The organism is Hymenobacter sp. APR13 (assembly GCF_000737515.1).
Classification (GTDB): Bacteria; Bacteroidota; Bacteroidia; order Cytophagales; family Hymenobacteraceae; genus Hymenobacter.
Window position 1 is genome coordinate 2,165,001 of sequence record NZ_CP006587.1, and the last position, 57,671, is coordinate 2,222,671.

The window sequence follows — 57,671 nt, forward strand, 5'->3', positions numbered from 1 at the left end:
ACTATAGGTTGACATTGACGCTGGGTAACACATGTGTAGCATAGGTGGGAGACGTTGAGCCAGGGCCGCTAGGTTTTGGGGAGTCGCCGTTGAAATACCACCCTTGTGTTGCTTGGTGCCTAATCTGGCAACGGAGACAGTGTCTGCTGGGTAGTTTGACTGGGGTGGTCGCCTCCAAAAGAGTATCGGAGGCTTTCAAAGGTCCGCTCAATCCGCTTGGTAACCGGATGTAGAGCGCAATAGCAGAAGCGGGCTTGACTGTGAGGCCTACAAGCCGAGCAGGGTCGAAAGACGGATATAGTGATCCGGTGGTTCCGCATGGAAGGGCCATCGCTCAAAGGATAAAAGGTACGCCGGGGATAACAGGCTGATCTCCCCCAAGAGCTCATATCGACGGGGAGGTTTGGCACCTCGATGTCGGCTCGTCACGTCCTGGGGCTGGAGAAGGTCCCAAGGGTTCGGCTGTTCGCCGATTAAAGTGGCACGCGAGCTGGGTTCAGAACGTCGTGAGACAGTTCGGTCCCTATCTGTGGTGGGCGTTGGAGATTTGACAGGACCTGACTTTAGTACGAGAGGACCGAGTTGGACCAGCCGCTCGTGCACCGGTTGTGACGCCAGTTGCAGCGCCGGGTAGCGACGCTGGGATGAGATAAGCGCTGAAAGCATCTAAGTGCGAAACTCACCTGAAGATGAGATCTCCTATATAGGAAGAGTCGTCGTAGACCACGACGTAGATAGGCGGTAGGTGTAGAGGCCGAAATGCCACAGCCGAGCCGTACTAAGGACTCGAACGCTTTGCTTGACAATGCTCGGAATTTGCTTCTTTAGTTTTCTCTTTTGTCCTTACGTCAACGGTTTTGTTGGCAGCTCGCCTTGAACACAGAGCTGCCGCCCCAGTAATGGTGGCTTTAGCCCGGGTGTTCACCTCTTCCCATTCCGAACAGAGTCGTTAAGCCCCGGAGCGCCTATGGTACTGCCTTCATCGGTGGGAGAGTCGGTCGCCGCCAACCTTACTGCATTGCCCGTTGCCCCCGTGCCGCCCCCTCCCGGGGCCTGGCGCGGGGGCAACGGCGTTATAAGCGTTGTTGCCCTTGGCAACATGCTAAGTCTACGTCCTGCTTACCTGAATTGATCAGACCAGGAAGAGTAAAAATCTGTTTCCATGACAGCAGATTGAAGTCAGGCAGCAGGCAAGCTAGATGCAAAAGGCTGCGACTGGGACGTATGTTAGTATGAGCTACTGCTCCTGTATCACATGTAGAGCGAATCATAAGCTGCTGTACTGTTTTATTCTTATCCTAGGCTTCCCCCGTCCTCTCGTCGACGCTTAGCCCAGTACTCGAGTTGCCATACAGAATGTAGAGGCGCAATATGCTCTAGGAAAGCGGGAGACAGGTGAATTGCAACTGATGTACAATAGAGCTTATAAGATATCCGCATGAATGAAGCTGAAGGTGGCAGCCACTTGAAAACTGTTAGGCACAAAGGGGCCAGCAGTAAATGTCGTGAGGCCCCGTTAAAATGTTCTGCCTGAGTAGGTGATCTGGTGGTTTACCACCAACAAAAAAGGCCGTGCGTGCGCACGGCCTTTTTTGTTGACAGACTGTGAGGCTAGAAAGGATAGCCAATGGCGATGTTCAGGCGTGGTGCTTTGTCGTCTGGAGTGCCGTAAGGGGCGCGGACGGGGACGGCGGCATCGAAGCGGATGACGAAGAACTGCACGTCGATGCGGATGCCGGCGCCGGCGCCGATGGCTAGCTGGTTGAGGAATTTACTGGGCTCAAATTGGCCCCCGGGACGGTCTACATCTTCATTGAGTAGCCAGATATTGCCGGCATCCACGAACAGTGCACCCTTCACATAGGGAAACAGATCTTGTCGATATTCGGCGTTGGCCTCGAAGCGTAAGTCGCCGACTTGGTCATAGAAGCTAGTGGAACGGTCGGTATTAGCTCTGTAGGTGCCGGGGCCGATGCCGCGGGCGGCGTAGGCACGGACGCTGTTGGGGCCGCCGATGCCATATTGCTTGAGGTAGGGCAGCACGCGGGAATTCAGGTAGGGCAGGCCGGCGCCAATGAGCACGCGGGTGGCAATCTTGTTGCCGCTAGTGGGGTTGGAGGAAATGCGGAAGTAGTTACGCACTTCCAGATCAATCTTGGAGTACTGTGAAAACTGCTGGCCGATGAGCGTGTAGGCTTTGGTGCCGTCGGGGTTGGTTTCCTTGGTCTGGCCGGTGAGGTTGCTGAGCAGGTAGGCGGCATTGCCGGAAACCTCGATGCCCCCGCTGAAATAAATCTGGTTGCGGCGCTGCTCCAGGGCCTGCTGGTTGTAGGTGTAGCGGTAGCTGCTGCCCAAGATGAACTGCTGGCGGAAGCTGTTGGCCAGGAAGGCATTCTTATCGAGCCGCGCCTGGAAGGTATCAGAAACGCCCCCTAAGCGCAAGTACTGTAGGTCGATCGGGCGCAGTTCATGCTCGTTTGTGATGTTGGTTTTCCAGGTGTAGCCGTAGTTGAGGCTGAATGCGTCCTGCTTGAAAGCCTCCAGGCGCTGCACATACTTGTAGCCGGCGCCGAAAGTGGTGCGGGGCTGGAAGTCGGAGTTGCGCAGACGAATATCGAAGGGCGGGGTAATGAGCCGCGGCACGATAAGCTGCGCATCCACCCCCAGCTCATAGGAAGTGAGGCCTATGGCGTTGGTGCCGGTGCGGGTCTGGTTTTCGAAGGCGCCGGTGACGTTGACCAACAGCTGCTCGGCGCCGCGCAGGGCTGAGCGGTTGCGGAACTGCACCCGGAAGCCGGGGCCAACGAAGCCGTTAGACTTGCTGACCAAGGCCACTTCGCCGCGCAGGCTTTTCTTGGGAACCTGCGTCATGCGCACGAAGGCGTTGAGGTGGCCGTATTCGGCCGAGTCGGGCTGGTTGCGGGCGGGACGGAAGCGGATGTCCACGAACTTAAACGTGCCCAGGCTCATGAGGCGGCTCAGGGTCTGGTCGGCGCGGCGGCGGCGGTAGAGGCTGTCGGGGTAGAGGAAGGTGGCGTTGGTGATGGCCTTCGCCTTGAACACCTTCTCATCAGGGAAGTAACGGTAGCCCTCATACATGATAGGCTGGCGTCCCTGCGAAGCTGTGTCGGAAAGCGAATAATCGGTGTTCAAGCTCACGCGGTTGAGCACGTAGGGCTGGGCCGCACGCTTCGGAATCGTGCCCTTCACCTTCACATAAATATTGGCCTGGTTGTCGAGGGTACTGTCGACCTGAAACAGCAGGTAGTCGGGGGTGAAGTAGTAGTAGCCCTGGTTTTTCAGCTCGCCGTCGATCCGGATCCGCTCGTTGATGAGGGTTTGCAGGTTGTACGGGTCGCCGACTTTCAACAGCGAGCCGGCCTGGGTGGCGCGGATGGCGCGGTCGAGCAGGGTGTCGCGCTCCGGGTACTGAATCTGCTTGATGAGGTAGGGCTTGCCCACCTGCGCCAGGTAGTCGACGGTGGCCGTGCGGTCCTTCTTCTGCACCTTACTGTGCACCACGGGCTTGAAGTAGCCGTTGTTGTTGAGGCGGTTGGCCATCAGGCTTTTCACCTTCTGGGTGTCCACCTCGCTCAGCAGCACCGGTTTTTCGCCGTATTTATCAGCCAGCCACTTGCCCAAGCCTTTGGTTTTGCCTTCGCCCATATGCCAGAAATACAGCTTGGGGCGGGCGCCGAGCAGTGGAATGGCGGCGTTGGGCTTGGGGGCAATAACGGAGGTAAGCTCGGTGGTGAGGGCGGCCTCGTTGGGGATGGGCTCCGCCGACTGCACCTTCACGCTACTGCCGGTGTAGAGGTAACTGCCTTCGGGGATGAATTTGGTGCCAGAGCAGCCCGCCCCCAGAAGCAGGGCCGTCAGCGCTGCCCAGGACCGCCACAGCCGGGAAGCCCCGGCAGGTGGGGCCGGAGAGGCTACCGGAGCAGCATTGCTACGAGAGGAAGAAGGCTTCATGCTGGAAATCTAGTGGTGTTCGTTTTCAGAGTTGATCTTTCGCCACGCAGGGTTGGGCAGGGCAACTGGCGGTTTATAGTGTGAGCCGAGTGAGACGCTCGCCAGCTGGCTCCGGAATTAGCGGCCGGAGGTAGCAGGGCGCTGCACGCTGCGGGTGGTGTCGCGGCGCGGCTCCGAGGTGACGGCCTGCGCGGAGTCCAGAGCGGTTTTCTTTTCCTCGCGTTGGCGGCGGCGGTTCTGCTTCACTTCTTCTTTCACTTCCTTGTCAATGCCCCGGAACAGGTCGGCCAAGTCGCGGTAGTCGCGCTGGAAGATCAGCGAGGCGCCGGTGCGTACAAACTGGCCGTCGATGTCGCCGTAGGCGTTGTTGCGGAAAGCGCGCAGGCGAATCCGGCCGTTGGCCAGCACGTTGTACTCGATGCTCACGTCGCCGGCGAACGAGCTGATGCCGGCCTGATTCTGGCCGTTGCTGGCCTGGTTGCCGCCACCCAGGGGCACGTCGGTGCCGAGGCGGACGGTGAGGCGGTTGTTGAGCAGCTGGCGGCGCACGGCCACGTTGAGGTCGGTGCGGGTTTTCTCGGTGCCGCTGCTGTAGTCGGCGTAGGAGTTCACGCCCAGCTCCACGCCCAGGTTGGACAGGTAGGAGCCGGTGAGGTTGTTGAGCTGCTGGGTGAGCACCTGGCTGGCGGAGCCGCGCAGCTGGTCGGCCACAAGGTTGCCGCTGCTGCTCTTGAACGGATCATCGGCCAGGAAGCGGTTGAGTACCAGCAGCGAGAATACCTGCTTGTTCAGCTCCGACTCCTCGCTGGGCTGGCGCAACTGCGACAGGCGCGCCTCAATGGGGCCGCGCAGCTCCGAGCGGGACTCCTCGGGCAAGCGAATATCGAACCCGATGGTGGGCTTGAGCAGCTCGCCCGTGACGTTGAGGTACACCTGAAACGGCAGCTGGTTGCGGCCCACGGCGCTCAGCGTTTCGTCGGCCACGCCCTGGGCCGACAGCAGCTCGGCCGGTGCAGCTTTCACGTTGTAGATGGCCGCAATATTGAGCTGGGCGTTGTAGGGGTCGCCGCTCCAGACGATGTAGCTGTCGGAGCCGATCTTGAATTCGCGCGAAGCCAGGTCGTAGAGCGACATATTGTAGGCCCCGTCGGTCACGTCGAGGCGGCCGGTGAGGCTGATGGTGCCGGCCGGGTCGATGGCGGTGTTGAGCGTGCCCTCGGCCCGCACCTTCAGGTTGTCGCCGGAAATTGGGTCGATGACGAGCGTGAAGGGCGTGTTGTCGCGGACGGTGATGCGGGCGGTAATGTCGTAGCCGGCGGCGGTGCGGGCCGTGTCCAGGGCCAGCTGCCGGGCCAGCATGGTATCCACGGGCGCGCTCTTGTCGATCCACTCCACAATGCCGTCGGTAGCGACCAAGCCGGCCTCGTCGTTGGGCACCACAATGGTCAGGTCGGAGCCTTCTTCCACCAGCACATTGGTGTTGAGCACCGGCAGGTTCAGGTTGCCGCTGATGCGGGTGTCCGAGTCGAGCACCAGCTTGCCGTAGAACAGCTCGTTGTCGGTCGGGCGGCTGTTGACGGCCAGGAAGTCGTCGGTGGTGGCGTTCAGGTTGAAGCGGTAGGAGGTGACGTCGGCGTAGTTGGGCACGATGATGCGGCCATCCACCACGGCCTTGTTGCCGAGCGAGTCCAGCACCGTGAAGTTGTTGAAGGCAATGTTCTGCGGGTTGAACGTCACCGTCTGGTTGGGCATGCGGAAGTCGGAGCCCAGCTGGGTAAGCGTCAGGCCGGCGTCGGCGGTGGTAGTGAGGGCACCGTTGATAACGGGCTGGGCGGCCGTGCCCGTCACTACAATGTTGCCCGTCACGCCGCCCACGCCTTCGCGCAGCTGCCCGGCCGAAAACGGCTCGGCCATTTTGAAGTCAAACCGGTTCACAGTCACGTCGAAGCGGATCGGGTCGGGCGGGGTGGCCAGGTAGTAGCCTACAGCGCGCACATCGGCCCCCTGCGCGTTGGTAAGGCGGGCATCGACGTTGTAGCGGTTGGGCGTGGGGTTGGTGGCCTTCAGGGTCACGTCGCCTATCACCGATTTGTTGTAGACGAGGTTGCTAAGCGTGGCGTCGGCCGTGAAAGCCTGCTTGGGCTGGCCCAGGCTCAAAGCCAGCGCCTGGCCGTTGAGCGTGCCGGCTATCAGTGAGTCCTGTAGGCCGGCGGCGTGGCCCAGGGCGTTCAACTCCAGGTTCTGCATGTTCAGCTGCAGCGGGTATTGCGCGCCGGGCAGGGTCTGAAGCTTCAGGCTGCGGCTGTTGCGGCTGAACTCCAGGTTGTTGGCGAAAATAGCGCCGGTAGCCGGCGTGTAGCGCAGCTCGTTGCCGGGCGTCACGTTCCAGGCCGCGCGGTCCAGCATCAACTGGGGATCGAAGCTGAACACATACGAGTCACCGCCACCTAGCACACGCAGCACGCCGGCCATGTTCAGGCGCTCGGCACTGTCCGACTCGGCAATGCGCAGGCGGGTACCAATCTGGTTGTTCTGCACGCTGCCGGCCAGGGTCGGGTTGGGGATGCGCAGGGTGGTGTCCTGGCTGATCTGGCGCAAGCCCAGCGCGTAGTCCAGCTTCTGCGCGTCGGAGTTGACGTTGAATTTCAGCGAGTCCAGCGCGTAGCCCATGTACACGATGCGCGGAATGCGGGTGTTGAGCGTGAGGTTGGCGGCGCGGCTGTCGAAGCCGCCCGTGAGCTTGAAGGGCGTGAGCTGCTTGAGGTCGGGCACCAGTTTCTGCACCAGACGCGTGTTCTTCACGTTGGCCTCGAACGTGAACTGCCGGTAGGCCGCCGAGGGCCGGTAGCGCACGCCGGGCAAATCAAAATACCGGTCGATGTGCTCCTGCAGCACCGTAGCCAGGTCGCCGAGGCGGGTGTTGCCTTGCAGGTTGAAGTCGGCCACGTTGGAGTTGAACACCACTTCGGTGCGGCCCGTGCGCTGCACAATGCGGCCACTCACCGAGTCCAGCGGAATGGTCTGGTTGTCGCGCACGATGATGATGTTGCGGCCCGAGAACGTACCGTTGATGCTGTTGGCGTCGGAGCCGCTGAGGTTGGCCGTGAGGTCGCCCTGCACGCGCAGGTCGCCGCCGGTGTAGAAGCCCAGGGCCGTGAGGTTGGCACCGCGCAGGTTCAGGCGCTCCACCGAGTAGCTGGGGTTGCTGGCGTTGCGCAAGTCCACGGTGGCCAGCAGATCCAGGTTCAGGTTGGGGTCCTGACGGCTCTTGGCGTCGATGACGTAGCGGTTGCGGTCGATGCCCACGTTGGCCGTGATGCCGCGGTAGGTGTAGCCGTTGTAGGTGGCGCGCTGCACGTTGGCCGTGAGCTGGCCGCGCAGCAGGTTGGGGTCGAGGCCGCCGCGCCCTTTCAGGCGGCCGCTGGCCGTGACGGTGCCGATGGTGGGGTCGTTGAGGATGCGGCCCACGTTCAGGTTCTGGGTGCTGAACACGGCCGTAATCGGCTCCTGGCCTTTGGGGCCGGCGCCAAGGTTAATCTTGGCCGCTACGTTGCCGTAGGTGGTGGTGGCGCGCAAATCGGCATCGAACAGCAGCGCCGACGGGCGGCCGCGGAACGTGCCGGCCACCGTCAGGCGCGGCGGAATGTTGTAGCCGGGCGGAATCGTGCCTTTCGGGGCCAGCATCCGAATGTCAGCCTCCGAGGTGCTGAACTGCTGAATGCGCAAATCGGTGTAGAGGCGGCGGTCGGTTTCGGGCAAGCCCTGGATGCGGCCGCTGGCTTTCACGATGGTGTTGCGGAAGCCCACGAACTCCAGCCCCTGAATCCGCATATCGCCCACGCGGCCACTCACGCGCCCGCTCAGCAGCACCGACTGGTTGGGGCCGGTGGTGAACGGCGGCGTGCCGGCCAGGTCGGGGGCCAGGTACAGGATGTCGCGGAAGCCGAGGCGCACGTTGCGCAGGTCGCCTTCGATGCCCAGGTTGGGCAGCTGGCGGGTGTCGGCCAGCGCGTCGAGGCTCTTGTAGCGCATGCCCAGCGTCTGGCGGATGCGGGTATGCGGCGTAATCAGGTCGAGGTTGGTGAGGCGGGTCTGCACCGAGTCGAACACTACGTCGGCGGTGGCCGAGTCGATGCGGAAGCCGCTTTGCTCGCGGCCGGCCAGCTGGTTGATGCGGCCGGTGGTGCTGTTCTCGGAGTAGCGCAGGTTCTCCACGTTCAGCACCAGATCCGTGAACTTGAGGTGGTTGTAGTCCATGGCCGGCAGGCGGGTGCGCTGCTTGGGCTCGTCGAAGTTGTCGAAGGCCACATCCACGCCCCAGATGTCGGAGCGGTTGAGCGTCACCACCCAGTTGCTGGGCTGGCCGGTGGCGCCTTCCACGGCGTCGTTCAGGTCGCGCACCACCTCGGCGGGGTTCACGAGGCGCTTTTCCACCGGCACGTTTTCGTTCTGGGCGTAGGCAATGCTGGTGTTGCGCAGCTTCACCGTGTTCAGCGCCACCCGGGAGTTGATCAGGTCGATGTTGTCGGCCGTAATTTCGGCCTCGCCCACGCGGGTGCTGATAAACTGCGCCGACGGTTCGTTTTTATACGTCAGGCTGACGTTGCTGAGCAGGGCCTTGTTCAGCCCGAACGTGAGGGCTAGCGGCTCAGCCACGGCCGTATCGGGCGGGGCGGTTTTGGTCTGGGCGATGCTGATGGCCGTGTTGCGCAGCGTGGCTTCGTCCACCTTATAAATCGACTGGTCTACGTCCACGGCGTCCATGGTCACGGCCAGCTCGCCCACTTTCGTGCGCACCGCCATGCCTTCCACCTGGTCGTCGTAGGTGAGGCGGATATTAGTCAGGCGCAGGTCGCCGATGTTGTACTTGAAGCCCGCGGTGGTATCGGCCGGCGCAGTAGTCGCCGTGTCGGCCGTCGCGAAGGCATTTACGATGAAGTCGTAGTTGCTCACGCTGTCGGGCAGCGTGCGGCTGATGGCCAAGCGGCCGTCGTTGAGCTCCAGCTCCTTGAGGTTGATTTCTGATTTGGTGAGAGCCCACAAATCCAGATCGACGCCCAGGCGGCCTACCGACAGCAGCGTGTCGCCTTTCTGGTCTTCGATGTAGACGCCCTCCAGGCTAAGCGCGTGCTTGAAATCGGTGCGGAACTTGTCAATACGCACCTCCGTGCCGATTTTGCCTTGCAGGTAACCGGCAGCTTTGCTGGCCGCATAGTCCTGCACTGAAGGGAATTGCAGCGCCACCACCACTCCTATAAGTAGGAGCAGCACAAATGCTACAAGGCCGAGGAGGGCATAGAGGGCGCGGCGGGCGTAAGTAGGTAGCGAGTTGATAACCGTACAGAATTAGGGTGTAGTGTAACCCAACGGGTAAAAAGGCTCTGAGGTTGGAAATTAGCTGGTTGATTGCCGGAAAACCAATTGCCCGGCGGCCGGAATGCGGGCATCAGTTGCGGGCCGGATGTTCGCATTCCCCTCCTGACCCCGTATCTTTCGTGCTTCATCCTAGATGCCCCATGATTCTTCGTTTCTCCCTGCCCTTCCGCACCGCGTGGGGCCAGCGACTGGTCGTGTGCGGTTCCGAGCCCAGCCTGGGCAACTGGAACCTCGACCACGCCCTGCAGCTGCAGTATAATCCCGAACTCGGCCGCTGGAGCCAGGAAATCAGCCTGCCCGACGATGCCCCCGGCACCGTCGATTACAAATACATTCTGCTCGACGACCAGGACGGCGGCAAGCACTGGGAGTGGGGCCCCAACCGCCAAGTGCACTACGACGGCCGCCAGTTTTCGCGCCTCGTGCTGGAAGACTACTGGCGCCCGGCTGCCCAGCCTGAAAACGAGCTGTTCACGGCCGCTTTCACGCAGGCACTGCTGCGCCGCCCGGCTACCGGCCCGGCCAAGCCCGCCAAAGCCGCCCGCGTGGCCGACTCGGTGGTGCGCTTCCAGTTGGCCGCGCCCCGCGTAGAGTCGGGCCACCAGGTGTGCGTGCTGGGCTCCGATGCTGCCCTCGGCGCCTGGGATGCCCGCAAAGCCGTTGTCCTCTCCGACGCCGACTACCCGACCTGGACCGCCGAGGTAGCGCTGGAGCAGCCCGACAAGCCTACTCAGTATAAGTATGGTATCTGGGACCCCGCCACCAAGCAGATTGTGCTGCTGGAAACCGGCGAAGACCGGATCATTCCGCCAGCCCAGGACCGCCGCACGCTGCGCGTCCGGGCCGATGAGAACTTCCGCTACCCGACAGCATGGCGCGGGGCCGGCGTGGCGCTGCCCGTATTTGCCATGCGTAGCCAGCAGGGCCTGGGGGTGGGCGAATTCCCTGACCTGAAGCTGCTCACCGACTGGGCGGTGCAAACCGGCCTCAAGCTGGTGCAGATTCTGCCAATCAACGACACAGTGGCCACCCATACCTGGGTGGATTCGTACCCGTACGCGGCCATTTCGGTGTTTGCCCTGCATCCGCAGTACCTCAGCCTCGATGCTATTGCGCCCCTCCAGGATGCTGCCGCGCAGCAGGAGCTGGAGCAGCTGCGCCAGGAGCTGAACGCCAAGGACTTCGTGGACTACGAGCCGGTGATGAAAGCCAAGTGGAAGTTTGCGCGCCTGCTCTATCAGCAGGAGAAAGCTGCTTTCCTGGCCGATCCGGCGTTCCACGCTTTCCGCGAGGAGCAGAAGTCGTGGCTGGAGCCCTACGCCGCCTTTTGCGCCCTGCGCGACCAGTACGGCACCGCCGACTTCCAGCAGTGGCCCGAAGAGTACCGCACGCCGGCCAAAGTAGCCGAGCTGGTGCGCGCCGATGCCGCCAACTTTGACGAGGTAGGCCTGCACTTCTTCATCCAGTTCCACCTGGACAAGCAGTTGCGCGAAGCCGTGGACTACGCCCGCCACCGCGGCGTGGTGCTCAAAGGCGACCTGCCCATCGGCATCTACCGCCACTCTGTGGACGCCTGGACCCAGCCCGAGCTGTACCACATGCACCAGCAGGCCGGCGCCCCACCCGACGACTTCTCCACCACCGGCCAGAACTGGCGCTTCCCCACTTATAACTGGGAGCGGATGGCCGAGGACGGCTACGCCTGGTGGAAGCAGCGCATGGGCACCCTGGCCCGCTACTTCGACGCCCTCCGCATCGACCATATCTTGGGCTTCTTCCGCATCTGGGAGATTCCCGGCCATTCGGTGGAAGGCCTGCTTGGGCACTTCTCGCCCGCGCTGCCCTTGCACCAGCACGAAATTGAGCAGCGCCTGGGCTGGTTCGACTACGGCCGCCTCTGCGAGCCCTACATCCGCTGGCATATGCTGCAGCACATCTTCCACGGGCAGGCGCAAGCCGTGTTCGACGAGTTTATGGAAGATGCCGGCTACGGCGCCATCCAACTGAAAGAGCACGTGCGCACCCAGCGTCAGATGGAAAGCGTGTTTGCCGAAAAAATAGCCGCCGACCCCGCCAACACCGAGCATTACCAGTGGCTGCGGTCCGGCCTCTACAGCCTCGCCAACGAAGTGCTGTTTGTGCCCGACGACCTGCGCGCCGACTTCTACCACCCGCGCATCACGGTGGGCAAGTCGCTGTCGTTCAAGGAGCTGAACGGCGAAGATCAGCACCGCATGCGGGAGATTTACAACGACTTCTTCTTCCAGCGCCACGAGGAGTTCTGGCGCGAGCAGGGCCTGCGCAAATTGCCGCCGGTACGCTACGCCACCAACATGCTCATCTGCGGCGAAGACCTGGGCATGGTGCCGGCTTCCGTGCCCGGCGTGATGCGCGCCCTGGGCATGCTGGGCCTCAACATCCAGCGCATGCCCTCCGACCCCAAAGTGGAGTTCGGCCACCCCGACGCCGCGCCTTACCTGTCGGTGGTCAGCCCCGGCTCGCACGATATGAGCACGGTGCGCGGCTGGTGGGAAGAGGACCACGTGAAAACCCAGCGCTTCTTTGAAACCATCCTGGGCCATTGGGGCGAGCAGGCGCCCTACCACTGCGAGCCGTGGGTGGCCCGCGAAATAACGGTGCAGCATCTGCACTCGCCGGCCATGTGGGCCATCTTCCCGCTGCAGGACCTGTTGGCCATGAGCCCCGACCTGCGCCGCGCCAACCCCGACGACGAGCAGATCAACGTGCCGGCCAACCCCACGCATTTCTGGAAATACCGCCTGCACCTGCCGCTGGAGGAGTTAAACCAACAGGCTGGCTTTAATGATGAGGTGCAGGAACTGGTGAGCCGGAGCTCCCGGGTGAGCAGCTACTAGACTGCCTCTCAGACTCCAGGAAGGTTTTTGCTAAAGGCAAGGTCTACGCAGGTAGGCCTTGCTTTTTGCTGCAGTGGTAATGGCAGCGCACAGGCCGATTGACTAAATAAACGACTGTCAGGTGAGGGGACTCCTTTCCCATTAAGCTGTTTGCAGCCACGTAGTCCGTTCGACTCACTCTGGAACAAGGAGGGTGGTTTACCATACATTACCGGATATAATTGATTTATAATAGGTAATTAATTGCATTTTATAAATAATGAATTTTGTTAATAGTATTTCTTCGTACTACCATAGTCCCATAGTACTTTTTGCTGCTGAGCTAAAAAAACTCTTTCTAATAGCGCAGAATAATATTTTTCAAAATATAATAACATTCAATCCAGCTAACGCTAAGAAAATGTATAGTTTATGGGTAGTTTTGCAGCGTTTTGGCTGTCGAATTTAATAGAAATATTAGAGGACCATGTTTCGCGGTGAAGTTGGGATATTCACCGAGAGTAATGCCAGATTCAGCGAAAAACAACTGCACAACGACTCAGTGCCAATTAGCTTTATGGCACTGCCAAGCTATAGTATGCAAACGTTGGGCTTTGCTCATTCACACTCTTGCAAATTTCTTCAATACCATACTTCTTACCATGAAAACACGCTTACCATTACTAGCGTTGCTGATTAGTTGGGCTACGCTTGGAACCCCTATTGTAGCCCGGGCGCAGATAGCCGGCAAAGGGCCACAGCTGTTGCAGAACAACACGTTCGGTAAGCATCCAGAAACCGCTGCGGCAGGTGCGTACACTATTCCGGCTGGCACTGATCTGGGGAACTGGACCAGCGGTTTAAACTATACTCCTACAGATGTAGTACCAACGGCAAACGCAGTAGCTATTCAGTTGGATGCAGCTACCAACCAATCTGCTTTTCCAGGCGACGCAACCAATGGCATTCCCGCCTCCCGTAGTTGGCTCTATATGTTCGGCAATACAGCGGCCACAGCCACGGTAAACTTCTGGCAGCAGAATGTGGCTGTTCGCCCGAATACTACTTACACATTCGTTTGCTACGCCTCGAATGCTACAGGAGTAGGATCAGCTACCACGACGGACCCACAACTAGATTTCTATGTAGGTGGCGTGAAGCAGGGAACCACCTTTGACGTGGTGAAGGAGACTACTGCCAATGGCGGCGATAAGTGGACGCGTTACGCCGTCTCATTTACGACGAACAGTACACAAACTGCTTTGGCTCTAGCCTTACGCAACCCTCGATCCACGACGGGTACCGGCAACGCGTTGGCTATCAGTAGCATTTCATTTCGGACTGATAATCCCGGCGCCGTGAATTCACGCTATAGCTGCGACGGGCAGTTCTACCAGATTCGGCAAGTCGTTACTACTACAGCACCAATCACCAACTCCACTCGCCTTTTCGACGTGGACCGCACAACTGGTAATGCTTATGTTACGAACGAAAAGAAGGACTTAGGAGCTACCATAAACGGTCTGGGTTACCGTCCGGGGGATGGCCTGCAGTATGCGCTGACCTATGTTTCAAACGAAGTTGCGTCTAACACGGCCGGTGCAGATCGTATCAATGAATATACAGATCCAATGGAACTGTATGTCATTGACAAGAATGGTGACATCAAGTCGCTTGGCATTGTAGGTAATTTACCCGGTGACCAGTGGGCGGGAGGCGTTATTGATCGGGCAGGCAACTATTATGTGGTGAGCCAGCGGTTTGATACACCGCGTTTCTATCGAATAGATTTGAATGCGCCGACACTAACGGCTACACAAATAACATTCACGGGGGCTCCCGCAGCAGGTACTGGTTTTGCTCTCTACGACATAGCCTTTAACCCGCGGGATAACAACTTCTATGGAGTGAGCTTCTTGAACGAAGCATATAAGCTTGTAGTCAACAATACGACGAATACGGCAGCGGTAACTCGCCTCACCAACGCAACGGCAGTGACGTTCAATCAGACCCAAGCAATGGGTACCTGCTTCTTCGACATTGCTGGTACATTCTATGCGTATCGTAATGGCACAGCAGGCACCGCCGGTTCTTCCAACTTTTACATTATCAGCACTACGGATGGTTCAGCGACTAACCTGTCGGCAGTAGACCCAGCCATAAACAGCGATGGAGCCAGTTGCGTGACGCCTGACCAGAGTGTGGATGTAGTGAAGGAAGTAGTGAGCGTGACGCCGTCGGGAACACCCAACCAGTTTAACGTTGCATTCAGCATTAAGGTCCGCAACAACGGTTCCATCACTGACCCAAACGTGCAGGTTTCTGACCTGCTGTGGAGCGGTAATACCACAGCTAATGCTGCTACTACGTTTTCCGGTGCTAACAACGTCACGATTTCGGGTCTGACAGTAACCAATACGGCTGGTGCCACACTAGCCGCCAACACGGGAGCCACTGGTTTTAACGGACAATCGGGCCGGGCTGGCCTGCTAACTGGTAACCAGCAATTAGCCGCTGGGCAGGGTGCCATTATAACCTTTACAGCTCAAGTGACTTTCCCTTCGGCTGCGGCAGTACCTACTGCAGGACAGAATAACACGGCGTATGGCACGAGCACAGTGGCTTCCTTCATTGGATATACGCTGCAGGGTAGCACCTTGGTCCCTCCGCCCGACTTGCTGGCCCAAGACGCCTCTACCAACAGCGCCGCCCTACCGGAGACGCCCAACGCCGATGCGGCGTCTCCTTCACCTATCTATTATCAGACGGCTATCCTAGGCAATGTGTTCGAGGATGCCAACTACGGCGGTGGCGCCGGACGCTCGCAGACCGCCAGCAATGGTGAAGGCGTAAGCGGCGCAAGGGTTGAGTTGTATTCTAGTGCAGGATCCTTTATCGGGTTCGCGAATGCTGATGCGGCTGGCAATTACAGCTTTGTGAACGGCTTGAATGGTATCACGCTCACGGCTAGTACTGTATATCGGGTACGGGTAGTAAACTCCACGGTAGTAAGCAACCGCCCCGGTAGCATAGCGGGTCTGTTGCCCGTACAAACGTATCTGAACGGCAATGTGAACCGGGTAGGTGGCGAGGAGCCTAACCTCATAGATGAGGTAGCCAACACAGGCGCACAAACGTTAGTGCAAGTTGAGGCAGTAAGTGCTGCGGGTACTATCGAAACCCTGACTCCTCTCACCGGCACCGGATCTGTCACTACTCCGGCTTCCGGCCCTTTGGTGGGGGTAGACTTTGGCTTCAACTTCAGCACAGTAGTAAACACCAATAACTCCGGCCAAGGGTCTTTGCGGCAGTTCATTGTTAACAGCAATACCTTGACTAATGCCAACTTGGATCAGGCAGCCTTTAATGGCACTGCAGCAGCAACAACTACGGCCATCGATCCGGCGGCGGGCGTTGAATATGCCATCTTTATGCTCAACGATGGACGCCTAACCGGAGCGCCGGCAGGTCTGCGTGACGCCATGACTGCACCTGCAGGCTACAACATTACGTCCAAGGCCTTCACGTTCAACTCTGCTACGCTGCCAACCATTACCGATAGCAACACGGCTATTGATGGTAAGCTGCAGACTATTCTAACGGGTGAAGGCACAATACCGACTGCTAACAACACCGCCGGTGAAATCATCCTTGACTTTGTAGGGGCAACCCGAGGTGGTCTGCTTATCACGGGCGCTAACACACGCATTGCTTCGCTCAACGTAACTAACGCTGGTGTAGCTGTTGGAAGCAGGGCATTGAATACTACCGGTGCCGTCCAATCCGATGGTGCAGCTATCGTCTTCACGGGCGCAGGCACTATTGGCTCGGTGGTAAACAATATTACGGGTCAGAACAACACCATTGCTACGGTTCTGCTGGAAGGAGGCGCCACGGGTGTGACCATCAGCAACAGTGTGATGCGTACAGGCCGTGCTACGGCCGCCTCCGGCACTACTATTGCCTATGATGGGGCAGGTATTTTGCTCTCCAATGCTTCCGGTAACACCATTAACAACAACAATATCAGCGCTAACAATGGGTTTGGTATTGAGTTGGCTGGGGGGAGCAACGGGAATACTATCACTGGAAACCAGATTGGCTCAAATGGCGCAGGTACAGCCACTGCTAGTGACGCTGGCATTAGCATCACGTTGGGTAACAACAACTTGATTGGTAACAACACAATCACTGGTAACTCCGGCGACGGTATTGTAGCTGCCAACAGCACTTCCGGCAACCGTTTCACCCAAAACAGCTTCTCCGCCAACGGTGACTTGGGTATTGACCTAGTGACGACGGGTAGCGCTAGCGTAACCGGCGACGGCCAGAACCTGAATGATAACACTGATGTGGACACCGGCGCCAATGGAATCCTCAACTTTCCGGTTATCACTCAGCTTTTCAAAGACGCTAACAGCCTGCTTATGCTAGGGTATGCTCCCGCCAATGCTGTAGTAGAGTTCTTTGTGGCTGATGTAGCTGCTGCTGCCTACGGTGAGGGACTGACTTACCTCACAACTCGCATTGAAGGCAATGCTACCGACGATACCGATAATAATGTTGGCACGTATTCCTTCTCTGGCTTCCCTGGTGAAATCAATCAAGGCAGCGAGCGAAATGCCCGTCGTTTTGCCTTCACTATTCCACTATCGAGCCTGACGCCAGCTCAACTCACGGCTCTTAATACAAGTGGCGCCCGCCTTACGGCAACAGCGACCATTATCAATACAGTAAATGGATTGTCTGTAGGTAACACATCAGAGTTTTCCGGCAATGTTGCCGTGACTGCTACCCCACTGCCCGTCGAGCTGAAAGCCTTCGAGGTAGCGGCCAGCAATGCCAACGCCTTGCTGACCTGGAGCACGGCTTCAGAGCAGAATAACGACCATTTCGTTGTGGAGCGCAGCGTTGATGGCGGCAGCTTCGAGCGGATCGGGCAGGTGCAGGGCCGCGGCACTACCAGCCAGATGACCAACTACAGCTTCACCGATATCAACATCGGGACCAAGCGCGCCGGTGTGGTGTACTACCGTTTGCAGCAGGTCGACACAGATGGCACGGCCAGCTACAGCCCTGTACGTACGGTCAACTTCGCGGCAGGCCTGACGGCTGGCGTGGCGACAGTAGGGGTGTACCCCAACCCAGCCACCAGTCAGGACCGTACCATCACGCTGGCTCTGACGACACTGCCTACTGGCACGTACAAGGTAACTGTGCTGGATGCAACGGGCCGGGTGGTGCGTACGCAAGCCGTGCAGGGCGGGCAGGACCAGACGCTGCAGGTGCAGCAACTGCCGGCTGGCATGTACTTGGTGCAGGTGCGCGGTAATTCCCTCAACCTGACTCAACGCTTCAGCAAGCAGTAATCAGCAAAAAGTAAGCGGCTTCGGCCGCTGAACAGGAAGCCCTCCTCTGGCAACAGGGGAGGGCTTTTTGTTGCGATGTCTTGAGCTATGATGGCTGGCCGCCTGTTCCTGCTATAGCCAATGCAGCCGTCTGCAGGTATGTATAACATCGGTGCAGTCTAGCCACTGTGGCAGTGGAAGAAAGCCTAGTGCTAGGCGGATGCACGGTATGTGAAAGGCTCCTTCCGTACCATGATTTTGTGGTTGAAAGCTGTGCCACTTCATCTGGTGTGTAGCAGCATTGCTACCAACTGCTCAGGTAGGAGTTATTGCAAATATAACTTTGTAGAGTTTTATGTGTAAAATATATATATGCGCTAGCCGCTACTTTCAAATATTGCGAACATTAGTTAGCAGGGAGATTGTTTTTGTTATATTCTAATAATAATGTTAATCATACTGTCTTCCTGTTGTGAGAATAAATGCTTATTAAGTTTCATAATGGGATGGTATGTATCTAATAGATAGACTCTAAATCCGGATTTGCTGGCTGTTCGTATGTCCGCCGTGTGTAGGTAGTGATTGGTCGAAAAAAGGGACTTTGTGAAGAACATGGATCCTAGTTTTATCGATATCAGCAGACCTAATCACCTTTTCGTTGGGAGCCGATAGCGGCATTTACGTGGTACCACATTTTGCATAATTTATGAAAACACTCCTACCTCCTTTGTTCAGGATGCTGCTGGCCTGCCTCCTGATGCTGCCGCAGGCCTGGGCCCAGCAGGTGCTGCCCACGCCGCCGCCCCCGGCCCTGGTATCCTCCATCAGCGACCTGCTGCCGCCATCTTTCCGGTCGGTTTCAGGCGAGTTAACTGAGCAGGATCTGGCCAGCGAACTAATGATGGGTACAATCGTGCAGCCCCAGACTGCCTCCCGGCCTCAGACGGCACCTACGCTAAACAATGGCTCATTCACGAGGCAGGCCGACATCGATATACTGCGGCTTTTCAACCCGCTAGCTCGCGTAACCAATGGTGGTACAGGCACAATCACTGCCATCCGGGTTACCTCCCTGCCCGATGCAGCCCAAACGGAGTTCGGGCTGAGAAACTCGACTACTGGTGTAACCATAAATCTGACTACTGTTCCTGTTATACAACTTCTGAGTAGTTACGACCAAATCTACATCCGCCCGCGTGTTAACCGGACATTCAGCACCAACTTTCAGTTTCAGCTGATCAACGATGCCAATGAGATATCGAACACAAGTACTGTTACGCTCAACTTCACGCAGATTGCCGTTGCGCTGCCGCACGTTTCGCAGATTGTGCCGGCCGGTGCCCCGGCTACCCCGCTCACTGAGCCGCTGAGCTTCGACCCCGATGGCCTGGCAGCCTCTTCCTACCGCATTACCACCATCCCAACAGCCGCGGAAGGTGTGCTAGCGCTTGACGGGGCGCCTATTACGGTAAACCAAGTTCTGACGCCAACTGAAGGCAGCCGGCTGACCTTTGACCCGGCCCCCGGCTATTTCGGCACGGCCGTGTTCGACTACAACGCCCGCGATGCGGCCGGTACCAACTTCGTATCGACCAGCTACGGGATTCCGGTAGCCAAGGCCATCTGCGGCCAGGCCAGCACGCTTAACTTTGCCGACCTGGCCGATACCCGCAACTTCCAGACTGCCCAGTCCATCGTGGTGGAAGGCGTAACCATCACGGCCAGCAACTACACGGCCCCGTCCAACGAAACCACCTTCCGTATTGAGGACAACGGGTCGTTGCCGGGCAAGACGCTCGCCTGGACGGCCGACTATTCATTGTCGGCCAACAATACCTCGTCGGTGGACTTCGCCTTCAGCCGGCCTCTGGAGAATTTCTCCATGGCTATATCGGATATCGACCGGGTGGGTGATGTCTGGACCGACCAGCTGCAGATTGATGGTTTCACGGCCACCGGGCAGCTTATTTCGCTGTCGGCTGCCGACGCCGCGCTGGCGCCTAACGGCTCCAACGCGTTTTCCTCGCCCAACCAGATTACCGGCCAGGGCAACGCCAACAACTTCGGGCCCAGAAGCAACGTGGTGCTGACCTTCCCGCAGCCACTTGTGCGCGTGCGCCTCACCTACCGCAACGTAGAGCCGATTACCAATCCTGGCGGCCAGCTTATCGGCATCAATTCCATGTCGTGGTGCTCGGTGGTTGATGTGTACACCCGCTTCACGGCCGGTCCGGTAGCGGCCAACGTAGGCAATACGGTGAGCTACACCGTGGAATTCGGCAACAACGGCCCCGACGAAGCCCAGCAGGTGACGCGCACCGTTACGCTGCCAGCTGGCGCTACCAACGTGACAGGGCCGGCCGGCGCCACGTACAACTCCACTACCCGGGTGATTGACTTTGGCCCGGCCGCCACGCTGGCGAGTGGCAGCAGCAACTCGTTCACGTTTGGCTTCACTGTACCGGCCACTGCCGGCGGCTATTCTGTGGTGTCAAATACCAGTACGCCCGGCAACGAGAACGGCGCTACGGCCAACAACTCCGCCACCCGTGCGCTGACAGTGAACGATTGTAATTCCAATAACCTGCTCAACTATACGCTCGCGGCAACTCCAACCGGCAGCCGCAAAACCTCTACGGAAACCTTTGGGTCTACGACAGCCACGTACAGCAATTTTACCAGCACTGCACCTGTCGGGCAGGATAACTTTTTTGACGTAGAGAATTTTGTGGTTAACGGCACGACTCCTTTGCTCAGTGGCAAGGCACTCAGCTGGATTCAGAACTACACCAATTTGCCAGCTACGAACCAGTCGACTGTCACACTGACATTCGCGCAGCCGGTAAATAACCTGACCCTGGTAATTGATGACATTGACGCCTCAACGCAGGGTGTAGCTGGGAGTGACTTCATTGATGTGCTACGCTTGGATGGCTTTCCGACCAGTACCAGCCTGACCGCCGCCACCCTCACGGCGGCCAATTTCACAGCGGGTACCACCAACTCCTTTTCCGGCAACAACTCGCTGACGGGTAACAACAATGCGGTGAATACCCGCTTGGATGACGCCGCTACCATTAGCTTCACAACGCCGGTGCAGCGCCTTGTGCTCACGTACAGCAACACCCGCGCTTTTACGGCCAACAACAATCGCCTACAGGCCATTGGTATTCAGTCAATATCGTACTGCAACCAGCCACTGGCAGATCTGCAAACAACGGTAACGGCTGTGGCTTCGCCCGTAAATGCTGGAACTACGGGGCAGTTCAACATCACATTTACCAACGCCGGGCCGCAAACTGCTATTGACATAGTCCGTCAGGTGCAGTTGCCAACCGGCCTGACCAATGTGGTGGCTACTAATGGTGGTACGTATAGCGCTGTAACTGGTCTTGTAACGTATCCTGTTACGGCCTCCCTTGCCAATGGGGCCAACGTCAACTCAACTATTACATTCACGGCCCCAGCCGGGGGTGTGGTTACTGCCTCCTCGCTGATCAGCGGTGACGTAAATGAGAGCGGCAACACGGCCAACAACTCGGCCAGCGGTACAATTACCGTGACGCCCGTGGCCGATGTCACGACTTTGGTGAGTGGCCCGACCAGCGTGGTGGCCGGCCAGCCTGCCGGCACCTACACGGCCAGCTTCAGCAACAACGGCCCGAGCTCTGCCAGCGCCGTGCCCCAGACCGTAACCTTGCCGGAGGGCGTCACCGACGTGGTGATTCCGCGCGGGGCCACCTACAACGCTACCACCCGGGTGATTGACTTCGGGACGGCGGCGGCCATTGCGGCCGGCACTGTCAATACCTTCCAGTTCAGCTTCACGGCCCCGGCTACGCCCGGCAGCGTGAGTGTGGCCAGCAGCACCGGCACCACCACCAGCCAGGGCGCCAACACGGCTCCCGACCAAGCAACGCTGGCGCTTGACGTCCGCAACCTGGCCGATGTGGCCGTGGTCGTAACGGCCACCAACGCGTCAGTTGTGGCTGGTGCACCGGTGGAGTTCACGGCTGTGTTCCGCAACAACGGCCCGACGACGGCCCGCAACGTAACGCGCCAGGTGCAACTGCCCGCCGGCCTGGTGGGTGTGGTGCTGCCTGATGGCGGCACCTACAACAACATGACCGGCGTGGTGACCTTCGACAATGTAGCGGCGCTGGCGGCCAATGCTTCCCAAAATTTACGTATTCAGTTGACGGCCCCGGCCGCCATGGTTACGGTAGTGGCAACTGGCAGCACCACCACCACCGACAACGAGCAGGGCCAGACGGCCAACAACTCCTCGGCGGCGCCTGTCACGGTATCGCCAGCCTTCGACCTGCTGACCCGCATCAGCGGTCCTGCCACCACGGTGGCCGGCACCCTGGCCACGTTCAGCGTGGTGACCCAGAACAACGGACCTTCGGCGGCCGCCAACGTGGTGCAGACCGCTCAGCTGCCTACGGGCCTGCTTGGAGTGTTTGTGAGCAACGGCGGCACGTATAACAGTGCTACCGGCGTGGTGACGTTCCCGGCTGTGCCGGCCATGAGCAGCGGCACTAGCCTCAACAACACCATCAGCTTCCTGGCGCCGGCTACCGGCTTCACGGCTACGGCATCTGTTACGCCAACCAGCGGCGACACTAACACAGCCAACAACACGGCCTCGGCACCGGCTACCACCGTCACGGCGGCCCCGGCTACCCGTGCTAACCTGTTCACCACCATCACCTCGAACGTGGCCACGGTGGCCCCCGGCGGCGCCGTAACCTTCACGGTCACGCAGGGCAACGACGGTCCTGATCCGTCCCTGAACGTGGTGCAGCGCATCTCGCTGCCCGCTGGCCTGACCAACGTGTCGGTGTCGGGTGGCGGCAACTATGATAACGCCACGGGCGTGGTGACATTCCCGCAGATCAACTCGCAGGCCAGTGGTGCCAGCACGAGCTACACCATTACGGTGAATAATGCCCCGGCTACCGGGGTGCTGGCAGCCGTGGCCAACGTGGGTGGGGCTACGCCCGACCCCATGCCGGCCAACAACGTGGCCACCGCCGATGTGCGTGTGAACCCATTGGCCGACGTGCTGACCACCCTCAGCGGCCCTGCTTCCGCTACGGCCGGCCAACTGCTGACCTACACCGTGCTGACGGCTAATGCCGGCAACACGCCCGCTGCCAACGTAGTGCAGACCGTGCAGATTCCGGCCGGCCTGACCGGCGTGACGGTGTCGGGTGGCGGCAGCTACAACGACGTTACGGGCGTGGTGAGCTTCCCGGCCATTACGGTGCAGCAGCCCGGCAACTCGGTGAGCAACACCATTTCGTACGCGGCACCGGTGAGCGGCACGCTCAACAACGTGGCGGCCGTATCGACTACCACTGCCGAAACGGCGGTGGCCAACAACCGCGCCGCCGTAACGACCACCGTGGCCGGACGGACTGATGTGTCCGTCAGCATTGCGGGCCCTGCTACTGCAGTAGCCGGCAACCTGGTAACGTATGCCGTGACGACGACCAACAACGGTGCCTCGGCGGCCCTGAACACGGTGACCTCCGTGCAGCTGCCCAAAGGCCTGACCGGCGTCTCGGCCACCGGCGGCGGTAACTATGACCCCGCTACCGGCCTAGTGACGTTCACGGCCGTGCCTTCGCAGCCGGTTGGCTCCGTAACCAACACCATCAGCTTTGTAGCCCCGGCTACCTCTACGCTGGTGGCGACGGCCAACACTGCGGCCAACAACGAGGACGTGCTGACCAATAACTCGGCCACGACCAGCACCACCCTCGCGCCGGCTACCACGCCGGCCCTGAACCTGACCACGACTATCACGTCCAGCAATCCTGGGCGTGCGGCTGGCGCTGCCGTTACGTTCACGGTATCCTCGACAAACAGTGCTGGCAGCGCTACTACGGCAACCAAAGTGCAGCAGGTGGTATACCTGCCGGCAGGCCTGACCGGGGTAGTGGTGTCGGATGGCGGCAGCTACGATGAAGCGACGGGTGTGGTCACGTTTCCGGTTATTGCCTCGCTGGCCGCCGGGGCCTCTACCCCTGCTTACACCATCCGGGCTAATACGCCTGCTTCCGACCCTTTCCGTGCGGTGGCTATGGTAGGTTCCGACCAGAGCGAAACCACTACGGCTGACAATACGGCGACAGTGACGGTGAATGTGAATGAGCGGGCCGACGTAACGACGGTAGTCACGGGCCCGGCCACGGCCAGCCCCGGCGCTACGGTTACCTACGGCGTGGTGACGCGCAACGACGGCATCTCGCCGGCGGCCAACACGGTGCAGCAGGTGCAGCTGCCCGCCAACCTCACCAATGTGGTAGTATCGGGCGGCGGCAACTACGTGGCTGCCACGGGCCTCGTGACCTTCCCGACCATCACAGCGCTGCAGCCGGGCACAGCCAACCAGCTGAGCAATACCATCAGCTTCACGGCGCCGGCCGCGGCCTTCGATGTGGTGGGCACCGTTTCTACCGCCACCAACCAGGGGGGGAATACGGCACCTGACCAGTCCACGCAGGCTACTGCACCGGCCAACCAGCCGCCCACGGCCAACGCAGTGGTGAATGCGCTGAAGGCGCCATTCGGCGAAACGGCCGGTCCGCTGCCCATCTCGCCGCTCTCGGGCCGCGATGCCGACGGCACGCTGGCCTTGTTCACCATCAGCAGCGTGCCGCCGGCCAGCCAGGGCGTGCTGCGCTACAACAACGCGGTGGTAACGCCCGGCACGTCGATTCCGGCTGCCGATGCCGACAAGCTCACGTTTGATGCGGCTCCGGGCTTCGTGGGCAATGCCTTCTTCACCTACACTACCACCGACAATGCCGGCGCGGTGTCGCAGGAGGCCATCTACACCATTCCGGTGGGACAGGATACGAACTCGCTCTACACCAACTCGCCGGTGAAAGGCGGCTCGGCCAACCCGTACCAGAACAACGACCCCATTGCCACGGTGTTCGACGTGAACGGCGGCCGCTACAGCTCGGCCGGCGCCGTGACGGCCAACGGCCTGACCAGCGCCACCACGAACACTGACGGCACCAACCAGCTCGCCACGCTGGGCCTGCAACTTGATCCGGTATCAGGCCTGATTTCGGTGCAGAACCGCCTGCTGCTGCGCGCTGGCACCTACACGGTGCAGGTAACGACGGTGGATGCCTTCGGCGGCACCAACACCCAGCCTGTGACGTTCACCATCGGGGCCGCGCCGCTGCCGGTTGTGCTGGTTAGCTTCGACGTGCAGGCTGTGGGCACTGACGCCCGGCTGAACTGGAAAACGGCGCAGGAAACCAACAGCAGCCACTTCGTGGTGCTACGCAGCCTCAATGGCGGGGCCTCGTTCAGCGAAGTAGAGCGGGTGCAGGCCCAAGGCACCAAGTCGTCTGCCACCACTTACTCCTACCTCGACAAAGGAGTGGGCCGGCAGCAGAACGGGACGGTGTACTACCGCCTGGAGCAGGTAGACCAGGACGGTACTTCGGTCCTGACGGAAGTGAAAACGGTGTTCTTCAAAAACGAGCAGCCGACTGCCGTCCAGGTGTACCCCAACCCAGCTTCTGACCAGCAGCAGGTACGGCTCGACCTGACGACGCTGCCCGCCGGCAGCTACAAGGTGACCCTGACCGACATGGCTGGCCGCGTGGTGCAGACCGTGGCAGGCAGCGGGGGCCTGGAACAGGCGCTGGAGGTAGCCTCACTGCCGCAGGGTAGCTACCTGGTGCAGGTAATTGGCCAGGCGCAGGTGTACACCACCCGCTTCGTGAAGAAGTAGCCGGTGTTCCGGCTGCGGCCGGCCGATACCATAGTTGCAAAGCCCCGTTCCTGCGCTGCAGGGGCGGGGCTTTTGCGTGGCGGTTGGTTTGTGAGTAACGCACTCAGTCAGGAGGTGGCGGCTATGTGCTTTCGTAAGGTGAGCAGTAGTTGCCCCGCCAACTTATCCGATCCGGAATTTTTTCGGCAGATACTCAGGCACTGGCATAGCGGGTAGCCCGGCAGAGAGGCCACCCGCCAACCATATACCTGAAATGCGGTATGTAAGAATCTCACGCTTTGAATTTCTGCTCATGCCAGCCCTTTCCACTGCTGCTGCTTCCGCTAGTAAGGCCCCTGCTGCCCGGCCCCGCCGCCACCGCCCGGCTACCGGGCCGGTACCAGATTTCGACGTGGTGATTATAGGAGCAGGTAGTGCGGGGCTGAGTGCCGCGCTGGTGCTGGGGCGCTGCCTGCGCCGCGTGTTGGTCTGTGATGGTGGGGCCCCGCGCAATGCGCCTTCGCCGGCCGTGCAGGGCTTCCTCACCCGCGACGGCACCAAGCCCGCGCAACTCCTGGAACTGGGCCTGCACGAGCTCGAACGCTATACCACGGTAGAGGTGCGGACTACGCGTGTAACGGCCATCGTGCGCCATGGCAAGCAGTTTGAATTGACTGCTGAAGGCGAAACCGGCCGTAGCCGCACTTTCACGACCCGCAAAATTCTGCTGGCTACCGGCGTCGAGGACGAGCTGCCGCCGCTGGAAGGCATGCGCGAGTTCTGGGGCTCGGGCGTGTTGCACTGCCCGTATTGCCACGGCTGGGAAGTGCGCGACCAGCCGCTGGCCGTGTACGGGCAAGGCAAAACAGTAACCGGGCTGGCCCTGCTGGTAAGCCGCTGGAGCCGCGACGTGGTGGTGTGCACCGATGGCCCGGGCAACCTGACCGCCAACGCCCGTCGCCGGCTACGGCTACAGGGAATCCAGGTGCGGGAAGAGCCGATTACGCGGCTGCAGGCCAGTGCGGATAGTGGCCTGGAGCTTGTCTTCGAAACCGGGCAGCTGCTGGCCCGGCGTGCCGTATTTCTGCACGCCCACCAGCACCAGCGCACTAACCTGGCCGAGCAGACCGGCTGCCGGCTAACCAGCAAAGGCGCCGTATGGGTCGACAAAAACAACCAGACTTCGCAGCCCGGCATCTATGCTGCCGGCGACACTACCCCGGGTACGCAGCAGGCAATCCTGGCCGCTGCGCAGGGGGCGCAGGCTGCTATCTGCCTCAATGAGCAGCTTACCCGTGAAGAGTGCCCGAAGTAGTGGCCTGTTAGTTCACTACGGCCTCTCAAGTCATTGACTGATTTTCGGCTAAGAATACCTCATAAAAAGGCCATTGCTGCATGCAGCAATGGCCTTTTTGAGGGGCAAATAAACCAGGGCGTTACTCTAGCACCACACGGCGGCTGGTCGTTTGGCCGTCGGTGCTGAGGCGCAGCAGGTAGATGCCGGGCGCCAACCCCCGCACTGGTAGTTCGGTGCGGCTGGAACCGGCGGCGTGCCGCACTTGCTGCTGCCATACCGGACGGCCCAGGGCATCAAGTAGCGTGGTTTCGAGCACCCGGGCCGGGCCTTCTACGGCCAGCGTCAGGGGCTGCGAGCTGAGGGCCGGGTTAGGGAACAGGCTTAGGCTCAGGCCGCGCAGGGCTGCCACAGTAGCCTGCGGCTGCCGGATGGTGAGCGTAACTGTGCTGGCACTGCTCACGCAGGCATTCACTGAATCAACTACATAATAAGTGTATACCCCCACGGCCGTGCGGCCGGTGGTATAGGAGTCGCCGGCGAACAGGCGTTGCGTGAGGGCTGCGTTGCCGTACCATACGCGGGTGCCATCAGGACCGGTGCTGGCCGTGGCCGTGAGGGCAGGTACCGTCTGGCCCAGGTCTACGGTAACGTTGGCGGCGGTGGGGGCCGGCAGGGCAGCGGGCGTAAACTCAAACGCTCCGATATCGGGCGTAGTGGCGCTGCGCGTGGCAGCCAAGAAGTCAATCGGCACTACGGGCAGCGGGCGGGCCGCACCATTGAGCAGGCAGCTGCGGTTGGATATGGGCGTAATCAAACCTGGAGCAGCCGGGGTGCCAAAATACAGCCGGGCCGCCACACTGGCCTGGTCCTGGGTGGTGGCGGTGCGCAAGGCAGCCAAGGTTGGGCGGGCAGCGCCATTTACGTAGGCCAGCGTGCTGTTGGGCCCGGCCACCGAGTAAGCGTTGTTGTTGATGGTGGTGAAGGGCGACGCTGCCGGAGCCGAGTACACAGCGTAGGTTTTGCCGGCCGTGGCGGTGGTAGTTTGCTCGTTGGCGAGGATGTTGTTGAGCAGTTCTACCCCCGTTACGCTGGTGTTCAAAGCCACTGCCGCCGTTACGGGCGTGGTGCCGGCCGGCAGGTTGCCGGTCAGCCAGATGTTGTTGTAATACAGGCGGTAGCCCCCGCCCGATGAAGCATAGATGCCGTGGGGCGTGAAAGTAAACCCATTGTCGCCGTTGCTCACAATACCCGAAATCAGGTTGTTCACCACCAGAATATTGGCAGCGGTGCCCGTAGCCGACAGGCGGATGCCGTAGGCCCCGTAGGTATCGAGGGTGGCAGTGCCGGTTTGGCTGACGTCGGCAATGGTATTGGCTGAAATCAGGCCGTTGGCACTGGTAGTGCCCACCACGATACCAGCCGTCGAGCCCGTGTTGGCGCGCGTGATGCCGATGATGGTGTTGTTGGACAGCTCGAACTCCGTAGTGGCCAGCACCACGATGCCGCTGGCGCCTACCTTATCGGCCGCTACCGTGGAACCGATGAGGTTATTAGTGGCGAGAAAGATGGTGCAGTTGGCCTGGGCCTGAATGGCCGTAGCAGTCCGGCTGATGGCCGAGCGGCGGATGCGGCTGCTGGCCGTACCGCTGAACGCCACCCCGTAGGCAGTGGTAGAGCTGGCAGCCTTGAGGTTCAGGTGGCTCAGCAACACGTTGTTGCCGGATACGAAGATGCCGCCGCTGCTGGCAGCCGTGCCCGTATTCGTAAACGACAGGCCACGGCTGTTGCTGCTGCCGGTGCCTTCCCCGGTGATGGTTACCTGGCTGGCATCCACGATGAGCAGTGGGGTAGTAATGCTGGCCGGCGCCGTAAACGCCGAGCCGCCCTGGTCGGCCAGCGCCGAATTGATGGTAATGGTATTGACGCCGCTGGTGCCGGGGTTGGCATTGAGCGTAATGGGGTAGGTTTCGTTGGGGTAAGTGGCGTCGAGCAGGCGCAGCGTCAGGGCCCCGCCCAGCTCGTTGCTGTTGACGGCGGCCACGGCGGCTGTCAGCGTAGGATAATCAGCGGTGGCGGCGGCGCCTACCGTTTTCACCCCGCTCAGCAAGCCCAGCACCCGGTAGAAATTGGGCTGGCTGGGGGCGCTGCTGATGCTGGCCACGGAGGTAGCCGCAAAGCCGGCGGCCGGGTTGGCGGCCACGTTCGGGGTCGGGTTCAGATCCTGGGCCGCTACGAAATACTGGATGGTGTCGCCAATGGTTGGGGCGCTGCGCAGCTTGCTGACATCCAGCGTGAAGATGACAGCGTTGGTGGGCGAAGCTCCCGGATTTACCCATTTCCAGCCGTTGCCGCTGGCGTCGTTGGAAGCTGTAAAGACGTTGGCGTCGGCCTTCTTCTTATAGTAAAGCCGCGGGCCGGTGCCGGCCGTGAAGTCAACCCCTGATGCGTCGGTAATAAGGGCGCTCAAGGCGCGGTTGCCGGTGGCAGCACTGTTGCCCAGCAACTGGTAGCTGATGGTAGGGCCGCTGATATCCACGGCCGTAAACGTCCCTTCGTCGGCTCCCAGGTCAGGCCGGGCTACGGTGCGCGCTTCGCCGTCGATGTCGGTAGGCACGGGCAGGGCCGAAGCCACCAGAGTACCGCCGCCGCCTTCCACCTGCGTAGCCGCGCCCGGCTGGATGTGCGGGTCAGTCAGCGGATTCACAAACGGCACGTTTTCCGTAACCGAACCCTGCTCGGCCGGAGCAGCCCGCAGCTTATACTGCGCCAGGGTTTGGTCGACGGCCGGAGTAGTGGCTACGCCGTAGAAAATCGGCTTTTCGGCCGAAGGCGTACCGGCATAAAACAGGTTGTTGCCCGAGGTAGGCGTGAGGCTGGTGAGGGCCGCAGTGCTCTTGAAGAAAGCTGCCGCCACGCCGCCGCCGCCGGCTGGCAGTCCGGTCACCAGGTTCACGAAGATGTTGTTGCGCAGGTCCACCGGCGGCGTACCCGAAATGTAGAAGGCCCCACTCTTGTTGGCGGCGGCCGTAGCGGCATAGGTGAGCACCACCGTGTTGTGGAAGCAGTAGTTGTTGGTGCCGCCCCGGAAACTCAGGGCCCGCACCGACGTGCCCGCCGTGCTGGCCGGAGCCTTCACGTCGTACACAAAGTTGTTGAAGACGTTGTTGGTGGTGCCACCCGTGATGTCCATGCCCGAAGCAAAGCCCGACGTGCCGCTGGCCAGAATATCGTAGGTGCGGTTGCGCCCGATGTTGTGGGTGGCCCCGCTGTTGACGTAGATGGCTTGGGCTGCCGAAGTGGTGCCTGTACCGATGAGACCGTGCACCCGGTTGTCGAGCACGTCCACGGTGTTGTTGGTGCCGGTGGAGTAGATGCCGTACACGGCGCTGGCCCCGCTCAGCGTGGCCACTTCCGTGTTGCTGACACGGCCCGTGGTCTGGCTGCGCAGATAAATGCCGTAGACTGTGCCTGTGGCACCGCCCGTAGCGGCCCCAATGGTAAGCACGCGGCTGGGCGCCCCCCCGGCCACTTGCCCGATTTCGTTGCCGTCGTCGTAGTTGGTGCTGCCGGCATCCAGGTTGTAGCCGTAGTAGCAGTCCTGCACCGTGTTGGACAGGAAGCGGTTCTGGTTGTTGTTGCCGTCCGAAACGTTGATGCCGAAGGTTCGGGTGGTGTTGGCACGGTTCAGGTCCACGGTGGCGTTCAGCACCCGGTTGTTGGTAGCCCCGTTTTTCAGCCAGAAACCATACTCCAACTGTTGGGCGCTGGTGGTGTTGGTGGCTACGTCGTTCACGTCGATGCCGTCGAACGTCACGTAGTCGGCACCGTCGAGGGTCACGGCGGCGTCGGTGGTGCCGGTGCCGGTACCTTCCAGGCGCGGGTTGGCGGCCGTGCCGTCTTTGCGGAAGACGATGGGGTTGGCGGCCGTACCGCTTACCGTAATAGCCGGAAGCAGCTCCGCAAACGAGGCCCCGCTTTTCACCTGAAACGTAACGCCACCTGCGCCTACCCCCTGCGCGTTCAGGGCCGCCACGGCCGCCCCAAAGGTGGTGTAGTTGCTGGTGCCGCTGCCGCCCGGGTCAATGGTGCGGATGCCCGTGAGCTGGGCCATAGCCGCTGAGCTTGCGCCTAGCGCCAAAAGAAGAAGTATAGGTTTTTTCATATAAAAAAGGTGTGGATTACAAGAGGCAGGAAGATAGAGAAAATGTATGTCGTTGCGCCAGTTCTTTGGACTTTGATAGTCAGACGCATAACAGCCGACTGCAACGGAGATATTTCCGGCGCAGTCGGCTGCAACTGATAAGAGCATAAATAACAACCATAGCGGCCAACACAGGCCAAAGCCGGGGGGAAGTCAGCCGCTATGATTGGGTTAGCTAGTGGGGAATAGTATCGTACAGTTCGTTTTCAGAGCACAGAAAGAGCAGCGGTATTCGATAAGGTATTGGTAGTGGTGGGGTGGCAGTCAACTCAATACCCCGGGCCTACGATGCGGGGCGAGTCGGGGAAAGTTGGCTTATCGAAGTTGATGACTGGCAGGAGGGGCTGGGGCGTAGCGCCACTATCGGTGGCGATGGGCAGCGGAGCAACCGGGCGGGCGGGCGTACGACGGACCCGGCGCGGAGTGGTTTGCCAGGACATGTGATAAGAGGAGAGAAAGTGGTGTTCAGAAGTCATCATGATGTGCAACTGAGATGGACAGGAAAGGCGCGGCAGAGAACAAGACAAAGATGATTGTTTGCCCAGGGGCCTACGCTCACATTTGAGACAAAAACGCTCAATCCGGGGACGTCCCAAAAAGCAGCCCCGCGGCCGCTCCGGTAAGGAGTAGCCACGGGGCTGCTTTTTTAAGGAGATGCTTCAACAGGGCCGGCGCAACGGCCTCAGGTGCCCGGCCGGTGTCAGGGTTGGGGCGTGGGTGCGGCGCTGAATTCGCTGGGCGTGAGCTGGTAGAGGTCTTTGAAGCACTGCCCGAAGTAGGCCGGGGTGTTGAAGCCTACGGCATATGCCGTATCGGCCACGGAGTGGCCGGCGCGGAGCAGGTCGGCGGCTCTGCGAAGGCGGTACTGCTGGATAAGCTCGCTGGGGGGCAGCTGGGTGAGGGCCTGCACCTTGCGCAGCAGCGTTTTGCGGCTCATGGCCAGCTGGTCGGCCAGGCGCTCCACGTTCAGCTCCGGGTCGTCGAGGTGCTTTTCCAGCACTTCATACAGGCTGCGGAGCCAGCCGTTCTGCACAGTTTCGGTGGGCTGCGAGAGTTCGGGCCGGCTCAGCTGCTGGCCGTAGAGCGTGCGCAGGCGCTGCTGCCGCACCAGAATGTTGTGCAGCCGCAGCACCAGCTCTTCCAGATGAAACGGCTTTGTCAGGTATTCATCGGCGCCCTGGCGCAGGCCGGTGAGGCGCTGGCTGTGCGTGCCCTGGGCCGTAAGCAGCACCACGGCCACGTGGTCGGTGGCGGGCGTGTTCTTGATGCGGTAGGTCAGCTCGTAGCCGTCCAGCTCAGGCATCATCACGTCCGACACCACCACGTCGGGCAGCTCCTGCTGAATCAGCTGCCAGCCCTCGGCGCCGTTGGCGGCGGCCAGCACCCGGTACATGGGGGCCAGCTGGCGGGCCAGGTAGGTGCGCAGCTCCTCGTTGTCCTCAATCAGCATAATCAGCGGCGAATCGGGGGCGTGGCCGGAGGGCAGGTCGGGGGCCGGCGGCACGGGGATGGGCACCGGCAGCCAGTCGGGCGAGGCGGTGCCCAGGGTGGCTGGCTCGCTGGGCAGGGCCGGCTGCAGCGGCAGCTCCACCACAAAGGTGGTGCCCGTGGGCGGCGTAGTACTGCTCTGCACGCTCACCTGCCCGCCCATGAGCGTGGTCAGTTCGCGCACCAGCGCCAGCCCAATGCCCGAGCCGACCGGCAGCTGCGTGGCACCGGGGGCAGCCTGATAAAACCGGTCGAAGATGCGCGGCAGGTTGGCGGCCGAAATGCCCACGCCGGTGTCGGCCACGGCCAGGCGCACCAGCGCGGGGCTGCCGCTGAGGTGCACCGTCACCTGGCGGCGGGCATCGGGCGCGGGCTCCCCCGCAAGCGGGGGCATAAACTTGAGGGCGTTGGCCAGCAGGTTGTAGGCAATGTGGGCCACCTTTTCGGCGTCGTACAGCCAGGTGCCGGGCAGCTGGGCGTCGAAGGTGAGCGTGATGCCGCGCTGCCGGGCCAGGGCCTGAAAGCCGGACACCAGCTCCTGCAGGTAGTCGCTGAGGGGGCCGGGCTGCGGGGCCACCTGCAGCTGCCCGGCCTCCAGGCGGGCCAGCTCCAGCAGCTGGTTGATGAGGTAGAGCAGCTGGCGGGCGTTGCGCTCCACGGTCAGCAGGTCGGGGCGCAGGCTTTCGGGCAGGTCGGGGAGCTGCAGCAGGCCCGCCACCGGGGCCAGAATCAAGGTGAGCGGCGTGCGGAACTCGTGGGTGATGTTGTCGAAGAAGTGGGTTTTGAGTTCGGCCATCATCTTCACCTGGGCCGCCTCGCGCAGCTGCTGCACGTGCTGGGCGGTTTTCTCGATGGTGGCATCCAGGTCCAGGAAGTTGATGGGCTTGCACACGAAGTCAAACGCCCCGCGGTTCATGGCAGTCCGAATGTTGTCCATGTCGCCGTAGGCCGACACGATGACGGCCCGGCTCAGGGGCATCAGCTCGGGCAGGCGGCTAAGCAGGGTCAGGCCGTTGATGTCAGGCATGTTGATGTCGAGCAGCAGCACGTCGAAGTCGGGCTCGTTCTGCATCAAAGTCAAGGCCTGCTGCCCGCTTTCGGCGAAGCGGAAGTCATAAGTGCCGTCCTTAATCTTATGGCGAAAACGCTGGCCCAGCAAATCGGCCACGTCTTCTTCATCATCGACAACCAGGATTTTCGTAGCCATGTCTTAGTGCTTGTACTTAGTGCTTGGTACTTAGTGCTTAGTTGTTAGGGCTTGAGGCTTAGTTGTTAGGGCTTAGTGTGGGCAAAACTGAGCTTAATAGAACGGGCTATTTCCTAAGCCCCAAGCCCTATTCCCTAAACCGGCAGCCACAGTTGGAATTCGGTGCCTTGGCCGGGCTGAGAATCTACGAGAAAACGTCCGCCGTGGCCTTTCACTACGATGTCGTGGGAGAGGGAGAGGCCGAGGCCGGTACCGGTACCGGCTGGCTTGGTGGTGAAAAAGGGCTGGAACACCTTCTGGCGCACTTCCTCGGGCATGCCGCAGCCATTGTCGCTCACCCTGATTTCCACCTCCGCGCCCACCCGGTGGGTGCTCACCGTGAGGGCGGGCAGGTAGCCAGCGGGCTGCTTGCGCCGCTGTTCTTGCAGGGCATAGAGGCCGTTGTTGAACAGGTTCAGCAGCACCCGGCCAATGTCGGGCGCCACCACGTTGGCCAAACCCAGGTCGGGGGCCAGGTTGGTGTGCAGGGCGGCATGGAAAGCCGGGTCTTTGGCGCGCAGGCTGGAGTAGGCCAGGTTGAGGTACTCGGTGGTCAGTTGGTTGAGGTCGGTGAGCTGCCGCTCGCGGGGGCCGGTGTGGGCGTGCTGCAGCATGCTGCGCACAATGCCATCCACGCGCTGGCCGTGGCGCGTGATGCGGGCTAGGTTGCGGCCCAGCGTTTCGAGCGTGCCCTGCACCAGCGCCTGCTGCGCGGCGGGCAGGGCCGTAAACATGGTCGGCGGCAGCTCCTGCAGCAACTCGCAGCTCACCTCCGAGAAGTTGTTGACGAAGTTCATTGGGTTCTGAATCTCGTGGGCAATGCCGGCTGTCAACTCCCCGAGGCTGGCCATCTTCTCGCTGTGCACCAGCATGGCCTGGGTGGCGCGCAGCTCGCTCAGCGACTGTTCCAGCTGGCTGGTGCGCAGCGAGAGCAGGTCGTTGTTTTCGGTGAGCTGGCGCAGGGTGTTCTGGTTTATCTGGTCGAACACCAGCGACACCACCAACAGAATCAGCATCAGCCCGCCCAGGATGTCGAGGCTCCAGAACAGGCGGTGCTCGGGCGGCACCGTGCTGGGCAGATGGATGCCGCGCCGCTCCAGCTCCCAGAGCCCCACCACGCTCAGCAACGACACCACGAAGAAGATGATGCCTGCCCGCCGGCCCAGCAGAAACGTGGCCGACACCGGGCACAGCACCAGCCAGCTGGTGGTGGCCGCAAAGTAGCCGCCCTGGTACACGCTGTTCAGAAACACGCCCAGGTAGCCCGCCACCAGGTAGATGTAGCCGAACGTGACGTAGGAAAACAGCCCCTGCCGAAACCCGAACGGCAGCACCAGAAAGGCCACCACGTTGAAGATCATCAGGTACATGCCCGGCCAGAACCCGGCCCACCAGCACAGCAGCAGAAAGTTGAACGAGAACAGGCTGGTCAGCAACACCGTGTTGGTGATGATGCGCGCCTGCCGCGTTTGGTCCGGGGTGCCGACGAAGCCCGCCGGCATAAAGTAGGAGGTAATTCGATCCATGAAGAGGCGGCCGGCGGCTCGCACGTATAGAAACAGGAGAAACAGGAGGCGGGGAAGATACAGAAAGCCCGTGGGCCGTGCGCCGGGTCTACCCCAGCAGCGTGAAGGCTATCAGGCAGGCCAGCAGCATCACTACGCCCTCGGCCAGGCCGGCCAGCAGGAGCCAGCGGCCGCCCCGGCCCACGGCGCGCAGCAGCAGCCACGGCACCGGCAGCATCAGCAGCGCCTCGGCCAGGAAGATATAGTAGGGCACCCCGTGCCAGCTGGGCGCGCCCTGGTACTGCCACCAACCCGCGCTGATGGCCCATTTCTCATACAGCGGAATCAGGATCCCGCTGATGGGTACCAGCAGCAGGCCGGTGCGCCACGGCCCCAGCCGCGGCAGCAGCAGCCAGGCCACAAACCCAATCTGGGTGAGCACCACGGCCCAGCTGAACGGCATATACACCGGCGACGCCCACAGCATGGGCTCCGGCTGCGGGTACACCAGCGTGTTGGTAACCTGCACCAGGTAGGCATCGGCGGGCAGCTCGGCCAGGCCGGCCGCCAAAGCAAAGCCCAGCAGCCGCCCCACCACCACGTCGCGGGCCCAGAGGGCGTAGAGGGCGTAGGCGGCCGTGAGCGAGTAGCCCCAGCGGGCTGCCGTGGTCCAGCCCAGGCCCGTAATACTGTCGTGGATGAGGGCCAGGATGCCCAGCGCCATCAAACCCAGCATCACGGGCAGGCGGTACTGCGTGGCGCGGGACGGGGCAGGGGCGGGGAGAGTAGAGGTGGGGCTCATTTGAAGCGGCGAAACTGGTGGAACAGGTAGTTGAGGCGGTGCAGCAGTTTGCCCAGCCAGGGCACTTCGTTGGTCCAGGGCAGGCCCTGGGCGAAGCGGCGGCGGTCCAGCCAGCGGAGCACGGCCAGCACCCCGGGCTCGTGCAAATCCCAGATGCGGCAGGTAGGCACCTTGGCCCCGCTAGCGGCAATGATGCCGTTCACGGCACGGCGGGCGGCCTCGTTGGCGCCTTCCATGGTGGCCAGGTCGGTGTTGGTGCGCACGTAGTCGGCAGCCAGAAACAGGTTGGCGATGCCAGTGCTGGCTTCCGGGCGAAGGCTCCAGGAGTTGGCCGTGTTCACCAGCAGCGGCTCGTCGTTGTGGCCCGAGCGGGTGGGCACGTCCAGGGCCTGCGCCGGCGCGCTCAGTTGCTCCGGCCGGATGTCGGCATCCACGTAGGCGCGCAGGAGCAGGTCGGGGCCGAGCAGGGGCGGCAGGCCGGGCGTGTTCAGGCTCTGCTCCAGCTGGGCCCATACTTCCTTCACTATCTCATCCAAGGTACAGTCGCAGGCCTGCTTGGGGCCGGTGGTGCCGTCGTCGAGGGGCCAGTCGAGCACGCCCTTGGCAAACCAGTTCGACACGTCCACCGACAGCAGCCCTTTGGCCTGCCCGTCGCCGTAGCTGCTCATCGGAAAATCGGGCCAGAACTGCGGCTGCGAAATGACGGTAATGGCCCACGGCGAATCAATGCAGATAACGTGGCCTTTGGTGAGCTGCACGTCTTCGCGCAGGTAGAACTGCACGCCGTTCATCCAGTTCAGCGTGTGCAGGTGCGGATTGCTCAGGTGCTCCACAAAGCCCAGCGTGGGGTCCAGCTTCACCATATCGGGGCTGATGAGCTTGGCCATGCGCTCCAGCGGCACGGCCGCCAGGTAGTAGTCGGCCTGCACGGTGCGGGTCTGGTGCGTCTCCAGGTCCAGCACCGTGGCCCCGCTGATCAGGCGCGTGGCGGGGTCGCAGTGCAGGGCCGTGGTGAGCTGGTTGTGATGGTACACCATGCCCTTGCTTTTCAGGTACTGCAGCCACGGGTTCAGCCACACGTCGTTGGTGGGGCCATTCAGCACCCGGTCGGTGTGGGCACCGGGGTTGGCCATCAGCAGCAGCAGCTGCAGCAGAATGTCGCCGCCGGTTTTGGTGCTCATCAGCTGGGGCTGGGCCGCCACCAGCGAGTGGGTGAGGCCGCCCACGCAGTACAGCTCGTAGGGACAGGGCTGGCGGGTGCCACACTGCTGGTCGGTGCTCATGTACTGCCACCACGCCACCCGCTCGTAGCTCTGCTGGCGGCGCTCGTAGGAGCTGGTGAGCAGCTGCCACACCCGGTCGGCAAACAGCTTTTTGTCGGAATCGGTCAGGCCGGTGTCGGCGTGCAGCAGGCCGTCGAGCAGGGCCTGCCAGTCGGCGCGGGTTTTGGGGAAGTTGACGGGCGCCGCCACGGGCGGCTTGCCGGTGCGGGCCATCATCACGCGCTGGGTGGGCACCAGGTTGTCGAACACGCCCTGCCGGTTCTGGCCGTAGGGGATGCGCTTCATGGTGTCGGTGATGTGGCGGTAGAAGCCGGGAAAAAATCGGAAGCCATGCTCGCCGGGCAGCGGCTGGTGGCCGGGTGTGGCACTATCGGGCACGTCTACGCTGCGGGCCTTGCCGCCCACGTAGTGCGGCTGCCGCTCGTAAATCTCCACGGCAAAGCCGCGCTCAATCAACTCGTGCGCGGCACTCATGCCCGCAACGCCCCCTCCCAGAATAACTACTTTTTTCGGCATGCATCTCCACTGAACCGCAGCGGCCCCGGTAATAGGTGTGTTGGTAGATAGTAGAGCAGGTGCACACCGGCCGGGACGTGCCCGTGCCGGAATGCGTCCGCTAAAGCTACCAGTTATTATGGCTTATATTATATATATCCTCGACTCGGGTATGTACATCAATTTGGCTTGCGGCCAACGCGGCCGTAGGTTTCGCGTAAGCACAAGCTCCTTTAGTATTTCCTTCCGTCAGCTCCTTTCGTATGGCCGCCAAGAAACCCGCCACCCCGTCCGTTCCCGACCCGAAGAAAGCGCCCGCCAAGCCCAAGGATCCGGCCAAAACCGCCGCTACGCCCGCCGCCAAACAGGCCGCCAAGGATGCCGCCACCGCCCCTAAGCCGGTGAAGCGGCCCACGGCCAAAGACATGAAGCAGCACGCCCAGACGCTGCCCTACCCCGCCAAGCAGGCCGATATGAAGCTGCAGCCGGCCATGGACTTCAGCACCTACCGCGCCGCCGGCAAGCTCCAGGATAAGGTGGCCCTCATCACCGGCTCCGACTCCGGCATCGGGCGGGCCGTGGCCGTGGCCTTTGCCATGGAAGGCGCCCACGTGGCCGTGCTCTTCAACGAAAATGTGGTGGACGCCGAGGAAACCAAGCGCCTCGTAGAGGCCCAGGGCCGCCGCTGCATCTTGCTCCAGAGCGACGTGCGCGACCCGGAGCAGTGCAAGCAGGCCGTGCGCCGCACGCTGGCCGAGCTGGGCGGCCTTAACATCCTGGTCAACAACGCCGCCTTCCAGATGGCCCAGGAGAAGTTCGAGGACATCCCGGAAGAACAGATTCGCCGCACCTTCGACACCAACATCCTGGGCTACATCTGGATGGCGCAGGCGGCCGTGCCGCACCTCAAAAAAGACGACTGCATCATCAACACCGGCAGCATCGTGGGCCTCACCGGCATCCCGATTCTGATTGATTACGCCTGCACCAAGTCGGCCATTCACGCCCTCACCAAGAGCCTGGCCACGCACCTCGGCGAGCGGGGTATCCGGGTGAACTGCGTGGTGCCCGGCCCGGTCTGGACGCCCAACATCCCCGGCACCATGCCCCGCGAGGAAATCGAGAAGTTCGGCTACGAAGTGGCCCTGGCCCGTCCCGGTCAGCCTGAGGAACTGGCCCCCGCCTACGTGCTGCTGGCCTCCCAGGACGGCTCGTTCATGACCGGCAGCCTCGTGCACGTCACCGGCGGCAAAATGAGCAGCGACCAGTAAGGAGTGTAGAGACGCAAAATATTGCGTCTCGTCGTTGAACGATGCGGCAAGGCACGGTTCAAACAACATCAGTAACGACGAGACGCAAAATATTGCGTCTCTACATCGTGCCTATCCGCCGAAAACATAAGCCGCCGCTCCGCACTTCTAGGCTGCCCCTCCACTCTTCCGACTTCTTCATGCCCCACTATCCCGAAGGCACCGTCCGGGCGCTGCTCCAGACCGAGCTGGTGACGCCCGCCACCCGCGCCGCCCTGGAAGCCCGCCTCAACGCCCCGGCCGACTACACTCCGCAGTTTTTCGACGCGGATACTTACCAGTTGCTGCGCGCCGTGGCCGCCCGCATCTTCCCCCAGCCCGACCGCGAAACGCCCATCGAGCTGGCCCCGGCCGTGGACAAGCGCCTCACCGACGGCACCGCCGACGGCTGGCGCTACGATGCCATGCCCCCCGACCGCGAAGCCTACCGCCTCGGCCTGGGCGGCATCAACCAGGCCGCCGAAGCGCAGTTTCAGCAGCCCTTCATGGCCCTGAGCGCCGAGCAGCAGGACGTGGTTATCGGGCAGCTGGCCGCCGGTAAGGCTGCCGGCGAAAACTGGCAGCAGGTGCCCCAGGACCGGCTTTTCGAGGAAATGCTGGCCGAGCTGACCGAGAACTACTACGCCCACCCGCTGGCCCAAGAAGAAATCGGCTACGTGGGTATGGCCGACGTGCCCGGCTGGCCCCACGTCACCCCCAACACCCTCGAACCCCGCGAGCCTGAGCCAATTAGTAATTGATAATTACTAAGTATTAATTACTAATTGAACACCCCATGCCCGACGAAGAAGTACTCGAAGAAGGCTTGCTGAACCCGGTTCAGCCCGAAATTCAGGATCCGCTGCTGAAAAGCATTCTGGCCGACAACGCCACTCCAGCCACCGAGCCCACCGGCGAGGAAGCCCCTAATCCGCTGCCCGACCCCACCGACGAGGTGGACTGCGTGGTGATTGGTACCGGCGCGGGCGGTGCGCCCTTGCTGGCCCGCCTGGCCATGGCCGGCCTGAAAGTGGTAGCCCTGGAAGCCGGCCCCCGCCGCGACCCGACCAAGGATTACGCCACCGACGAAAAAGCGCAGAACTTCCTGTTCTGGAACGATGAGCGCCTCTCGGCCGGCCAGAACCCGGTGGCCTTCGGCAAGAACAACTCCGGTACCGGCGTGGGCGGCTCCACGCTGCACTACACCGCCTACACCCCCCGCGCCCATCGCGGCGACCTGCAGCTGCACACCGACTTCGGCCAGGGCGTCGACTGGCCCTTCGGCATCGAGGAACTGGAGCCGTACTACGAGGAAATTGAGCACTTCCTGGGCGTTTCTGGCCCCACCCCTTACCCCTGGGATGCCGGCCGCCGCAAGGGCTACCCGCTGGCGCCGCTGCCCCTGAACGGCGCGGCTTTGCTTATGCAGAAAGCCTGCGCCCAGCTGGGCATCCAGACTTCGCCGGCGGCCAATGCGGCCCTCTCGGCGCGCTATTACCAGGAGGGCATTGGCTGGCGCGAGGCCTGCACCAACCGGGGCTTCTGCCAGGCCGGCTGCAACCGCGGCGCCAAGGCCAGCATGGACGTCACTTTCCTGCCGCTGGCCGAAAGCTTCGGCGCTGAAATTCGGGCCGATGCCTACGTGACGGAGATTGAGCGCGACGCCTCCGGCCGCGTGGTGGCCGTGGTGTACGAGCAGCACGGCCGCACCGTGCGCCAGCGTTGCCGCCACCTGTTTTTGTGCGCCGGCGCTGTAGAAACGCCGCGTCTGCTGATGCTCAACGAGCTGGCCCTCAACAGCGGGCAGGTCGGCAAGCACTTCATGGCTCACCCCGGCATGCAGGTCTGGGGCACGTTCGAGGACGACATCCGGCCCTACAAAGGCATTCCCGGTGGCCTGATTTCCGAGGACACTCACCGCCCCAAAGACGCCGACTTTGCCGGCGGCTACCTGCTGCAAAGCATCGGGGTGATGCCCGTGACCTTCGCCACCCAGATGGTGCGCCAGCGCAAGCTCTGGGGCCAGCCCCTGCGCGACTACATGCGCACCTACAACCACACGGCCGGCATCAACATTCTGGGCGACTGCCTGCCCCATGCCGCCAACTTCATGGAGCTCAGCGACGAGAAGGATGCCCGCGGCCTGCCCAAGCCGCGCCTGCACTTCACGGCCCAGGAAAACGAGCAGCGCATGAACCGCCACGCCGAAAAGCTGATGCGCCAGATCTGGGAAGCCGCCGGCGCCAAGGATATCTGGGCCTTTGAGCGCTACGCCCACGTCATCGGGACGGCACGCATGGGCCTGAGCGGCGACGATGCGGTGGTCAACCCCGACGGCAAGGCCTTCGACGTGCCCAACCTCTACATCTGCGACAACTCGGTATTCCCCAGCGCCCTGAGTGTGAACCCTGCCCTCACCATCATGGCCCTCAGCCTGCGCACCGCCGACAAGTTTCTGGCCAACCTTCGGTAGTGCTTAGTGCCTAGTGCTTGGTGCTTAGGCCGTTCTAGTCAATTCAGGGAAAATGCCTAAGCACCAAGCACTAGGCACTAAGCACCAAACAATGAAGTCTTTCCTCACCCATATCAAAGAAGCATTCGGCGACGGCCACTACGAGGGCGACCAGTTCGGCGGAGCCGGCGGCCACGATGGCACCGGGCTGCCCACCGGCGACGCGGGCAACTTCATGTTTGCCACCGGCATCGAGTGCTCGTACCCCACCATTGCCAACGGCACCATCCGGCGCGATTTGCTGGCCGAAACCGACCACTACAACCGCTACAAGGAGGACCTGGGGCTGGTAAAGGAGCTGGGCCTGAAGGTGCTGCGCTACAACCTGCCGTACTACCTCATCCACAAGGGCCCCGGCCAGTTCGACTGGGAGTTTGCCGATCTGGCCATGGCCGAAATCAAGCGCCTGGGCATTACGCCCATTCTGGACCTGATGCACTTCGGTGTGCCCGACTGGGTGGGCAACTTCCAGAACCCCGAACTGCCGGTGCACTTTGCCGAGTACTGCGGGGCCGTGGCGCGCCGTTACCCCTGGGTGCGCTTCTACACGCCCGTCAACGAGATTTACGTGACGGCCCGCGCCTCCGCCAAAGACGGTATCTGGAACGAGCAGCTCAAAGACGACCGCGCCTTCATCACGGCCATGAAGCACATCACGGCGGCCAGCATCATGGGCACCCAGCAGATTGCCAAGGTGCGGCCCGACTGCATCATCGTGCAAAGCGAGTCGGCCGAGTACATCCACGAGATGCGCGCCGTGCCCACGCCCGAAATCTGCCTGGTCAACAAGCTGCGGTTTCTGTCGCTGGATTTGCTGTACGCCCACCCGCTCGACTCGGAGGTGCTGCTCTACTGCCTCGACAACGGCCTGACCCGCCAGGAGCTCGACTGGTTTATGGCCGGCGAGCCGCCCGGCTACCAGATCATGGGCAACGACTACTACGGCCGTAACGAGAAGATTATCAAGCCCGACGGCCAGATGTGTCAGGCCGAGGACGTGCTAGGCTGGTACACCATGACGCGCCAGTACTACGAGCGGTACCGCAAGCCCGTGATGCACACCGAAACCAACACCTTCAACCCCAAAGACGCCGAATGCTGGCTCTGGAAGCAGTGGGTGAACGTGCAGCGCATCCGCCACGACGGCGTGCCGGTGGTGGGCTTCACCTGGTACAGCCTGCTCGACCAGGTGGACTGGGACATTAGCCTGGCCGAAAAGCGCCTCACCGTCAACGCCTGCGGCCTCTACGACCTGGACCGCAAAATCCGGCCGGTGGGGGAGAGCTACAAGATGCTCATCCGCGAGTTTGGCCAGATTACCATCATGCCCCACGGCGAGATGTTCGAATTCACCAACCGCCCCGCCACGCTCAAAGTACAGAAGTAAATAGCGCGTCAACTCAACGCATCAACGCCCCACTACATTACGGCCCCGGTAGCAGCTGATGCTGTCGGGGCTTTTTGGTGCTCGGAGTAATTGGCTTTAAAACAGAAGTTTGTACTTCATTTGGGCGGTGATTCTTCCGGGAAGATGCGCAGGTTTTCTTCCGCGGATTGTGTAGGTTGGCGGCACTTTCTACTTGTTCGCCACCCTTTCCTATCCTCCCTTATGAAGAACCGATTCTCTGGCCGCCGCTACCTGCTGGGGCTGGCGGGGCTGGTGGGGCTACACGCCTGCAGCCCCAAGGCCACGGCCGTCGTGACGGCGCCCGCCACCCCTGTTGCCGAGACTCCGGCCGCTCCTGCACCGGCCGCCGCTTTCCAGATTCCGGTAGAGTACTATACGCTGCCCAACGGCCTGAAAGTGGTGCTCTCGCCCGACCACACCGCCCCCACGGCCACCGTGGCGGCCTACTACAACGTGGGCTTCCGCAACGAGCCCCGCGACCGGACCGGCTACGCCCACCTGTTTGAGCACCTGATGTTTCAGGGCTCCCAGAACCTGGGCAAGATGGAGTTCATTCAGCTGATCCAGAAAAACGGCGGCGTGCTCAACGGCTCCACCCGCTTCGACTTCACCAACTACTTTGAGGTGGTGCCCAGCCACAAGCTGGAAACCATGCTCTGGGCCGAGGCCGACCGGATGCGCGGACTGGCCATCACGCAGGCCAACGTCACCAACCAGCAGGGCGTGGTGAAAAACGAGGTGCGCGTGAACGTGCTGAACGCGCCCTACGGCGGCTTCCCGTGGCTGGACATGCCCCAGAAGGCCAACCAGAATTGGAACAACGCCCACAACTTCTACGGCGACCTGAAAGACCTCGACGCAGCCACTCTGGCCGATGCCCAGCAGTTCTTCAAGACCTACTACGCCCCCAATAACGCCGCCCTCGCCGTAGTCGGCGACTTCGAGCCCGCCGAGGCTAAAGCCTGGGTGCAGAAGTACTTCGCCAACATTCCCAGCGCCCCCCAGCCGCCCAAGCCCGACATTTCGGAGCCCCGCCAGGACAAAGAGCAGCGCTTCACCAAAGACGACAAGCTGGCCACCAAGCCTGCCCTGGCCTTCGCCTACCACATGCCCGACCGCAACACGCCGGAGTACTACGCCCTCATCCTGCTCGACCAGATTCTGCTGCAGGGCAAGGACAGCCGCCTCTACCAGGCGCTAGTGCAGAAGCGCGGCTACTCCGACAACGTAAACGGCGGCATCAACTACCTCGGCAACGCCTTCAACTACTCCGGCCCTATGCTTTGGATGGGCGACCTGATCTACGACCAATCGGTGAGTGCCGATTCGGTGGTGCGCGTGCTCGACCAGGAAATCAACCGCCTGGGCCAAGGCGGCATCGACCAGGCCACGCTGGATCTGGCCGTGGTGAAGCTGCGCTCCGGCCTCTACGACCAGCTTTTGGGCTCCGATAACTTCGGCCGGGCCGATATGCTGGCCTCGTTTGCGCTGTTCGACAACGACCCCGGCCGCATCAACCAACTGGAGGCCGAGTTTCGCAAGGTGACGCCTGCCCTCATGCAGCGCACCCTGCAGGAATACTTGCGGCCCACCAACCGCACGCTCTTGATTGTGAACCCGCTGGCTAAAAGCTAACCCCCACAGACCCCGCCATGAAACCACTTCACTTCGGGCTGCTCTGCGTGGCCCTAGCTACTGCCGCCGCCCCGGCCGCGCTGGCCCAAACCAAGCCGAAACCCAAGCCCGCCCCGGCAGCGGCTGCCGCTCCGGCCGCACCCCGCGAAACCCCGCCCGCCGGTGGCACACCCCGCGACTTTGCGCTGCCGGCCAAGGAAGAATTCACGCTGCCCAACGGCCTCAAAGCTAAGCTAGTGCCCTACGGGCAGGTGCCCAAAACCACCATGCTGGTGGCCATTCAAGCCGGCAATGTGCACGAAGCCGCCACACAGGTGGGCATTGCTGACCTGCTGGGCAAGCTGATGAGCGAAGGCACCACCACGCTGCCCGGCACCCAGTTCGCCGACAAAGTGGCCCGAATGGGCGGCTGGCTCAACATTTCGGTGGGCCAGGACCAGACCTTGATTTACGCCTCGTGTCTAAGCGAATTCGCGCCCGAACTGGCGGCGCTGCTGGCCGACGTGGTGCAGCGCCCCGCCCTGCCCGAGAACGAGTTGCCCCGCATCAAGGCCGATTTCAAGCGCCAGATGAATCTGGCCCGCGCTCAGCCCGGCACCCAGGCCCGCCAAAAGTTCAGCCAGGCCCTCTACGGCAGCCACCCCTACGGCCGCGCCATTCCCACCGATGCCGAAATAGACGCCCTGACGATGGCGCAGGTGAAAGCCTTCTACCAGGCCCAGTATGGCGCCCAGCGCACCAGCGTGTACGTGGCCGGTAAGTTCGACAACGGGGCTGTGCGCGAGGCCATTACCCGCGCCTGGACGCCTATGCCGCAGGGCCCGGCTCCGAGCATCGAAGTCGCCAAGTCCCAGACCCGCCCCGACGTCACGACCCTGGACCGGCCGGGCGCGCCGCAGTCCACCATCGTCATCGGCCTACCCGTTGTGGACCCCTCGCACCCCGACTACACACGCGTGCGGGTGATGAACTCGCTACTGGGCGGCTCGTTCGGCTCGCGCATCACGCGCAACATCCGCGAAGACAAAGGCTACACCTACTCGCCCTACAGCTACCTCGAAACCCACTACCGCACCGGCAACTGGAGCCAGAACGCCGACGTGACTACCCAGGAGACCGGCAACTCGCTCAAGGAAATCATGTATGAGATTGAGCGGCTGCAGAAAACGCCACCCACGGCCGAGGAGCTGAAAGGCATCCAGAACTATGAGTCGGGCCTGTTTGTGCTGCGTAACTCCACGCCGGCCGGTATCATCGGCCAGCTCAACACCCTCGACCTGCACGGCCTGCCCGACTCCTACCTGACCGAGCAGGTGAAGAACATCAACGCCGTGACGCCCCAGCAGGTCAGCGAAACGGCCCGCAAATACGTGCGCCCCGAAGCCATGACCGTGGTGGTAGTTGGCGACCGGAAAATCATTGATCCGCAGATCAAGAAGTTTCAGGCCTCCCGCAAAAAGCCACTATAGAAATCTTGTTACTCAAAGTACGAAAGCCGCGCCGGACTCCGGCGCGGCTTTCTTGTGCCCGGATCTGGCCACAACCTGTGCGACCGGCCGGTAAAGTGCTAATTTGCGCAATTGATGTAGGCCGGTGGCTATGCGCGTTTGCCAGCTCAACGTCATACTGTTGCGTTGGCTGCCTGCTGATATAGTGCCTGCTGTTGTAGCCAATGACAAACCATTACGACACGCTCCCGTAGGTGCTCCGTTGGATTTCTAAAATCCCCTTTCCTCATGATTGTATACAAAACCGGCGACTGGTGGAAAGCCCTGTGGCATTTTCATACGTCTAATGTCATTATGCTGCTGCTACGCCGGGTGGCATTGGTTGGTGTTTATAATTTGATTATTGCGCTGGTCGTGCTTAAGTACCATTTCCTGAGCATTCAGATCGGGCGCGAGTACTTCTCGTTTCTGGGGATTATGCTCAGCCTGCTGCTGGTGTTCCGCACCAACACCGCCTACGACCGTTACTACGAAGGACGGCGGCTGTGGGGGCAGCTGGTGTCGCATTGCCGCGGGCTGGCTATGGAGCTGAATGCCATTCTGCCGCGCCACGCCATCCGCAGCCGGCTCTACTACGCCGCCCTGATTTCCAACTTCCCCCTGGCCCTAAAAGGCGCTTTGCGCAGCGGCGTGCAGTTTGAGCAGCTCGAAGCCACGCCCGATATTATGGACCGGCTACGGTCAGCGGAGAGCGTAACGACCTGCCTGGTGGCCGTACTGCAGGAAAGTATCGAGCAGCTCCGGCAGGCCCAGATCATCGACCCCGTTCATCTGATGACCATCAAGCCGCACCTGCTGGGCATGATGGAAGTGAACGGCTCCTGTGAGCGGATCAAGACGACGCCCATCCCGTTTTCGTACAGCTTCTTCATTAAAATGTTTATAACCCTCTTCATCGGCATTATGCCCATTGTGCTGGTGGACACCTGCGGCTACCTGATGATTCCGATTACCATGGTGGGAGCCTATGTGATGCTGGGGCTGGAGATGATAGGCGAGGAAATAGAACAGCCTTTTGGCACCGACAGCAACGACCTGCCCATTACCCAGCTCGCCAACAAAATCCGGGTAAGTGTGCACGACGTGCTGGGCGTAGAGCTGCCCCATTTTAAGAAAGCTTTGGCGGCGCCACCCTACAGCGTCGTCCATTAGAGCGGAGAGAAAAGAATGTTAGGAATAATTTATTGTACTACCGCATAGCACAGAAGGCCCTGTTGCGCCAAGATAAACGCATAAACAGGGCCTTTTTATGGATATTTTACAGGGGTATTATTTTTTTATACAAAACGTCGGCCTTATTTCAGAAACTCCGTATACGCCGCTCGAACCCTGTCTCAATTCGACACGGAATGGTTCGATTGTCTCAAAATTCCTCCCTTTTTTAGAATGAAACCTCAAACTATTACACACAATTTCCGGCTGTTTGGCCGTGCCTGGCAGGGGTTACTGCCGCTGCTGGCCCTGTTTATAAGCCTCGGCTCTGCCCGCACGGCACAGGCTCAAGCGAATAGCAGCATCACTGGTTCTTCAATTATCATAGACCGTGGCAACGGTGTCGGTAACGAGACCTTTGATGGACAGAGTAACACTACGGCATCTGATTTTGATGGCCAAAATCTAGGTACGTTCAACGTAGCGGATTTTAATACAGTGCTGATTCTGAACGGTGGTGGTCTGTTCACTACCCAATCTAGCCCAGATGATATTCGCGGGGCAGCACTGTTCTATGAGGTTACCGATCTTTCGAACAATGTGTCCAGTGGTGTGAAGCAAGTGCAGCTTCCGCTGGTGAGCACCAACGGTGGCAATAAGACCTTTTTCGCCGATGCTGCTAATCAGAATCTGCTCACTGGAACAGGGGCTAATGCATTGCTAGCTCCTGGTACTTATGCCATTGACGTGTATTTTGTGGCGAATGGTTTCAATCCTACCCCTACCACAACCCGTCCTAACGGGCGAGCATTTACTTTACAAGACCCTCCTGGCGTAACGTATCAAGCCATATTCACCGTAGTTGGTGTTCGTCCTACTGAGCCCCCAACGTCTACGACCTGGACCGGAGGCAAGAACGATAACTGGTTTGACGCCGCTAACTGGACCCAAGGCGTGCCTACAGCCACGACCGACGCCACGATTCCTGATTTTGGTTCCGGCTCGACGGTATCGTACCCCAACATCTACAGCAACTCTATCAAACCGGATACGCAGGTGCCAACCAGTATCCAGAACCCAGATGGTACTTTTTCTACTGTCATCACGACAGTACCCGGCTACAACAATTCAACCTCCGGACCCGCTCAAACTCGTGACCTGATTATGCGTGGCACCAGTCAGGCGCAACGCTCCATTACACGCTTGGTAGTTGGTCGCCTGGAAGTATACCGGGATTTCAGTAACCTACAGGATAGCTTCATTCAGCGCGAAAACACTACCATCAGCTTCACCGGTACCACGCAGTCTATTAGTGGTTCGTCATCGGGTTTAGTGAACGTGGAAATTGATGGCGGCGGGGTGAAGACCCTAGTCTCCAACTTCGCAGTGCAGCCTGGTGGAACCTTGCGTTTCATCAATGGTATACTTGCTACTGACATCTCCAGCGTAAATACTTCTTTTGTAGAGCTGGCTAACTCGTCCGGTACGGGCGCTGCTACGGTACCGGCAGCCCGCCTGCTTGGCGAAACCGAAACCTCGTATCTGCGGGGCTTTGTCAAGACCTCGCAAGGTGTTACGCTGGGCGTAGCTCAGGACTTCAGCAACATCGGGATGACGTTGACCTTCACCGGCAGCAACAACCCTGGTGTAGTGACGATAACCCGCAATACGGGCGAGAATTACGCTACCATTAACAACGGGGCAAACAGAAACCCCAGCATCCGCCGCATCTTCGGTGTTCGTCCGGCTGACCAGCAAACCAACAACGGTGGGTTGCGTGCCAACATGGTGTTCCGCTACCTCGACAACGAAACCACCAACCTGGCGCCCAATGCTCAGACGGTGGACGAAAACAACCTAGCGCTGTTTGTATCCACTTCGTCAGGTGACGTGTTCGGCCAGCTGGGCCGCGATAATATCAACACCACCACCAATGAGCTGACGAAGAGCAATATCACGTCCTTCGCCACGTTCACGTTGAGCGAGGCTACGGAGCCGCTGCCGGTTACGCTCACGGCTTTTGCTGCCAAACGTATCGGCACCAACGCTGAAATCACCTGGGAAACGGTGAGCGAGCAAAACAACCGCGGCTACGAAGTACAGGTGTCAACTGACGGCCGCACGTTCCGCACGCTGGCTTTCATTCCGAGCCAGGATGCTAACAGCAACCGCCTGTTGCGCTACCGCTACCTCGATACCGAAGCCAATAAAGGCGGCGTGCGCTACTACCGCCTGCGCCAGATTGACGTGGATGGCAAAGAGAACTTCTACGGCCCGAAAGTGCTGAGCTTCTCCGGCTCGGCTACCGCCGACGCCCGTATGGAAGCCTACCCCAACCCCTTCCAGAACGAAGTACGCCTGACAGTGCAGTCGGAGGCAGCAGGCAAAGGCCAGCTGCAGCTCCTGGACCTGACGGGCCGGGTAGTGCTGGAGCGCAGCGCTGAGCTGACCAGCGGCACCAACGACCTGGAACTGCGGGACCTGTCGGGTGTGCCGAATGGCACGTACATGCTGCGCGTGGTAACGCCTACCGGCAAACCGCAGACCCAGCGTATTATCAAGCGCTAACCGCTCGGCTGAAAAGCCTGCACATAGTAAGTCTATAATGAGAGCCGGTCTTCCTATGGGAGGCCGGCTCTTTGCGTTTGGAAGGGCGGCCGGCGGGAGCAAGTGCCGGGCCAGACCCAGATACCACTATAGATGAGTGTCTTGCCTGAGAGAAGCAGCGAGACGTGTATGCCCGGCGCTGGCAGCAGCGTGGCAGAATCTTTCTATATGATAATAATGGAAAAAAATTGATACTGAAGGAAAAGAGATTAACTTAAATCGTCATTGAAGCCCAATGGCCTACTGGCTGAACTCTCCTGTCTTTTTCTTTCATCCACCTTTTTTCCATTTTCTGCATGACAGCAACTCATTACTCCTCAACAGGCTGGCTTTCCGGAAAGCTGCGGCCGCGGCTGGTAGCGCTGGCTACTGCCCTCTTATTGGCGCCCGCCGCTTGGGCGCAGATCGAAGTGCCTGCCGGCAATCCCAACGGCGGTTCTTCCCGGCGGCCCATGGGTACCTGGTTTGGCTACGAGCGTAGCGCCATGATCTACACGGCTGCTGAAATCGGGACCAGCGGAAACCTTACGCGCATCGGCTTCTATGTAAACTCGGTATCGACTCCTGGTGATGCGCCCACCAAAATCTACCTCAAAACCGTTGCCAACGCCACTTTTGCTGCGGCAACCACTGTAGCAGCTGAGGAAACCGGCGCTACGCTGGTGTATGATGCCACCATTCCGGCCGCATCGTTCACCGCGAATACCTGGGTAAGCGTGCCGCTCACGGCGCCATTTGCTTACAATGGCACCTCCAACCTGGAGGTAATCGTGGAAACCAATGCCACCGGCGGCGGCAACGAAACCAGCACCGGCAAAGCCTTCCGCTACTCGTCTACCGGCACCGGCAACAACCGCACGCAGACGTGGTCTACGGATACCAACCCGCCCACTACTACGGGTACTCTCAGCCTGTTGCGGCCCAACATCCAGCTCACGGGCCTCACGCCGCTGGCCTGCCCACCCGTTACGGGCATTACGGTCAGCAACATCACGCCTACCTCGGCCCAGATTGCCTTCACGCCTGGTGCCAGCAGCACCAGCTACACTGTAACCTACACGCCCACTGGCGGCACGGCCACTACCGTTACGCCCGCGCCCACGGCCTCGCCCATCAACCTGACGGGCCTGACGTCCGGCACGACGTACACCGTAACCATTACCGGTAACTGCGCCGGTAGCACCACCTCGCCGGTGGCCACTACCACGTTCAGCACCTCTCTTGTGGCACCTGCCAACGATAACTGTGCTACGGCCACGGCTCTGACCGTGGGTACTAGCTGCACGCCTACCACTACCACCAACCTGGGTGCTACGGCCTCCACGGGTGTGCCGGCGCCTAGCTCTACCACGGGCACGGGCTGCTTCGTAGCCGGTACTCCGGTTAGCAACGACGTGTGGTATAGCATTGTGGTGCCGGCTTCCGGTGCCGTTACGGTAACTACCAGCGCCGTTACCGGCTCATCGGTAAACGATACGGGCCTGGTGCTGTACACGGGTGCCTGCGGCACGCTCACGGAAGTAGCCTGCAGCGACGACGCCACACCTACCAACTTCTTCTCCACTACCACGGCCAGCGGCCTGACGCCTGGCTCTACTATCTACGCCCGCGTGTGGAGCTTCGGTACCACGCCTACCGGTCAGTTTGGTATCTGCGCCGTTTCGATTCCGGCTAACGATGCCGCCGTACAGGCTATCTACTCGGTTGGTAAGGCTCCCGTATCTGCTCCCCAGGTGGTGCAGGCTGTGATTCGCAACAACGGCGCTGCCGCCCTCACTAACGTGCCCGTAACCCTGAACGTAGCCGGTGCCACTACCTTCGCGGATGCCAAGATCATCCCAACTCTTGCTGTAGGCGCTTCAACCATCGTGACGTTCACGGGCTATACGCCAACCACTATCGGTGCCAACACACTGACGGTGACCCTGCAGCCCGATGGCTTGAACACCAACAACACGCAGACTCTTGCCCAAGCCGTAACGGCTAACAGCATCTCCTACCTCAATGACAGCCAGCCGGCTACTGCCAGCGTAAGCGTTTCGAATACCACTGCCGGCGGTACACTGGCCGTGAAATACAGCATCAACTCGTCGGCTAACATTGGTGAGGTGAAACTGACCTTCCTAGCCAATGCTACTACCACTTCTACCTACCAGGTAGTGATTCTGAATGCCAGCGCTACGGGCACGCCCGGCACGGTGGTCTTCACTTCGCCAACCCTCAACCGTCCTACGGCGGCTGGTGTTGTGACGGTACCTGTAACCGGGGTGACCGTTAATGGACCGTTCTTCGTTGGCCTGAAAGAAGTTTCGGGTGGTGTTGCCATCGGCTATCAGGTGGAAAACCCCCTTCGCTCGGGTACCTTCTTCTTCCAGACCACGCCTACCGGTGCCTGGGCAGACGTGAACACGACGCCGCTCCAGACGCGCCTCGGCATTGAGGTGGGCTTCAGCTCGCGCGTGCTGTCCACCAACAGCCCGGCACTGGCTCGCTCTATCTCCATGTTCCCGAACCCCAGCCAGGGCCAGGTAACGCTGGACATCCGCGACGCCAAAGCCAAAGGCGCCATGCAGGTGCAGATTACCAACGCCCTCGGCCAGGTAGTGCACACCGCCGCTGTCCGCGACAACGCCGAAAACAAGCTCGACCTGTCGGGTCTGGCTACCGGCATGTATGTGCTGCGTGTGCAGTCCGGCTCGGAGTACACCATCCGTCAGTTGGTGCTCACCAAGTAACCCGCAATCAGGCGCTACCGCCGCTGTTGTAGCACGGTAGCTTCCTGCTGAAAAGATACCCGGCCCGGTTGGTGCCGGGTATTTTTTTGTAGGTATAGCCCAACTTGATCTGTGGCCCTGGCGAAGCAGCAAATGCCGCGGCCAAACAACACAGGAGCTATCCGGGAGTATACACAGGGGAAAAGCAGCGGCTGCCGCTGCCCACCGTTTCTTCCGCACCCTTGTATGCCGAAAGCCACTCCACTCACCTTCGTCTACCTGCACTACTGGGCGGGCTCCGGCCGCGCCTTCCAGGCAGTTGCAGAGCATTTGTCTCCCGAATACGACGTACTGGCCCCCGACCTGGGAGGCTTCGGGGCGGCCCCGTCCCCGGCCGGCGGCTATACCGTAGACGCGTATGCCGATGAGGTGGCGGCGTTTGTAGGAGCGCACCACCTGCAGCGCTATGTGCTGGTGGGGCATAGCATGGGCGGCAAAATAGCCCTGGCTCTGGCCGCCCGACAACCGGCCGGGCTGCAGGGCCTGGCGCTGCTCAGCCCCTCACCGCCCACACCCGAACCCATGACCGACGCCGACCGCAAAGCCAGCCTGCAGGCCTGGGGCAAACGAACGGAGGCCATGAAAACACTACGCCACATCACCGCCCGGCCGCTGGCGGCCGCCGCCCAGCAACTCATCCTCGACGACAACCTCCGTACCTCCAAAGCTGCCTGGGAGGCCTGGCTGCTGCACGGCAGCCGCGAAAACCTGGCCGGCCGCATGTGTGAGGTCCGCGTGCCCTGCACCATCATCGCCGGCGACCAGGATGCCGTCATGTCGCCGTCGGTGCATGGGCTGGAAACGCTGCCGCTGCTCCCCGAGGGTACGCCGCTGGAAATAGTGTCCGGGACGGGCCACCTGCTGCCCTACGAATCGCCCGAAGAGGTAGCGGCGCTGCTGCGGGCGTTTGGCGAGAAGCTGCATTAATAGGCTAGCGCGGCATAGTAGGCACTAAAAACAGAACGTCATTCCACGCGGAGCGCAGAATGACGTTCTGTTGTGTCACATCCGTTGTTTGGCTACTCTGCTAGTCCAGAGCCCGGTCGCGGAACAGCACGAAGCCAATGTGGGCAAACACCCCAAACTGGTGGTCAGGGTCATCGTAGTGAATAACCTGCAGGGAAGCAGGGCCAACGGGCGTCTGGTACACCAGGCCGGTCATGGCCGTTAGATAGGGGCGGCTGATGGTAGGGCCGCGCCGGGGCAGCAGCGGATTGTCGTTTTCCCGCTCCCAGGGCCGGAACAGAGTATGCACGTAGGCCTCAGTACGCCACTCCAGCGAGCCCGCAATGGCCTTGATGTATTTCAGGCCCACGGCGGCATAAGCGGTGCCGCGGTACCGGTCCAGGAACTGGGTGCGGGAGTCGGGCAGGGGCAGGAAAGCCGGCGCCGACGTCAGCGACGAGCGGTAGGTGGCAAAGCTGCCCTGCGTGGTGGCCACAGCATCCAGGGTGTAGCCCCAGGCATGCACCCGCTGGCCCACCGAATCGACTTTATGGAACGTGAAATACTGCTCGGTGTACACGCGGCCCTGCACCCATTGGTGGTCTTTGGTGCGGCCCGGTAAGCCGTTGGCCGTAGAGCCCGGCGTGTATTCCTCTTCAGCCAGCACGCCCCGGAAGGCAAACTCGGCCCGGCGGCCACTCACGGCGTATTGCCGGCGGTTCAGGGAGTTGCGCTCGAAGCGTAGCGCCGCCGTAAAGCCATCCAGGCGGTTTTGGTCGAGTTCGGCACCCGAGCTGATTTCGTTGGTATTGGCAAACCGGTCACGGCTCGTGAAGACGCCGCCGCTCAGAATGTAGCGGCTGCGGTAGTTGGGGCTGTAGCCGATCTGCAGGTAGGTTTTCAGGTCGCGCTGCTGCAGCTGGGTGTTCTGGGCAGTGCTGCCCAGCAGGCCGCCTGTATCCTGGTAGTTGAAGTTGTTGAACGTAACGGTAGGCTCGAAATAGAGCGGCGCCCGGCCCGGCACGCTCACCCGGAACGACCCTTGCGCGCCGTTGTAGAAGCGCCCGATGGTGGCGTTGGCCTTGATGGTGTAGAGGTAGCGGTTGAGGTAGCGGTAGGCCCCGCCCAGGTAGAAGTTACTCATCGACCGCGACGACAGCAGCACGCCCAGGTCGGTGGTAAGGTTGGAGTTCTGGCGGGCGTCCAGGTTCAGCTCATAGCCCTGCAGCTTGCTGTCGTAGCGCACCCGTGGGTACACGTTGTTGAAGAAGTCGTTGTTGACGAGGCGGTAGTAGCCTTCCTCCACATCACCCGGCGAGTAGGTGGAGCCGGTACGCTGGAAGAAGCGCCGGACAAACTCTTGCTGCTGCTTCGGCACGCCTTGCACGCTGATTTGTTTGAAATCGGGCTTGGGGGCGCGCTCCTGGAAAGCGCGGCGGCGCTGCTGCAGGGCCAGCGTGTCTTCGCGACGCGCAATGCGGGTTAGCAGCAGGTCCAGCTTGTTTTCGGTAGCCTGCTGGCCCAGGTTCACCAGCTGCTTCACTTTGTTGAAGTCGGCGGCGGTGATGCCCTCCAGATTCGGCTGGATGAAGATGCCGTTTTTGCCTACAGAGGCCGTATCGGCCACGTTGGAGCCCAGAAACAGCAGCGTGCTGGTGAGCAGCGCATCGTCCTTTTCCTTCGGATACTTTCGGAAGGCTACGTCGCCCACGTTCACCCCAATCATCACGTCGGGCTTGAACTCCTCGCGCATGACGCCGGTCGGGAAGTTGTCAACCACAGCCCCGTCGAAGAGGTAGCGGCCGTCCTGCTGCCGGATGGGGCGGAAGGCCAGCGGAAAGGCCATGGAGTTGCGCACGGCATCGGACAGGGAGCCGCTGCGCTGCACCACCCGCTCTCGGGTAAACACCTCGGAGGCCACGCTGCGGTAAGGCACCATCAGCTTGTTGAAATCGTAGTCGGAAATGGCGCCGGCCGGAGCCAGCATGGTGGCCAGCACGTAGTTAAGCGTCACGTCGTCTACAAGCTTAGGCGTCACGCGGGCCTTCAGCGTCGAATCGATGGCCAGGCGCAGGTGCAGCGCAGCGGGGTTGTAGTCGCCGTCGTAGTAGTTGTACACTTTCCCTTCCAGCGGCTGGCCCGATACCCAGTTCTGAAACTCGGGCTTGAGCACTATTTCCTCGATTTCAGCCGGTGAGTAGCCCGCGGCATACATAGCGCCCACAATGGCGCCCATGCTCGTGCCCACAATGTAGTCGATGGGGATGCGGTTCTTCTCCAGCACCTTTAGCACGCCTACGTGCGCGAGGCCCTTGGCCCCGCCTCCTGACAGTACGAGGCCTACTTTCTGGGCCTGGGCAGTGGTGCCTGCCAATAGGCAGAGCAGTAAAAAATGTAGAAAACGGTAGGTTTTACGCATATAAAAAAGAGTGAGGCCCACGCCGGGGCGGCGCGTTTCCTACGCAAAGCGGAATGGCAGGTTGCTGCTACAGCGGAGTTACGCACAAAGCTGATGAATAGAAAATAAGAAATGTATAGTATTGAGTAGGCGGGCGGGGTAGTTAGGCAAATAAAATATGCTGACTATCTGCTAGTTGAGGCTTGTATCCGAATGGTTGTGTCCCAAGCCAGTCAAGCCGGACTCGCCACCAATGCCACACTCGCAGCAGCGGCGCCTTGGCCACTACCGGCGTAGGATTTCTAAGGGTATGGGCAGACAAAGCAACTCGCTCAGGGAGCCAGCCAGGTGCCCACCGGGCCGGGCAGGTTGCGTAGCACCGTGAACACCACCGTCAGGCCCACGATGCTCCAGGCCAGCCACGGCCGGTAAAGCAGCGTGCGGCGGCGGGGCTGTCCGCTGAGCTGCAGACGGGCTTCGTGCAGCAGCCCCAGCGCTACCAGCGGCGCCAGCGTGGCCGCCAGCAGATTAAAGCCTACGGCCTCGGCCAGCCGACCATGCAGCAGGGCATGCAAAGCGCGCTGGGTGCCGCAGCCGGGGCAGTGCAGGCCCGTCAGCCAGTTCACGGGGCAGCGCGGAAACGGGTAGTGCGCCGGGTTCAGGCGAAAGTAGAGGGCCGCCAGCGCCAGCCCTGCCAGCAGGACCACGGCGCCAGCGGCCCTCCGCTTAGCAATAGTAGTGGGCAAAGCGCGACTATTGGTTGTCGAGGGCACCCAGCATGCCGGCGCCTACACCCATCACCACCACAAACACCACATACAGCACGGCAAATACGGCCCAGCCGATCAGCGAGTACTTCACCCATTTGCCGGCTTTCTGCGAGGCGTCGAGCGCGCCGTTGTAGTCGCCGAGGGCCAGGCGCGAATTCACGTTGGCGGCATTGATGATGGCCACGATGCCGAAGGGCAGGCAGCAGAAAATCGTCACCAGAATCGACTCAACGAGCCAGTTTTTCGGGGGTGGGCCGGGAGGCAGTGGCGACATGCCCGAAGGCGAAGCGTAGGATTGTTCCATGTAGGAAGAAAAGGGAGTAGAGTGATAGATGGCGGAAAGCTAAAGATTCCCGTTCCAATCCCCAACTCCTTATGCCGCAACTCACCATTTCTTAAAGATGACGTACACGGCCGCAATCAGCAGCCCGAACCCAACAAGGTGGTTCCAGCCCAGCTTATCGGTCTTGAACACGTACACGGCGCACAGCGTGAACACCGACAGCGAAATAACTTCCTGCAGCACTTTCAGCTGAAACAGGTTGAACGGCCCGCCGTTTTCCTCGAACCCGAGGCGGTTGGCCGGTACCTGAAACACGTACTCGAAAAAGGCCAGCCCCCAGCTCACCAGAATCACGCCCACCAGCCCCAGGCCCTGCAGCCAAGTTATCTTCTTGAACTGCAGGTGCCCGTACCAGGCGAAGGTCATGAACAGGTTGGAGATGGTGAGCAACACGACGGTGGACAGCGCTTTCATGGGGCAGAGCTAGAACGAAAAGCCTGCATACGACAGAAATGGCTGCGCTGGCGGCTTAGTCCTCGTGGCCCGGCACGGCGGCCTGGGGCGCCTGCTGCAGGTCTTTAGCCTCGCGGGCCAGGCGCAACTGCTCTTTCTCGGAGGGCTGTTTGGGCAGGGCGTCGAGGTCGGGCTGGCCGGCATCCACCCAGCAGGTGTACCAGAACGCCCCGATCAGGCGCTGGGCCAGGCGCATCTGGCGCTCCACCTGGCCGGCGAGGCGCTGGTGATACTCGCGGCTGAACTCGCGCGAGTACACGCGCAC

Annotated in this window: 27 protein-coding genes and 2 rRNA genes (2 of these 29 cut by a window edge); 16 read left to right on the top strand and 13 right to left on the bottom strand. The window is 61.0% G+C overall.

Going from position 1 to position 57,671, the window contains the following annotated elements:
• Both N008_RS09075 and rrf read left to right on the top strand, forming a co-directional pair.
• Positions 1-802, top strand: a 23S ribosomal RNA gene (locus tag N008_RS09075) (it extends 2,114 nt beyond the left edge of the window).
• 96 nt (positions 803-898) lie between these two features.
• A 5S ribosomal RNA gene (rrf, locus tag N008_RS09080) occupies positions 899-1,010 on the top strand.
• Positions 1,011-1,611: 601 nt separating this feature from the next.
• Here rrf and N008_RS09085 read toward each other — a convergent pair.
• Together N008_RS09085 and N008_RS09090 are read right to left on the bottom strand one after the other, a co-directional pair.
• Positions 1,612-3,972: a BamA/TamA family outer membrane protein gene (locus N008_RS09085; protein WP_081910694.1), complete on the bottom strand. Its 2,361-nt coding sequence runs from the start codon at positions 3,970-3,972 to the stop codon at positions 1,612-1,614.
• A gap of 117 nt (positions 3,973-4,089) precedes the next feature.
• Positions 4,090-9,243 carry a translocation/assembly module TamB gene (locus tag N008_RS09090; RefSeq protein WP_156109147.1) on the bottom strand — a complete coding sequence of 1,718 codons (5,154 nt, stop codon included), beginning with the start codon at positions 9,241-9,243 and terminating at the stop codon, positions 4,090-4,092.
• Between the two features lie 245 nt (positions 9,244-9,488).
• Between N008_RS09090 and N008_RS09095 the strand changes: the two genes are divergently transcribed.
• The 4 genes from N008_RS09095 to N008_RS09110 all read left to right on the top strand — a co-directional run bounded on the left by N008_RS09095 (position 9,489) and on the right by N008_RS09110 (position 26,610).
• Positions 9,489-12,224 (top strand): 4-alpha-glucanotransferase, encoded by a 2,736-nt coding sequence (locus N008_RS09095; RefSeq protein ID WP_044015448.1) that lies wholly within the window; start codon positions 9,489-9,491, stop codon positions 12,222-12,224.
• A gap of 593 nt (positions 12,225-12,817) precedes the next feature.
• Positions 12,818-17,572: a beta strand repeat-containing protein gene (locus N008_RS21515; RefSeq protein ID WP_197062976.1), complete on the top strand. Its 4,755-nt coding sequence runs from the start codon at positions 12,818-12,820 to the stop codon at positions 17,570-17,572.
• A 685-nt stretch (positions 17,573-18,257) separates the two neighbouring features.
• On the top strand, positions 18,258-25,316 hold the full coding sequence (locus N008_RS09105) for a T9SS type A sorting domain-containing protein (RefSeq protein WP_081910696.1): 7,059 nt from the start codon (positions 18,258-18,260) through the stop codon (positions 25,314-25,316).
• Between the two features lie 292 nt (positions 25,317-25,608).
• Positions 25,609-26,610 carry an NAD(P)/FAD-dependent oxidoreductase gene (locus tag N008_RS09110; RefSeq protein WP_197062977.1) on the top strand — a complete coding sequence of 334 codons (1,002 nt, stop codon included), beginning with the start codon at positions 25,609-25,611 and terminating at the stop codon, positions 26,608-26,610.
• Between the two features lie 121 nt (positions 26,611-26,731).
• Here the strand turns inward: N008_RS09110 and N008_RS09115 are convergent, their stop codons facing one another.
• The 6 genes from N008_RS09115 to N008_RS09135 form a co-directional block, all read right to left on the bottom strand.
• Complete coding sequence (locus N008_RS09115) at positions 26,732-30,703, bottom strand: T9SS type A sorting domain-containing protein (RefSeq protein WP_044015452.1); 3,972 nt, start codon at positions 30,701-30,703, stop codon at positions 26,732-26,734.
• A 359-nt stretch (positions 30,704-31,062) separates the two neighbouring features.
• Positions 31,063-31,233: a hypothetical protein gene (locus N008_RS23090; RefSeq protein WP_156109151.1), complete on the bottom strand. Its 171-nt coding sequence runs from the start codon at positions 31,231-31,233 to the stop codon at positions 31,063-31,065.
• 260 nt (positions 31,234-31,493) lie between these two features.
• On the bottom strand, positions 31,494-33,488 hold the full coding sequence (locus N008_RS09120) for a response regulator (RefSeq protein WP_044015454.1): 1,995 nt from the start codon (positions 33,486-33,488) through the stop codon (positions 31,494-31,496).
• 134 nt (positions 33,489-33,622) lie between these two features.
• A complete protein-coding gene (locus N008_RS21520) occupies positions 33,623-35,053 on the bottom strand; it encodes a sensor histidine kinase (protein ID WP_081910698.1) in 1,431 nt (476 codons plus the stop codon).
• An 88-nt stretch (positions 35,054-35,141) separates the two neighbouring features.
• Entirely contained in the window at positions 35,142-35,834 is a 693-nt protein-coding gene (locus N008_RS09130) for a DUF6989 domain-containing protein (protein ID WP_044015456.1), read from the bottom strand.
• Positions 35,831-37,633, bottom strand: coding sequence for an FAD-dependent oxidoreductase (locus N008_RS09135; RefSeq protein ID WP_044015458.1), 1,803 nt, complete (start codon positions 37,631-37,633; stop codon positions 35,831-35,833). Before N008_RS09135 ends, N008_RS09130 begins: the two co-directional genes overlap by 4 nt.
• Positions 37,634-38,037: 404 nt before the next feature.
• On the opposite strand from N008_RS09135, the gene N008_RS09140 reads away from it, so the two are divergent.
• From N008_RS09140 to N008_RS09185, 10 genes are all read left to right on the top strand, one after another.
• Positions 38,038-38,883, top strand: a complete 846-nt coding sequence (locus N008_RS09140) for an SDR family oxidoreductase (RefSeq protein ID WP_052381856.1) — start codon at positions 38,038-38,040, stop codon at positions 38,881-38,883.
• A gap of 179 nt (positions 38,884-39,062) precedes the next feature.
• A complete protein-coding gene (locus N008_RS09145) occupies positions 39,063-39,662 on the top strand; it encodes a gluconate 2-dehydrogenase subunit 3 family protein (protein WP_044015460.1) in 600 nt (199 codons plus the stop codon).
• Positions 39,663-39,697: 35 nt separating this feature from the next.
• Positions 39,698-41,374, top strand: a complete 1,677-nt coding sequence (locus N008_RS09150; protein ID WP_081910700.1) for a GMC family oxidoreductase — start codon at positions 39,698-39,700, stop codon at positions 41,372-41,374.
• 91 nt (positions 41,375-41,465) lie between these two features.
• Positions 41,466-42,800 (top strand): family 1 glycosylhydrolase, encoded by a 1,335-nt coding sequence (locus N008_RS09155; protein ID WP_044015462.1) that lies wholly within the window; start codon positions 41,466-41,468, stop codon positions 42,798-42,800.
• Positions 42,801-43,022: 222 nt separating this feature from the next.
• Positions 43,023-44,456, top strand: a complete 1,434-nt coding sequence (locus tag N008_RS09160; RefSeq protein WP_071884507.1) for a M16 family metallopeptidase — start codon at positions 43,023-43,025, stop codon at positions 44,454-44,456.
• A gap of 17 nt (positions 44,457-44,473) precedes the next feature.
• Complete coding sequence (locus tag N008_RS09165) at positions 44,474-45,925, top strand: M16 family metallopeptidase (RefSeq protein WP_081910701.1); 1,452 nt, start codon at positions 44,474-44,476, stop codon at positions 45,923-45,925.
• A gap of 267 nt (positions 45,926-46,192) precedes the next feature.
• Positions 46,193-47,116 carry a bestrophin family protein gene (locus tag N008_RS09170; RefSeq protein WP_044015463.1) on the top strand — a complete coding sequence of 308 codons (924 nt, stop codon included), beginning with the start codon at positions 46,193-46,195 and terminating at the stop codon, positions 47,114-47,116.
• A 954-nt stretch (positions 47,117-48,070) separates the two neighbouring features.
• Positions 48,071-49,684: a T9SS type A sorting domain-containing protein gene (locus N008_RS22670; RefSeq protein ID WP_197062978.1), complete on the top strand. Its 1,614-nt coding sequence runs from the start codon at positions 48,071-48,073 to the stop codon at positions 49,682-49,684.
• Positions 49,685-50,175: 491 nt separating this feature from the next.
• Positions 50,176-52,458, top strand: a complete 2,283-nt coding sequence (locus tag N008_RS09180) for a T9SS type A sorting domain-containing protein (RefSeq protein WP_044015467.1) — start codon at positions 50,176-50,178, stop codon at positions 52,456-52,458.
• Between the two features lie 225 nt (positions 52,459-52,683).
• The gene (locus tag N008_RS09185; RefSeq protein ID WP_052381364.1) at positions 52,684-53,424 is read left to right on the top strand and encodes an alpha/beta fold hydrolase; all 741 of its coding nucleotides are present in this window, start codon (positions 52,684-52,686) and stop codon (positions 53,422-53,424) included.
• 100 nt (positions 53,425-53,524) lie between these two features.
• On the opposite strand, the gene N008_RS09190 is transcribed toward N008_RS09185, so the two are convergent.
• The 5 genes from N008_RS09190 to N008_RS09210 form a co-directional block, all read right to left on the bottom strand.
• Positions 53,525-55,816, bottom strand: a complete 2,292-nt coding sequence (locus tag N008_RS09190; RefSeq protein WP_052381365.1) for a patatin-like phospholipase family protein — start codon at positions 55,814-55,816, stop codon at positions 53,525-53,527.
• Between the two features lie 356 nt (positions 55,817-56,172).
• Entirely contained in the window at positions 56,173-56,586 is a 414-nt protein-coding gene (locus tag N008_RS09195) for a DUF2752 domain-containing protein (protein ID WP_156109153.1), read from the bottom strand.
• Between the two features lie 7 nt (positions 56,587-56,593).
• On the bottom strand, positions 56,594-56,914 hold the full coding sequence (locus N008_RS09200; protein WP_197062979.1) for a CD225/dispanin family protein: 321 nt from the start codon (positions 56,912-56,914) through the stop codon (positions 56,594-56,596).
• Between the two features lie 81 nt (positions 56,915-56,995).
• Positions 56,996-57,367, bottom strand: coding sequence for a DMT family protein (locus N008_RS09205; protein WP_044015473.1), 372 nt, complete (start codon positions 57,365-57,367; stop codon positions 56,996-56,998).
• Positions 57,368-57,422: 55 nt separating this feature from the next.
• Positions 57,423-57,671, bottom strand: the final stretch of a protein-coding gene (locus tag N008_RS09210) for a zinc dependent phospholipase C family protein (protein WP_044015475.1). It continues 723 nt past the right edge of the window; only the last 249 of its 972 coding nucleotides appear in the window; the start codon falls outside the window, past its right edge; it ends in the stop codon at positions 57,423-57,425.

Excerpts from the sequence above, each read along its gene's own strand:
- N008_RS09180 (WP_044015467.1), top strand. The coding sequence starts at position 50,176 with ATGGGTACCTGGTTTGGCTACGAGCGTAGCGCCATGATCTACACGGCT.
- N008_RS09160 (WP_071884507.1), top strand. The coding sequence starts at position 43,023 with ATGAAGAACCGATTCTCTGGCCGCCGCTACCTGCTGGGGCTGGCGGGG.
- N008_RS21520 (WP_081910698.1), bottom strand. The coding sequence starts at position 35,053 with ATGGATCGAATTACCTCCTACTTTATGCCGGCGGGCTTCGTCGGCACC.
- N008_RS09095 (WP_044015448.1), top strand. The coding sequence starts at position 9,489 with ATGATTCTTCGTTTCTCCCTGCCCTTCCGCACCGCGTGGGGCCAGCGA.
- N008_RS09145 (WP_044015460.1), top strand. The coding sequence starts at position 39,063 with ATGCCCCACTATCCCGAAGGCACCGTCCGGGCGCTGCTCCAGACCGAG.
- N008_RS09165 (WP_081910701.1), top strand. The coding sequence starts at position 44,474 with ATGAAACCACTTCACTTCGGGCTGCTCTGCGTGGCCCTAGCTACTGCC.
- N008_RS09105 (WP_081910696.1), top strand. The coding sequence starts at position 18,258 with ATGAAAACACTCCTACCTCCTTTGTTCAGGATGCTGCTGGCCTGCCTC.
- N008_RS09155 (WP_044015462.1), top strand. The coding sequence starts at position 41,466 with ATGAAGTCTTTCCTCACCCATATCAAAGAAGCATTCGGCGACGGCCAC.
- N008_RS09170 (WP_044015463.1), top strand. The coding sequence starts at position 46,193 with ATGATTGTATACAAAACCGGCGACTGGTGGAAAGCCCTGTGGCATTTT.
- N008_RS09200 (WP_197062979.1), bottom strand. The coding sequence starts at position 56,914 with ATGGAACAATCCTACGCTTCGCCTTCGGGCATGTCGCCACTGCCTCCC.
- N008_RS09150 (WP_081910700.1), top strand. The coding sequence starts at position 39,698 with ATGCCCGACGAAGAAGTACTCGAAGAAGGCTTGCTGAACCCGGTTCAG.
- N008_RS09120 (WP_044015454.1), bottom strand. The coding sequence starts at position 33,488 with ATGGCTACGAAAATCCTGGTTGTCGATGATGAAGAAGACGTGGCCGAT.
- N008_RS09205 (WP_044015473.1), bottom strand. The coding sequence starts at position 57,367 with ATGAAAGCGCTGTCCACCGTCGTGTTGCTCACCATCTCCAACCTGTTC.
- N008_RS09110 (WP_197062977.1), top strand. The coding sequence starts at position 25,609 with ATGCCAGCCCTTTCCACTGCTGCTGCTTCCGCTAGTAAGGCCCCTGCT.
- N008_RS09085 (WP_081910694.1), bottom strand. The coding sequence starts at position 3,972 with ATGAAGCCTTCTTCCTCTCGTAGCAATGCTGCTCCGGTAGCCTCTCCG.
- N008_RS09140 (WP_052381856.1), top strand. The coding sequence starts at position 38,038 with ATGAAGCAGCACGCCCAGACGCTGCCCTACCCCGCCAAGCAGGCCGAT.
- N008_RS09135 (WP_044015458.1), bottom strand. The coding sequence starts at position 37,633 with ATGCCGAAAAAAGTAGTTATTCTGGGAGGGGGCGTTGCGGGCATGAGT.
- N008_RS09185 (WP_052381364.1), top strand. The coding sequence starts at position 52,684 with ATGCCGAAAGCCACTCCACTCACCTTCGTCTACCTGCACTACTGGGCG.
- N008_RS23090 (WP_156109151.1), bottom strand. The coding sequence starts at position 31,233 with ATGTCCTGGCAAACCACTCCGCGCCGGGTCCGTCGTACGCCCGCCCGC.
- N008_RS09130 (WP_044015456.1), bottom strand. The coding sequence starts at position 35,834 with ATGAGCCCCACCTCTACTCTCCCCGCCCCTGCCCCGTCCCGCGCCACG.
- N008_RS09115 (WP_044015452.1), bottom strand. The coding sequence starts at position 30,703 with ATGGCCCAGCTCACGGGCATCCGCACCATTGACCCGGGCGGCAGCGGC.